47 protein-coding genes and 1 pseudogene (2 of these 48 running past the window's edge) are annotated in these 57671 nt (G+C 73.7%); 19 read left to right on the top strand and 29 right to left on the bottom strand.

All coding sequences use genetic code 11. The features are described from left to right. Positions 1-3, bottom strand: partial view of an ABC-F family ATP-binding cassette domain-containing protein gene (locus CD790_RS07890; RefSeq protein ID WP_144382311.1) — the 5' portion only. Its footprint begins 1635 nt before the window's first position; the window shows 3 of its 1638 coding nt (coding positions 1-3); the start codon lies at positions 1-3; its stop codon lies off the left edge, out of view. Between the two features lie 106 nt (positions 4-109). Beyond that, the gene (locus tag CD790_RS07885) at positions 110-1195 is read right to left on the bottom strand and encodes an oxidoreductase (protein ID WP_144382310.1); all 1086 of its coding nucleotides are present in this window, start codon (positions 1193-1195) and stop codon (positions 110-112) included. Between the two features lie 167 nt (positions 1196-1362). On the opposite strand from CD790_RS07885, the gene CD790_RS07880 reads away from it, so the two are divergent. Next, complete coding sequence (locus CD790_RS07880; protein ID WP_144382309.1) at positions 1363-2142, top strand: class I SAM-dependent methyltransferase; 780 nt, start codon at positions 1363-1365, stop codon at positions 2140-2142. 60 nt (positions 2143-2202) lie between these two features. Beyond that, positions 2203-3201, top strand: a complete 999-nt coding sequence (locus CD790_RS07875; RefSeq protein WP_144382308.1) for an FAD-dependent oxidoreductase — start codon at positions 2203-2205, stop codon at positions 3199-3201. A gap of 410 nt (positions 3202-3611) precedes the next feature. On the opposite strand, the gene CD790_RS07870 is transcribed toward CD790_RS07875, so the two are convergent. Together CD790_RS07870 and CD790_RS07865 are read right to left on the bottom strand one after the other, a co-directional pair. Further along, entirely contained in the window at positions 3612-4937 is a 1326-nt protein-coding gene (locus CD790_RS07870) for a M14 family metallocarboxypeptidase (RefSeq protein ID WP_144382307.1), read from the bottom strand. A gap of 115 nt (positions 4938-5052) precedes the next feature. Beyond that, a complete protein-coding gene (locus CD790_RS07865; protein ID WP_260867470.1) occupies positions 5053-6966 on the bottom strand; it encodes a Xaa-Pro dipeptidyl-peptidase in 1914 nt (637 codons plus the stop codon). 282 nt (positions 6967-7248) lie between these two features. Between CD790_RS07865 and CD790_RS07860 the strand changes: the two genes are divergently transcribed. Then, positions 7249-8799, top strand: a complete 1551-nt coding sequence (locus CD790_RS07860; RefSeq protein WP_144382305.1) for a M1 family metallopeptidase — start codon at positions 7249-7251, stop codon at positions 8797-8799. A 234-nt stretch (positions 8800-9033) separates the two neighbouring features. After that, positions 9034-9741 (top strand): MerR family transcriptional regulator, encoded by a 708-nt coding sequence (locus CD790_RS07855; RefSeq protein WP_144382304.1) that lies wholly within the window; start codon positions 9034-9036, stop codon positions 9739-9741. A 60-nt stretch (positions 9742-9801) separates the two neighbouring features. On the opposite strand, the gene CD790_RS07850 is transcribed toward CD790_RS07855, so the two are convergent. The 7 genes from CD790_RS07850 to CD790_RS07820 form a co-directional block, all read right to left on the bottom strand. Then, entirely contained in the window at positions 9802-12090 is a 2289-nt protein-coding gene (locus tag CD790_RS07850) for a 3-hydroxyacyl-CoA dehydrogenase NAD-binding domain-containing protein (RefSeq protein ID WP_144382303.1), read from the bottom strand. Between the two features lie 103 nt (positions 12091-12193). Beyond that, on the bottom strand, positions 12194-13411 hold the full coding sequence (locus tag CD790_RS07845) for an acetyl-CoA C-acetyltransferase (protein ID WP_144382302.1): 1218 nt from the start codon (positions 13409-13411) through the stop codon (positions 12194-12196). Positions 13412-13444: 33 nt separating this feature from the next. Beyond that, on the bottom strand, positions 13445-14590 hold the full coding sequence (locus tag CD790_RS07840) for an acyl-CoA dehydrogenase family protein (RefSeq protein ID WP_144382301.1): 1146 nt from the start codon (positions 14588-14590) through the stop codon (positions 13445-13447). Beyond that, positions 14587-15807, bottom strand: coding sequence for a CaiB/BaiF CoA-transferase family protein (locus tag CD790_RS07835; protein WP_144382300.1), 1221 nt, complete (start codon positions 15805-15807; stop codon positions 14587-14589). The genes CD790_RS07840 and CD790_RS07835 overlap by 4 nt, the downstream gene beginning before the upstream one ends. 249 nt (positions 15808-16056) lie before the next feature. Then, the gene (locus CD790_RS07830; RefSeq protein ID WP_144382299.1) at positions 16057-16437 is read right to left on the bottom strand and encodes an MmcQ/YjbR family DNA-binding protein; all 381 of its coding nucleotides are present in this window, start codon (positions 16435-16437) and stop codon (positions 16057-16059) included. A gap of 50 nt (positions 16438-16487) precedes the next feature. Next, positions 16488-17978, bottom strand: a complete 1491-nt coding sequence (locus tag CD790_RS07825) for a sialate:H+ symport family MFS transporter (protein ID WP_399217104.1) — start codon at positions 17976-17978, stop codon at positions 16488-16490. Positions 17979-18079: 101 nt separating this feature from the next. After that, positions 18080-19018 carry a dihydrodipicolinate synthase family protein gene (locus tag CD790_RS07820; protein WP_144382297.1) on the bottom strand — a complete coding sequence of 313 codons (939 nt, stop codon included), beginning with the start codon at positions 19016-19018 and terminating at the stop codon, positions 18080-18082. 244 nt (positions 19019-19262) lie between these two features. On the opposite strand from CD790_RS07820, the gene CD790_RS07815 reads away from it, so the two are divergent. Together CD790_RS07815 and CD790_RS07810 are read left to right on the top strand one after the other, a co-directional pair. After that, a complete protein-coding gene (locus tag CD790_RS07815) occupies positions 19263-20459 on the top strand; it encodes a trans-acting enoyl reductase family protein (protein WP_144382296.1) in 1197 nt (398 codons plus the stop codon). 82 nt (positions 20460-20541) lie between these two features. Then, positions 20542-21051 (top strand): DUF1203 domain-containing protein, encoded by a 510-nt coding sequence (locus CD790_RS07810; protein ID WP_144382295.1) that lies wholly within the window; start codon positions 20542-20544, stop codon positions 21049-21051. 64 nt (positions 21052-21115) lie between these two features. On the opposite strand, the gene CD790_RS07805 is transcribed toward CD790_RS07810, so the two are convergent. Further along, positions 21116-21823, bottom strand: coding sequence for an endonuclease V (locus tag CD790_RS07805; RefSeq protein ID WP_144382294.1), 708 nt, complete (start codon positions 21821-21823; stop codon positions 21116-21118). 60 nt (positions 21824-21883) lie between these two features. On the opposite strand from CD790_RS07805, the gene CD790_RS07800 reads away from it, so the two are divergent. Beyond that, the gene (locus CD790_RS07800) at positions 21884-22180 is read left to right on the top strand and encodes a YciI family protein (RefSeq protein WP_144382293.1); all 297 of its coding nucleotides are present in this window, start codon (positions 21884-21886) and stop codon (positions 22178-22180) included. 211 nt (positions 22181-22391) lie between these two features. Here CD790_RS07800 and CD790_RS07795 read toward each other — a convergent pair whose 3' ends face one another. Beyond that, positions 22392-23453: a YCF48-related protein gene (locus CD790_RS07795; protein WP_144382292.1), complete on the bottom strand. Its 1062-nt coding sequence runs from the start codon at positions 23451-23453 to the stop codon at positions 22392-22394. A gap of 109 nt (positions 23454-23562) precedes the next feature. Between CD790_RS07795 and CD790_RS07790 the strand changes: the two genes are divergently transcribed. The 3 genes from CD790_RS07790 to CD790_RS07780 all read left to right on the top strand — a co-directional run bounded on the left by CD790_RS07790 (position 23563) and on the right by CD790_RS07780 (position 24870). Further along, on the top strand, positions 23563-23865 hold the full coding sequence (locus CD790_RS07790) for a GNAT family N-acetyltransferase (RefSeq protein ID WP_144382291.1): 303 nt from the start codon (positions 23563-23565) through the stop codon (positions 23863-23865). A gap of 5 nt (positions 23866-23870) precedes the next feature. Continuing rightward, positions 23871-24317: a (4Fe-4S)-binding protein gene (locus CD790_RS07785; protein WP_144382290.1), complete on the top strand. Its 447-nt coding sequence runs from the start codon at positions 23871-23873 to the stop codon at positions 24315-24317. A gap of 139 nt (positions 24318-24456) precedes the next feature. Next, entirely contained in the window at positions 24457-24870 is a 414-nt protein-coding gene (locus tag CD790_RS07780) for an SsgA family sporulation/cell division regulator (RefSeq protein WP_144382289.1), read from the top strand. 19 nt (positions 24871-24889) lie between these two features. On the opposite strand, the gene CD790_RS07775 is transcribed toward CD790_RS07780, so the two are convergent. Together CD790_RS07775 and CD790_RS07770 are read right to left on the bottom strand one after the other, a co-directional pair. Next, complete coding sequence (locus tag CD790_RS07775) at positions 24890-25567, bottom strand: GPP34 family phosphoprotein (RefSeq protein ID WP_144382288.1); 678 nt, start codon at positions 25565-25567, stop codon at positions 24890-24892. A gap of 98 nt (positions 25568-25665) precedes the next feature. Beyond that, the gene (locus tag CD790_RS07770) at positions 25666-26298 is read right to left on the bottom strand and encodes a hypothetical protein (RefSeq protein WP_144382287.1); all 633 of its coding nucleotides are present in this window, start codon (positions 26296-26298) and stop codon (positions 25666-25668) included. A gap of 215 nt (positions 26299-26513) precedes the next feature. On the opposite strand from CD790_RS07770, the gene CD790_RS07765 reads away from it, so the two are divergent. Next, positions 26514-28343, top strand: coding sequence for a helix-turn-helix domain-containing protein (locus CD790_RS07765; protein WP_186318921.1), 1830 nt, complete (start codon positions 26514-26516; stop codon positions 28341-28343). 196 nt (positions 28344-28539) lie between these two features. Here the strand turns inward: CD790_RS07765 and CD790_RS07760 are convergent, their stop codons facing one another. After that, positions 28540-30444, bottom strand: a complete 1905-nt coding sequence (locus CD790_RS07760) for a protein-arginine deiminase domain-containing protein (RefSeq protein WP_144382285.1) — start codon at positions 30442-30444, stop codon at positions 28540-28542. A gap of 395 nt (positions 30445-30839) precedes the next feature. Between CD790_RS07760 and CD790_RS07755 the strand changes: the two genes are divergently transcribed. The 4 genes from CD790_RS07755 to fxsT all read left to right on the top strand — a co-directional run bounded on the left by CD790_RS07755 (position 30840) and on the right by fxsT (position 40277). Next, positions 30840-32309 (top strand): aldehyde dehydrogenase family protein, encoded by a 1470-nt coding sequence (locus CD790_RS07755; RefSeq protein ID WP_144382284.1) that lies wholly within the window; start codon positions 30840-30842, stop codon positions 32307-32309. A 582-nt stretch (positions 32310-32891) separates the two neighbouring features. Next, positions 32892-34484 (top strand): effector-associated domain 2-containing protein, encoded by a 1593-nt coding sequence (locus CD790_RS07750; RefSeq protein ID WP_260867406.1) that lies wholly within the window; start codon positions 32892-32894, stop codon positions 34482-34484. Next, positions 34481-35605: a MoxR family ATPase gene (locus tag CD790_RS07745; protein ID WP_144382282.1), complete on the top strand. Its 1125-nt coding sequence runs from the start codon at positions 34481-34483 to the stop codon at positions 35603-35605. Before CD790_RS07750 ends, CD790_RS07745 begins: the two co-directional genes overlap by 4 nt. Then, positions 35598-40277 carry an FxSxx-COOH system tetratricopeptide repeat protein gene (fxsT, locus tag CD790_RS07740; protein WP_260867405.1) on the top strand — a complete coding sequence of 1560 codons (4680 nt, stop codon included), beginning with the start codon at positions 35598-35600 and terminating at the stop codon, positions 40275-40277. The genes CD790_RS07745 and fxsT overlap by 8 nt, the downstream gene beginning before the upstream one ends. A 45-nt stretch (positions 40278-40322) precedes the next feature. On the opposite strand, the gene CD790_RS07735 is transcribed toward fxsT, so the two are convergent. The 3 genes from CD790_RS07735 to CD790_RS07730 all read right to left on the bottom strand — a co-directional run bounded on the left by CD790_RS07735 (position 40323) and on the right by CD790_RS07730 (position 43370). Further along, entirely contained in the window at positions 40323-42242 is a 1920-nt protein-coding gene (locus tag CD790_RS07735; protein ID WP_186318920.1) for an HEXXH motif domain-containing protein, read from the bottom strand. Continuing rightward, positions 42229-42393 (bottom strand): hypothetical protein, encoded by a 165-nt coding sequence (locus CD790_RS34460; protein WP_186318919.1) that lies wholly within the window; start codon positions 42391-42393, stop codon positions 42229-42231. Before CD790_RS34460 ends, CD790_RS07735 begins: the two co-directional genes overlap by 14 nt. A gap of 122 nt (positions 42394-42515) precedes the next feature. After that, entirely contained in the window at positions 42516-43370 is an 855-nt protein-coding gene (locus CD790_RS07730; RefSeq protein WP_144382279.1) for an effector-associated domain 2-containing protein, read from the bottom strand. 172 nt (positions 43371-43542) lie between these two features. Here CD790_RS07730 and CD790_RS07725 point away from each other — a divergent pair, with 172 nt between their 5' ends. Further along, on the top strand, positions 43543-43896 hold the full coding sequence (locus CD790_RS07725; protein WP_144382278.1) for a cupin domain-containing protein: 354 nt from the start codon (positions 43543-43545) through the stop codon (positions 43894-43896). Between the two features lie 91 nt (positions 43897-43987). On the opposite strand, the gene CD790_RS07720 is transcribed toward CD790_RS07725, so the two are convergent. From CD790_RS07720 to CD790_RS07680, 9 genes are all read right to left on the bottom strand, one after another. After that, a complete protein-coding gene (locus CD790_RS07720) occupies positions 43988-44677 on the bottom strand; it encodes a pyridoxamine 5'-phosphate oxidase family protein (RefSeq protein ID WP_260867404.1) in 690 nt (229 codons plus the stop codon). Positions 44678-44725: 48 nt separating this feature from the next. Then, complete coding sequence (locus tag CD790_RS07715; protein WP_144382277.1) at positions 44726-45874, bottom strand: hypothetical protein; 1149 nt, start codon at positions 45872-45874, stop codon at positions 44726-44728. Further along, positions 45871-47511, bottom strand: a complete 1641-nt coding sequence (locus CD790_RS07710; RefSeq protein WP_144382276.1) for a methionine--tRNA ligase — start codon at positions 47509-47511, stop codon at positions 45871-45873. The genes CD790_RS07715 and CD790_RS07710 overlap by 4 nt, the downstream gene beginning before the upstream one ends. Then, positions 47508-48224 (bottom strand): serine O-acetyltransferase EpsC, encoded by a 717-nt coding sequence (gene epsC, locus CD790_RS07705; RefSeq protein WP_144382275.1) that lies wholly within the window; start codon positions 48222-48224, stop codon positions 47508-47510. Before epsC ends, CD790_RS07710 begins: the two co-directional genes overlap by 4 nt. After that, positions 48211-49419 (bottom strand): FAD-binding oxidoreductase, encoded by a 1209-nt coding sequence (locus tag CD790_RS07700; RefSeq protein ID WP_186318918.1) that lies wholly within the window; start codon positions 49417-49419, stop codon positions 48211-48213. The genes epsC and CD790_RS07700 overlap by 14 nt, the downstream gene beginning before the upstream one ends. Continuing rightward, on the bottom strand, positions 49416-50765 hold the full coding sequence (locus tag CD790_RS07695; RefSeq protein ID WP_144382273.1) for a SidA/IucD/PvdA family monooxygenase: 1350 nt from the start codon (positions 50763-50765) through the stop codon (positions 49416-49418). Before CD790_RS07695 ends, CD790_RS07700 begins: the two co-directional genes overlap by 4 nt. Then, positions 50762-52168: an aspartate aminotransferase family protein gene (locus CD790_RS07690; RefSeq protein WP_144382272.1), complete on the bottom strand. Its 1407-nt coding sequence runs from the start codon at positions 52166-52168 to the stop codon at positions 50762-50764. Before CD790_RS07690 ends, CD790_RS07695 begins: the two co-directional genes overlap by 4 nt. A gap of 173 nt (positions 52169-52341) precedes the next feature. Beyond that, positions 52342-53685, bottom strand: a complete 1344-nt coding sequence (locus CD790_RS07685) for a lysine N(6)-hydroxylase/L-ornithine N(5)-oxygenase family protein (protein ID WP_144382271.1) — start codon at positions 53683-53685, stop codon at positions 52342-52344. 215 nt (positions 53686-53900) lie between these two features. Further along, a complete protein-coding gene (locus tag CD790_RS07680) occupies positions 53901-54422 on the bottom strand; it encodes a DinB family protein (protein ID WP_144382270.1) in 522 nt (173 codons plus the stop codon). 2 nt (positions 54423-54424) lie between these two features. Between CD790_RS07680 and CD790_RS34455 the strand changes: the two genes are divergently transcribed. Beyond that, the gene (locus tag CD790_RS34455; protein ID WP_186318917.1) at positions 54425-54568 is read left to right on the top strand and encodes a hypothetical protein; all 144 of its coding nucleotides are present in this window, start codon (positions 54425-54427) and stop codon (positions 54566-54568) included. A 744-nt stretch (positions 54569-55312) separates the two neighbouring features. Continuing rightward, a complete protein-coding gene (locus CD790_RS07670) occupies positions 55313-56362 on the top strand; it encodes a helix-turn-helix transcriptional regulator (protein ID WP_186318916.1) in 1050 nt (349 codons plus the stop codon). A gap of 86 nt (positions 56363-56448) precedes the next feature. Here CD790_RS07670 and CD790_RS07665 read toward each other — a convergent pair. Continuing rightward, positions 56449-56895: pseudogene (locus CD790_RS07665) on the bottom strand (Lrp/AsnC family transcriptional regulator); the annotation flags it as partial. Positions 56896-56989: 94 nt separating this feature from the next. Between CD790_RS07665 and CD790_RS07660 the strand changes: the two are divergent. Continuing rightward, positions 56990-57671: the 5' portion of an APC family permease gene (locus CD790_RS07660; RefSeq protein ID WP_222108227.1), read on the top strand. Its footprint extends 668 nt past the window's final position; 682 of the gene's 1350 nt are visible here — the first part of the coding sequence; the start codon lies at positions 56990-56992; its stop codon lies beyond the right edge, outside the window.

Genomic DNA, 57671 nt, shown 5'->3' with positions numbered 1-57671 from the left:
CATCAGACCGCCGATCCTATCGGTGACTCGCCGTCGCGGGCCCGCGGTTTTCCGGCGGCCGGACACCCGGCTCCTCCGTCGGCCGGACGGCGGTGCTCCCACCGCCGCCTCATCGGCGGGCCGGGGCCACCAGGACGCTGCCCGTGGCCCGCGCCACCACGTGCAGCTCGCCACGGCCGGCCGTCGGCAGCGGCACCCGGTGGGTGCCCGGCTCCAGGACCTGGTCCGCCAGCTCGTGGACCCGGGTCCGGTGCAGCCGGTCGAGCCGGTACCCGACGAGTTCCACCCGGCTCTCCATGGCCACGTCGACCACGACCTCCGCGGCCGGCCCCCCTCCGTGCCCGCTTCCTCGCTCCGCGGTCCGCAGCCCGCGCAGCCGGCGCTGTTCCTCGGGGGTGCGGTCCAGGGCCTGTTCGATCCGGGCCACCAGCAGCGGGATGATCGGCGGGAGCCCGTCGACGAAGACGGCGTCGGCGCCGGCCGCCGCGAACGCCTCCCGCACGGCGGCGCGTTCCCCCTCGTCGATCGCCCGTCCGAAGGCCACCGCGCCGTACGTCCGCAGCTCGTCCGCGTCGGCGCCGGCGGCGTCCCGGCTGATCTCGGCGCCGATGCCGATGGCGCGCAGCGCCGCGGCCAGCTTGGCGAGCACGGCGACGCGCTGGCCGACCAGCAGCACCCGTCGCGGCGGGGCGGCGGGGGCACCGGCTTCCCCGTCCGCGGCCAGCAGCCGCCCCAGCTGCGCCCGGTACTCCTCGCCGCGGAACCGGTACGGGCCGATCCCGTGGTAGCCGTCGCGCTCCGGGTCGGGGGTCTCCGCGGTCTGCCAGAGGAAGTCGCGCCAGACGATGTCGGGCCCGTCCCGCTCGATGACCGCGGTGACCGCCCCGCAGGCGAGCCCCTCGCACTCGGGGCAGCCGTAGATCACGTACCGGCCGCCGGCCAGCGGCGCGCCGGACTCCAGCAGCAGCAGCCGGACGTGCGCGGTGAAGATGGACGGGCCGAGGTCGGCGGCGAGCGGGGAGACCGCGTCCAGGTCGGCGAGGCGCAGCAACAGCGGCGTGCCGTCCACGACGAAGTCCCAGAAGTCGCGGTGTGCTTGGAGGGAACCGTTGGACAGCACTCCCCCGGCCCGCGTCGCCGGGGCCAGCCCGAACGTCGCGTACCCGGCCCCGGTCCCGTACTCGTCGGCGCTCATGCCCGCAGTATTCCCGCCCCGGGAGGCGTGCGTGCCCGCTTCGGGGGCGGGCTGGGGGGCTGTTCCGGGCGGGGCGGCGCGCTCGTGCGCGTCGCGCGCCGCGCGCCGCGCGGAGACAATGAAGGTGCCGGCCGACCGGGCCGCGTCATGGACGGGTGACCAGAGCCATGGAAACCGACTCCTCCCCCGACGACCCGTACCGCACCGCGGCGGAGTTCTACGACCTGTTCCACGGCGAGACCTACCGCCGTCGCGCGGTCGGCCATCTGGCGGCGTCGGCGGCCGGATCCGCGCTGGGCATCCTGGAGGTCGGGGCGGGCACGGGGATCGTCACCGAGGTGCTGGCGAGGTCGTCGACGGTGCCGGTGCACGCGGTGGAGCCGTCGCGGGCGATGCGCACGGTGCTGATGGCGCGGCTGTCCGCCCTGGAGTGGCTGCGCGGCAAGGTGCGGGTGTACCCGGTCGCGGTGCAGCGGGCCCGGCTGGACGCCCCGGTGGACCTGGCGACCTGCGTGAACGTGGTGGCGACGGTGGCGCCCGAGGAGCGCCCGGGGCTGTGGTCGGCGCTCGCCGCCCGGCTGGTCCCCGGCGGGATGCTGATCGTGGACGCGCCGGGGCGGCTGGCGCCCCTCCCCGGTCACCGGGACTGGCGGCTGCCCGCCGTGCGGGTGGGCGACGACGACTACACGGCGGCGGTGCGGGTGCGACCGGCCGGGGCGGACGGGCGACTGCGCTGGACGTACCAGTACGCCGTCCGGCATGGAGAGCGGACCGTACGGGAGGAGAGCGCGTCGTTCTACGCCTGGCCCCTCGACCCGTCGCGCACGGCGGCGGAGCTGGCCCGGGCCGGCTTCGCGCGGGCCCCGGGCACCGCACCGGTGGCGGCGTACGCCGGCGGTCTGGCCCCCTTCGAGCATCTGGCGTACTACCTGCGCCGCAGGGACTAGGCCGGCCCCGAAGGCGGCTTCGCGGCCCGGATCCGGGGGCAGGGCCCGTAGCCTGCGCTCATGAGGACACCGGGCGACTCGGACGACGTGATCGTGGTGGGGGGCGGGGTCATCGGGCTGACCACCGCGGTGGTGCTGGCGGAGGCGGCGAACGGCCGGCGGGTGACGGTGTGGAGCCGCGACCCGGCCGCGGAGACCACCTCCGCGGTGGCGGGCGGGCTGTGGTGGCCGTACCGCGTCGAGCCGGTGGACGAGGCCGGCGGCTGGGCGCTGCGGGCGTTGCGCGCGCTGAGCCGGCTCGCCGAGCGGCCGCGGGAGACCGGGGTGCGGATGGCCGAGGGGGTGCGGGCCGGCGTCGCGCTGGAAGAGCTGGGTTCCTGGTCCGCCGAGGTGCCGGGGCTGCGTCCGGCCAGGGCGGGGGAGCTGCCGCCCGGCGTCGCCCATGGGCTGCGGGCGCGGGTCCCGCTGGTCGACATGGGCGTCCATCTGCGCTATCTGCGGCGGCGTCTGGAGGCGGCGGGCGGCTCGGTCGTCGTCCGCGCGGTCGACTCGCTGGAGACGGCCGCCGAGCACGCCCCGCTGGTCGTCAACTGCACCGGCCTGGGCGCCCGCGAGCTCGTCCCCGACCCCGAGGTGTACCCGGTGCAGGGGCAGTTGGTGATCGTGGAGAACCCGGGTGTCGAGGAGTGGTTCGTGGCCGCCGACGGTGCCGCGGCGGAGACGGTCTACGCGCTGCCACAGCCCTACGGCCTGGTGCTGGGCGGCACCGCGCGGGAGGGCGTGTGGGAGACCGCCCCCGACCCCGCCGTCGCCGAGGCGATCGTGGCGCGGTGCGCGCGGATCCATCCCGCGCTGGCGACGGCACGGGTCGTCGGCCACCGCGTGGGGCTCCGGCCCTGCCGGTCGCGCGTACGCCTGGAGGCCGAGGAGCTCCCCGGCGGGCGTCGCTGCGTGCACAACTACGGCCACGGCGGGGCGGGACTGACCGTCGCCTGGGGCTGCGCGCGGGAGGCGGCCCGGCTCGCCCGCGACGCCACGCGGCGCGGCGACGGGGGCTGAGGCCGAGCGGGGCGGAGGAGGCGAGCCGGGGCAAGCCGGGGGGCGCGCCCGGGGCGCCGGGGGTGCGAGCCGGCAGCGGCTGGACCGCGGGCCCTGGGGAGGCCGGCTGGCCGGAGACGGCTGTCCGGAGGCCGGCTGGCCGGAAGACGGCTACCCGGAGGACGGTCCTCCGCCGCCGGCCGACCCCGGCCCGGGTGCCGTGCGGGCCGCCGGCCGGCCCGGCCCGGAAGCCACGAAGGCCGCCAGCCGGTTCGGCCCGGATGCCGCGCGGGCCGCCAGCCGGCCCGCGCCCAGGATGCCGCGCGGGCCGCCGGCCGGGCCCCGTGCCGTGGGGAAGAGCGGGCCCCGGCCTGCGGGCCCCGGCGACGGCCCGGCGACGGGCCCCGGCCGGTGGAACCTCGGACGGCCGGTCAGCAGCGGTCCGTCGGCTGCCCCGCGGTCAGGTGGTAGGTGGCGCGTTCGTCCAGCAGCAGCGGCACCAGGGCGCGCAGCGACTGTCGCAGCGGGACCAGGTGGCGGTCGCCGTCCGCGCGGCGCACCGTCACGCCGTGCAGGGCGAGTTCGTCGCGCACGTCCGCGTACTGGGCGGCGTCGAGCAGATAGCCGCAGGGCGGGTGGGCGATGATCTCGGCGTCGGAGGCCGGGTCGTTGTCGGCGCCGCCGAGGTAGACCGGGCCGCGGTCGTGGTAACCGGCCGCGCGGGCGGCGTCGGTGGCGGCCTCGACGCGGGCACGCCGTTCCCCGCTGAAGGCGAACAGTCCCTCCAAAGCCGTCAGTTGGGAGCCGACGCGACGGCGGTTGTTGACGGCGGGGTCGGTCTTCTCGGCGTCGGTCAGCGCGTCGACGCGGGTCTCCACGAGCAGCCCGACGGAGTGCTTGACGCCCGCGGTGTTGCGCAGGATGCGCTCCTGGCCGTCGCCGGCGACCTGCTTGACGGGCTCGCCGGTGATCGGGTCGGTCCAGATGCCGTAGACGCCGGTGGAGTGGCCGGCCTCCTGGACATGGGGCCGGACATAGGACTCGGAGAGGGTGCGGGCCTCGCGGTGCACGGCGGTGGCGGTGTTGAGGTTGCGCGGCCACAGCGCCAGCAGATCCTTGACGTAGTACGGGGCGGTGGCGCCGTACTCGTGCAGGTCGTAGACGGTGTCCGGACGCCAGTCGCGCAGGGTGCGGGCGATGGCGCGGGCCTCGGGGGTCTTCAGCGCGAGGTGGTCGCGGTTGATGTCGACGCCGTCGGCGTTCTCCCTGGTGTCGGCGGCCCGGCCGTCGGGGTTGGCGGTCGGCACGACCAGGACCGTCGTGTGCCGCAGGAAGCGCCTGGTCCGCGAGTCGTCGGCGAAGGCCAGGTCGCGGACGGTGGACAGGCAGCCCTCCCGACCTGAGGGCTCGTCTCCGTGCTGGGAGCAGATGAGCAGGACGGAGTTGCCGCGGGCGGTGCGGGCGGGGTCGGTGGGCGCGCCGGGGGCGCCGATCCGCACCAGCTGGACCGGGCGCCCCTGCCGGGTGGTGCCTATGGTGTCGACGGCGACCCGCGGGCTCGCCGCGTCCACCTCCGCCAGGAACCGTCTCTCCTCCGCCTCGGTGGTCCAGCGGGCGCCGTCGCTGATCTCGAAGCCGGTGCGGGGTGCGGGCGGGGCGGACCGGGCGTGCGCGGGCGCGACGAGGGCCGGGACGAGCAGGGCGGCACCGGCGGCGGCGCACAGGGCGGTCCGGAGCCGGGATGCGCTGGGGGTCACGGAGAACTGCCTCCTTGGATGAGGGGTGGTCGGAGAGGGTGTGGTGCGGCGTGGGGTGCCGACCTGCCCCGCGGGCGGCCTCCCGGGGGAGGCCGTCCGCTGTCGATGGGTGGGGTCAGCCCGTCGGTAGGGCCGGGTGCGGGCGCGGGGCGCTGACGCCGGGTGCCCCGGTCGAGGTTGACGGCCCGTCCACGGTGGTCGGTCCGGCGAGGGACCGGTCGAGCGCCGCCCGGCCCCCGGTCAGGGGCAGGCGGGCCGATGTGCGGGCCAGGTCGAGGGTGAGCCGGGGCCGGACGGCCGGCGGTTCGACGAAGCCGGTGTCGGTGCCGGCGATGATCAGGGCGAGCCGGTGACCGGCGGGGACGACATGGTCGGTGGCGGCCAGGTCGACGGTGATGGTGTAGGGGCGGCCGGGGGTCAGCGGGCGGCCCTTGCCGTCGCCGGCGTAGTCGCCCAGGTCGGCCCAGCCGCGGCTGAAGACGGTGTGGCCGACGTCGACGGTGTCCGCGCGGGTCTCCTTGAAGCAGCCGGTGTCGGCCGGCGTGGCGGCGCCCCAACAGGTGCGGTCGGCGAGGGTGGTGATGCCTTCGCCGGGCGCGGTGTAGTGACGGATGGTGTCCGGCCCCAGGTCGACGAGGACGGCGGAGAGGTGGGCGGTGGCCGCCGAGGGGGTGGCGGTGATCCGCACCGTGCCGGCCCCGGACAGCCGCAGGTCGCGGGCGAGCGGTCGGGTGATGAACCCGGCCTTGCCGGGAGTGGAGCGGTCGATGTGCTCGGCCCAGTCGGCCTCGCTCAGACCGGGCTCGTCGGTGACGGTCTCGGTGGCGCCGGGTCGGGCGGGTCGGGTGGACAGCACGCCGACGCCGGGCGCGGCGCCGAGGCGGGGGCGCAGCGTGGTGGCGCGGGTGCCGGGGGCGGGCCAGCGGCGGTCGGTGGTCCAGCGGTCGGGGGCGCGCTCCACGTCGGCCATCGGCTCGCGCTCTATGCCGTTGTCGAGGCCGAGGAGGTAGTGGTCGAACCAGCGGTGCAGGGTGCGCACCCAGGCGCCGCGGCGGAAGTCGAACGGGTCGACGTGTCCGGTCTGGGAGAGCCAGATCCTGCGTTCGACGCCGGCGTCGGCGAGCGCGTCCCACCAGGGGCCGAGGTGCTTGGTCTGCACGTTGAGGTCCTGCATGCCGTGGACGGCGAAGACGCTGGCGCGCACCTTGTGGGCGTCGCGGACGTAGTCGCGCTCGGTCCACAGCGGGGTCCGGTCGCCGCTGCGCGGGGCGCCGTCGACGAGTTCGCGCTGGACCGCGGCGCAGCGGGCACGCGCCTCGGGGCTCTCGACCCGGTGGGCCAGGCCGTCGGGGCCGCTGTCGAAGAGCGGGGCGCCCTGGGTGAAGTAGTAGTCGTACCAGGAGCTGATGGCGCCGATGGGCACGATGGTCTTCAGGCCCTTGACGCCGGTGGCGGCGACGCCGTTGGCTATGGTGCCGTCGTAGCTCTTGCCGATCATTCCGGTGGCGCCGTTGGACCAGTCCGCGGTCGCGGGCTGCTCGCCGGTGCGGGTGGTGTAGCCGCGGGCCCGGCCGTTGAGCCAGTCGACCACGGCCTTGGCGGACTGGATGTCGGAGCGGCCGCCGACGTCGACACAGCCGTCGGAGCGGTTGGTTCCGGCGAGGTCGACCAGGACGGTCGCATAGCCGCGGGGCACGAAGTAGTTGTCGTAGAAGAGCGGGAACAGCTCCGGCCGCCCCTGCGCGTCGTACGTCTTCTTCTGGCTCTCGTTGCCGCGCCCGCAGCAGGAGTAGTAGGGGCTGGCATCCATGATCACGGGTATCCGGCGGCCCTCTAGGGCGGGTTCACGCGGCCGGACGATGTCGACGGCGACCCGGTCGGCCCGCCCGTCCGCGTCGCCGTCGAGACCGGTGTCCACCCACACCGACTCGCGGACGGCGTTTGCGTACGAATACACGGGCCGGCTCTCCGGCGGTGGGGTGGCACCGGTGGCCGCCTGGGCTCCGGTGACCGTCACCACCTGGGTCATCAGGGCGGCGAGCGCCGCCGTCGTGAGGATTGACAGCGTTCTTCGGGGGGTGCGGGGCCTCCGCGCGCGTAGCAGCACGGCCGGACGGTAGCGCGAGTGAACTCCCCGACAGAAGAGGGTGGAAGGGCACGCTCGGCCGCGCAGCATACGGGAACCGGCCACCTGGGGCGGGCGTTTCGGCGGGATGTCGTTCTCATGACAGAAAGCGCCATGGACATGATTCACCCGTGATGAGTACATAGAGTCCGGAGTGATCGTTCTCCCCTACGAGTTGGAGGACTCGTGCGTCACAGACTCATCGTCCCGAGCGCGGCCGCGGCCGCCCTGCTGCTGGCGATCCCGGCATCGGCGGCCGAAGGCACCCCGGGCGCCCCCGGCCTCGGGGACACCTACTACCCGACCAGCGGCAACGGCGGGTACGACGTCTCCCACTACGATCTGCGCCTGAAGTACCAACCGAAGACCGACCTCCTGGAAGGCACGGCGACCCTCAACGCCACCGCCAAGCAGGACCTGTCGCGCTTCAATCTCGACTTCGCCCTCCAGGTCGACTCCGTCCTGGTCGGCGGTAGGAAGGCGACCTTCGCCGCCACCGGTGACCACGAGCTGGAGGTCACCCCGGCCAGGCAGTTGGACGCGGGCAAGCCGTTCACCGTCGTGGTGCGGTACAAGGGCACCCCCTCCCAGGTCGAGGTCAACGGGTTCTCCGCCTGGCTGCGCACCCCGGACGGCGCGGTCGTGGCCAACCAGCCGGAGGGCGGCTGGTGGTGGTTCCCCAGCAACGACCACCCGACCGACAAGGCCACCTACGACATCTCGGTCGCGGTGCCGGACGGCACCCAGACCATCAGCAACGGCACGCTGCAGTCGACCAGTTCGCGGGCCGGCTGGACGCGCTACAACTGGCGCTCCAACAAGCCGCAGGCCACCTACCTGGCCACGCTGGCGGTGGGCAAGTTCGACGTCACCACCGACACCACGGCCGGCGGGCTGCCGGTCATCAACGCCTACAGCAAGGACCTGGGCGACAACGCGGGCGCCGCGCGCGCCAGCATCGAGCGCACCGCCGAGGTCGCCGACTGGCTGAGCGAGGTCTTCGGGCCGTACCCGTTCAACGCGCTGGGCGGCTATGTGCCGAACACCAAGACCGGCTACGCGCTGGAGACCCAGACCCGGCCGTTCTACAGCCCGCGGCAGTTCGCAGGCGGCGCCAACGTGTCGGTGGTCGTGCACGAGTTGGCGCACCAGTGGTACGGCGACAACGTCTCGCTCAAGGACTGGCGCGACATCTGGATCAACGAGGGCTTCGCCCGCTACTCGCAGTGGCTGTGGTCGGAGAAGGAGGGCGAGGGCACCGCCCAGGAGATCGCGGACTACGTCTACGCCTCGCGGGCGGCCGACGACCCGTTCTGGAAGGTCAAGCCGGGCGACCCGGGCGCCGAGAACCAGTTCCACATCGCGGTCTACGACCGTGGCGCGCTGGCGCTCCAGGCACTGCGCAACGAGATCGGCGACGAGGACTTCTTCACCATCCTCAAGCAGTGGCAGACGGAGAACCGCTACGGCAACGCCTCGGTCCGCGACTTCGAGAAGTTCGCCGAGAAGGTCTCCGGCAAGCCGCTCTCCACGCTCTTCGACACCTGGCTGTTCACGCCGTCCAAGCCCACCGTGGGCCCCGGCAAGACCGGCTCGATCGCGGAGCGGGCCGCAGAGTCCGCGAAGTCGAAGGCGCGGGGGAAGCAGGCCGCGCCCACGGTCAAGCAGCCCAGGTCGTGGAAGCAGATCCAGGCCACCAACGGCGTCCACGAGCACAAGCACCGGCACGGGCACTGACCCGTCCCACCCCCGCCGCCCGCGGGTGACCGGCGCCCCCGTCGCGCCGGTCACCCGCGGGCCCTCCTCTTCCCCCGCCCCCGACCCACACCGCGCGCCCTCGCCCCGGCCCCGGCCCCCGGTCTTCGCCCCGCTCACCGGCCCGTCCGCGTCCCCCGTCACTTTCACACCACCACTGAGACAGCAATACTGTTGCGGCGGAGGTCAGGGAAGCGAGCGGAGGGCGAGGCGCCGATGACGACGGACACCGGGACCGGGGATGCGACGCTCACCGTCGACGAGTTGGCCGCGCGTGCCGGGGTGACCGTCCGCACGGTGCGCTTCTACAGCACCCGGGGGCTGTTGCCGCCGCCGGTGCTGGGGCCGCGCCGGGTCGGCCACTACGGCCCCGAGCACCTGTCCCGACTGGCGCTGATCGAGGAGCTCCAGCACCACGGGATGACGCTGGCCGCCATCGAACGCTACCTCGACCAGCTCCCCGCCGAGCTGACCGCGCACGACCTGGCCATCCACCGCGCCCTGGTGGCGTCCTGGCTCCCGGACGCGCCCCAGGAGACCAGCCGGGCACAGCTGGAGCGGCGGGCCGGGCGGGCGCTCACGGAGGAGGACATCGACCGGCTGGCCGCGATGAGCGTGCTGACCCGCACGGAGGACCCGGACGTCTTCCGGACCGACCCCGGGATCCTGCATCTGGGCATGCGGCTGCTGGACGTGCCGATCGGGCTGGAGGCGATCCGCGCCGCCCACACCGTGGTGGAGGAGCACACCCGCTCGGCCGCGCGCGAGCTGAGCCGGCTGTTCCGGGACGAGGTGTGGGGCGAGGAGCTGCACGAGATCAAGTCGCTCTCCGCCCATATGCAGCCGCTGGTCGTCCAGGCGCTGGTGGTGGCCTTCCAACGGTCGCTGAAGCAGGAGCTGCGGGCCTGGTACGGGGAGGGCTGACCGCCGGAGCCGCCGCCGGTGCGGGCGGCGGCTCCGGCGCGACGCGGGCCGTGGCGGAGGTCAGCCGGCGGTGTCGCCGAACCGCTCCCCCTTCGCCGCCTTGTCCAACAGCAGCGCGGGCGGGGCGAAGCGCTCGCCGTACGCCTCCTGCAACTCCCGGGCGCGGGCCACGAAACCGGGCAGCCCGACGAGTTCCTCCCGCCCTGCCCCAGCGTGTTCCTCCCGCCCTGCCCCACCCTGGTATCCGTTGATGTACTGCAGGACGCCACCGGTCCAGCCGGGGAAGCCGATGCCGAGGATCGAGCCGATGTTGGCGTCGGCGACCGAGGTGAGGACGCCCTCCTCCAACAGCCGGACGGTGTCCAGCGCCTCGGCGAATAGCATCCGCTCCTGCATGTCGCGGAACGGGATCCCGGCGCCCTCGGTGGTGAAGTGCTCGCGCAGCCCCGGCCACAGCCGGCCCCGCCGCCCGGTCTCCGGGTCGTAGTCGTAGAAGCCGGCTCCGCCGCTGCGCCCGGGCCGCCCGAACTCGTCGACCATGCGGTCGACGACCGCGTCCGCCGGGTGCGGCCGCCAGGTGCCGCCGGCCTCCTCGACCGCCCGCCGGCTCTCCTCGCGGATCTTGCGCGGCAGGGTGAGGGTGAGCTCGTCCAGCAGGGACAGCACCTTGGCGGGGTAGCCGGCCTGGGCCGCCGCCTGCTCGATGGAGGCGGGCTCGATGCCCTCCCCCACCATCGCCACTCCCTCGTTGACGAACTGGCCGATGACGCGGGAGGTGAAGAAGCCGCGCGAGTCGTTGACCACGATGGGGGTCTTGCGGATCTGCCGCACCAGGTCGAAGGCGCGGGCCAGCGCCTCGTCGCCGGTCCGCTCGCCCTTGATGATCTCGACCAGGGCCATCTTGTCGACGGGCGAGAAGAAGTGCAGCCCGATGAAGTCCTCCGGGCGGCCCACCCCTTCGGCGAGCTCGGTGATGGGCAGGGTGGAGGTGTTCGAGCACAGCAGGGCGTCCGGCGCCACGACGGACTCGATCTCCTGGAACACCTTCCGCTTCAGCGCCGGGTCCTCGAAGACCGCCTCGATGACGGCGTCGCAGCCGGCGAGCTCGGCGGGGTCGGCGGTCGGCGTGATGCGGGCCAGCAGCGCGTCCCGCTCGGCCTCGGTGGTCCGCCCCTTGGCCAGCGCCTTGTCCAGCAGCCCGGCGGAGTACGCCTTGCCCTTGGCCGCGGCCTCCGGGGAGACGTCCTTGAGCACCACCTCGATGCCCGCCTTCGCGCAGGCGTAGGCGATGCCCGCGCCCATCATCCCGGCGCCCAGGACGGCGACCTTCCGCACCCGGCGCGGCTCGATCCCGTCCGGGCGGCTGAGACCGGAGTTGACCGCCTGGAGGTCGAAGAAGAACGCCTGGATCATGTTCTTGGCGACCTGGCCGGTCACCAGCTCGGTGAAGTAGCGGGCCTCGATGAGCTGCGCGGTCTCGAAGTCCACCTGGGCGCTCTCCACGGCGGCGGCCAGGATGTTGCGCGGCGCCGGATACGGGGCGCCGGCCAGCTGCTTCTTCAGGGTCGCCGGGAAGGCGGGCAGGTTGGCGGCGAACTTCGGCTGCGCCGGGGTGCCGCCCGGGATCCGGTACCCCTTGACGTCCCAGGGCTGCCGGGACTCGGGGTGGGCGTCGATGAAGGCGCGGGCCTTGGCCAGCAGCTCCTCCGGGGTGGCGGCCAGCTCGTGCACCAGCCCCTCCGCCAGCGCCCGCCGCGGGTCGTACCGCCGGCCCTCCAGCAACACCTTGAGCAGGGCGTCGGTGATGCCCAGCAGCCGTACGGTCCGGACCACGCCGCCGCCGGCCGGGAGCAGGCCGAGCGTCACCTCCGGCAGGCCGATCTTCGAGCCGGGGGTGTCCAGCGCGACCCGGTGGTGGCAGGCGAGCGCGATCTCGTAACCCCCGCCGAGCGCCGTCCCGTTGATGGCGGCCACCACCGGCTTGCCCAGCGTCTCCAGGCGGCGCAGGTCGCGCTTGATCGCCAGACCGGTGTCATGGGCCGACTGGGCCTGGTCCGGGCCGATCCGGATCATGTCCCGGAGGTCGCCGCCGGCGAAGAAGGTCTTCTTGGCGGAGGTGACGATGATGCCGCGGATGCCGTCCCGCTCGGCCTCGGCACGGTCGGCGACCGCCGCGAGGGCCTCGGTGAAGGCCCGGTTCATGGTGTTGGCCGACTGGCCGGGGTCGTCGAGGACCAGGGTGACGACGCCGGTGTCGTCCTGCTCCCAGCGGATGGCCGGGGCCTCGGGGGCCGTCGCCGGGACGGCCTCGCCGCCCGCCGGGGAAGTCGCTGCGAGTGACTCGCTCATGCTGTCGTTGCTCCGTAGGCTCGGGGAGGGAAGGGGACGTGACGGTCGGCGGTCGACTGAGGCGCCCGGAGGCGAACCGAGCCCTCGGGAGAGCGGACCGTCGTCACCCCAGTCGCTCGACGATGGTGGCGATGCCCATGCCGCCGCCCACGCACAGCGTGGCCAGCCCGTACCGCAGGTCGCGGCGCTCCAGTTCGTCGACGAGGGTGCCGAGGATCATCGCTCCGGTGGCGCCCAGCGGGTGGCCCATGGCGATCGCGCCGCCGTTGACGTTCACCTTGTCCAGGCTCAGGCCCATGTCCTTGGCGTAGCGCAGCACGACGGCCGCGAACGCCTCGTTGATCTCGACGAGGTCGATGTCGTCGATGGTCAGGCCGGCCTTGGCGAGCGCCTTGCGGGAGGCGGGAGCGGGACCGGTGAGCATGATGGTCGGGTCGGCGCCGGAGACGGCGGCGGAGACGATCCGGGCCCGCGGGGTGAGTCCGTAGCGCTCGCCGACCGCGCGGGAGCCGATCGCCACCAGGGCCGCGCCGTCCACGATGCCGGAGGAGTTCCCCGCGTGGTGGACGTGGTCGATCGCCTCGACCCAGTGGTACTTCTGCAGCGCCACGGCGTCGAAGCCGGCGGCCTCGCCGATGGTGGCGAAGGAGGGCCTGAGGGCGGCCAGGGTCTCGGGGGTGGTGCCCGGCCGGATGTGCTCGTCCCGGTCGAGGACGACCAGGCCGTTGCGGTCGCGGACCGGGACGACGGAGCGGTCGAAGCGGCCGTCCTTCCACGCCTCGGCGGCGCGCTCCTGGGAGCGGGCGGCGTAGGAGTCCACGTCGTGGCGGGTGAAGCCCTCGACGGTGGCGATGAGGTCGGCGCTGACGCCCTGCGGGATGAAGCCGGTCTCGAAGTTGGTCATCGGGTCGTTGAACCAGGCGCCCCCGTCGGAGCCCATGGGCACCCGTGACATCGACTCCACGCCGCCGGCCAGCACCAGGTCCTCCCAGCCGGCGCGGACCTTGGCCGCGGCCGAGTTGACCGCTTCCAGGCCGGAGGCGCACCAGCGGTTCTCCTGGACGCCGGCGACCGTGTCGGGCAGGCCGGCGGAGATCGCCGCGACCTTGGCGATGTCGGCGCCCTGGTCGCCGAGCGGGCTCACCACGCCGAGCACGATGTCGTCGACGGCCGCCGGGTCGAGGTCGGGGAAGCGCCGTCGGAGCTCGTCGATGAGGCCCACGACGAGGTCGACGGGCTTGGTGCCGTGCAGTGAGCCGTTGGCCTTGCCGCGGCCGCGCGGCGTGCGGATCGCGTCGTACACGTACGCTTCGGTGGTCACGAGGGGAGCCTTTCCACGTCGATTCGCCCTGGTTCAGTCGGAGAGCAGCGAGCGACCGATGATCTCCTTCATGATCTCGGTGGTCCCGCCGTAGATCGTCTGGATGCGGCCGTCGGTGAACGCCTTCGCGACCGGGTACTCCGCCATGTAGCCGTAGCCGCCGTGGAGTTGCAGACAGCGGTCGGCGACCCGCTTCTGCAGCTCGGTCGCCCACCACTTGGCCATCGAGGCGTGCACGGCGTCGAGGCCGCCGGCCGTGTGCTCGGTGACGCAGCGGTCGAGGAAGGTGCGGGTGACGGCGCACTCGGTGGCCATCTCGGCGATCTCGAAGCGGATGTGCTGGAGCTTGGCCAGCGGCCGGCCGAACGCCTCGCGCTCCCTGACGTACCGAGTGGTGATCTCCAGCAGGTGCTCGGCGGCGGCGATGGCGGACACCGCGATGGAGAGCCGCTCCTGGGCGAGGTTGTTCATCAGGTGGACGAAGCCGCCGTGCAACTCGCCCAGCAGGTTCTCCTTCGGCACGATGACGTCGTTGAAGAACAGCTCGGCGGTGTCCTGCGCCTTCTGGCCGATCTTGTCCAGGTTGCGGCCGCGCTCGAAGCCCGCCATGCCGCGCTCGACCACCAGCAGGCTCAGCCCCTTCGCGCCGCCCTCCGGGGTGGTCTTGGCGACCACGATCACCAGGTCGGCGAGGATGCCGTTGGAGATGAAGGTCTTGGCGCCGTTGAGCACCCAGTGGTCGCCGCGGTCGGTGGCGGTGGTGCGGATCCCCTGGAGGTCGGAGCCGGCACCCGGCTCGGTCATGGCGATGGCGGTGATGATCTCGCCGGAGCAGAAGCCGGGCAGCCAGCGGCGCTTCTGCTCCTCGGTGGCCAGTGAGGTGAGGTACGGGCCGATGATGTCGTTGTGCAGCGGTATGGCCAGCCCCGAGCAGCCCGCGCGGGCCAGCTCCTCGGAGATCACCGCCCCGTAGCGGTAGTCCGCGGCCCCGCCCCCGCCGTACTCCTCGGGGACCGAGGGCCCCAGCAGCCCCTGTCGGCCGGCGGCCAGCCACGCCTCGCGGTCGACCACGCCGTCCTTCTCCCACCGCTCGTGGTGGGGCAGCACCTCCTTGGCGACGAAGGTGCGGACGGTCTCGCGGAACGCGTCGTGCTCCGCGGTGAAGATCTCGCGCTTCATTCCTCGGTCTCCTTCGGCCGGCCGGGGCCGGCGGCGTCCCGCTGCCCGGGCTCGGGATGGGCGTCGGGTTCGGGGTGGGCGGACTCGGGATGGACGGTCAGGCCGGGGACGCCCCACTCGGCGGCCACCTCCGCGGTGTCCGCGCCGGGCCGGGCCGGGGGCCGGCGCACCGCGCACGGCGTGGCGGAGAAGCGCGGGGCGGGCGCGGGCTGGGTGATCCCGGCGTGTTCCACGAAGGTGTCCCGGGCCGTCAGGTGCGGGTGGTCGGGCGCCTCGCGCAGCGTCAGCACCGGCGCCACGCAGGCGTCGGACCCGGCGAAGACCTCCGTCCACTCCGCGCGGGTGCGCTCCTTGAACCGGGCGGCGATGGCGGAGCGCAGCTCTGCCCAGTGGTCGAAGTCCTCCCGGGCGGGCACCCGGTCGGCGATGCCCAGCAGTTCGATGAACTCGGCGTAGAACTTGCGCTCCAGGGCGCCGACCGCCATGTGGCCGCCGTCGGCGGTCTCATAGGTGCCGTAGAAGGGGGCGCCGCCGTCCAGCAGGTTGGCGCCGCGCCGGTCCTGCCAGCCACCGGCCGCCAGCAGGCCGTGGATCATCGCCGTGAGATGGGCGGTTCCGTCGACGATGGCGGCGTCGACGACCTGTCCGGCGCCGGTGGCGCGGGCGTGCTGGAGGGCGGCGAGGACGCCGATGACCAGGTAGAGCGAGCCGCCCGCGTAGTCGCCCAGGAGGTTGGCGGGGACGGCGGGCGGGTGGTCGGCCGAGGCGCCGATCATGGAGAGCGCGCCGGTGATGGCGATGTAGCCGATGTCGTGGCCGGCGGTGTCGGCCAGCGGGCCGTCCTGGCCCCACCCGGTCATCCGGCCGTAGACCAGCCGGGGATTGCGCTCCAGGCACTCCCGCGGCCCCACTCCGAGCCGCTCGGCCACGCCGGGGCGGTAGCCCTCGATGAGGACGTCGGCGCGCTGGGCGAGGTCGAGCACGGCGGCGGTGCCCTGCTCGGACTTGAGGTCGATGAGGACCGAGCGCTTGTTGCGGTTGGTCACGTCGTACGCGGGGTCGATGCGCAGCCCCGCGCCGCCGGGTCGGTCGACCCGGACGACATCGGCGCCGAGATCGGCCAGCAGCATGGCGGCGAACGGGCCGGGCCCGATCCCCGCGAGCTCCACCACACGCACTCCGGCCAGCGGGCCGTGCCCCTGCCGTGCCGCCGCCATCGGGCCCCCAAGTCTTGTGACACCAGTGCTGTAACACCGCTGATGCTAAGAACGCGTTCCAGTTTCCACAAGCCCCGACGCTCCGCTGGGGTCGGCTGAAAAACCGTGGTCCTCATGCCACTTGGCGTATCCCCGTACCGGGGGGCGCGCCATGGGTCGCGGTGAGCCCGGCACCGCCGGACCGCACCGCCGTGGTTCCTCACCGCCGCGGCCGGAGGACGTCGCCTGCCGCGGGCCGAAGAGGAGTCGTCAGCTCGCGTCCAACTCGGCGATGAGGCGCTTCGGGGCGATGGCGCGGTAGCTCTCCTCGACCCAGTCGCACAACAGCTCGGTGCGCGGAGCACCCCGCTCGGCCAGGGGTATGGAGACCCAGCCGGCCTTCCCCAGGCCATAGCCGGTCGGCGCGGCCCCGGGGACGGACATCGCGTGGGCGTGCGCCGCCTCGTCCCTGAGCTTCACCGTGACGCCGGGCGGGCGCTCCCCCTCCTCGTCGCCCAGGAAGACGAAGATCTTCTTGTTGACCTTGACGACGCTGTCGCCCCAGGGGAACTCCTCCACGGCTCCGGGCAGCGAGAGCGCGAAGGCGCGCACCGCCTCCCGCACCGTGTAGGGGTCGTTCTTCGCAGCCATCAGGTCCCTCCGCACGCCTCGTACACCTGGTACGCCCACACCTGGTACGCCTACTGCCGACCGGCGTTCTCCACGCTAGCCGGAGGCACTGACAACGGCCGCTCGGGCGTCAGCCGGTCGCCGTCGACGTCGGGATCGGACCCCTGGCCGGCCAGTCGGGCCAGCCGGCGCGGCACATCGCCCCCGATCAGCACGATCACCACCAGGGTCAACCCGAAGGTGAGCACCGCCAGCGCCCGGCCGAGCGACATCCCCTCGGCCAGGTGAGCGCCGAGCACCGGCGCCACCGCGCCGCCGAGCGCGCCGGTGTTGTAGACGAAGCCCAGCGACGCGGCGCGGGTGGCGGTGGGGAAGTGCCCGGCGAGGTACTTCGGCAGGATGCCGGAGACGCCCTGGCCGAGGGCGAGCAGGAAGAAGAGCGACACGCCCAGCCCGACCAGGCTGTGCCGCACCGCGAAGACGGGGAAGACGAAGGCGAGCGAGGCCAGCAGGGTGCCCGCGTACGCACGCCGGGTGCCGAACCGGTCGCCGGTGAAGCCGGCCAACCAGCAGCCGGCCATGGTTCCGAACCCGGCGGAGAACATCACGTCGGCGACCTCGGACGGCGCGTACCCCAGCTCGGACTTGAGGTAGGTCGGCAGCAGCGCCTGGATGGGCCAGCTGTAGAGGAACGCGCAGAACACGGTGCACATCAGCGCCACGTACACCACCCAGCCGCGGCGGCCGCCCAGCTGGACGGCGAAGGCGACCAGACACCCGGCGGCCAGCAGCGACAGCGGCCACACCAGGCCCCGGCCCACCGGGGTGAAGACGCAGAACAGCGCTCCGCTCGCGGCGGCGACGAGCAGCGCGTTGGCCGTCGCCCGCACCCGCCCGGTGAACAGCGGGCGGAAGGGGTTGGGGCGGGCCGCCCCGCCGCCCGTCTCGGCGCTCCACTCCGCCGCCTCCGGCAACGCCCGCCGCACCCACAGCGCGACCAGCACCGGGGCCACGCCTATCCAGAACATCCAGCGCCAGCCCCAGTGCGGGACCACCCACGTGTACAGCTCGGAGGCGAGGACGGTGCCGCCCGCGTACCCGGAGATGAGGAAGCCCGAGGCGCGGTTGCGCAGCCGCGCGGGCCAGCTCTCCAGGACGTAGGTGGCGCTGGCGCTGTACTCCCCCGCCATCCCCATCCCGATCAGCAGCCGCGCGGTGAACAGGCTGGTGTGGTTCCAGGCGAAGCCGCAGGCGAAGGTCCCCAGCGAGTAGAGCAGGATGGAGGCGATCATCGCGGGCTTGCGGCCGTAGCGGTCCCCCAGGGCACCCAGGAGGGCGCCGCCCAGCCAGCGGGTGACGAACGCCCCGGAGACCAGGCTGGCGGCGGAGGCGGTGGACAGGTCGAACTCGTCGGCGATCTCGGTCAGGACCAGCGTGATCAGCACGAAGTCGAAGCCGTCGAGCAGATAACCGACCCAGGCCGCGAACATCGCCTTCCACTGGCGGGGGGAGACCTCCCGGTACCAGCGCACGCCCCCCGAGGCGTCGGGATCCGGGGACACCCGGGACACCTCGGACCTCGGGGTCCCGACGGGCTCCGCGGGCCCCTGAGAAACGACCGGCTCCGGGGGCTCCGGCTCCCGCCGTCGGCCCCGCCGCCCGGTCATCGCAGGAGTCCCCCGTCCTCCAGGAACCGCCGTACGACCTTCAGCTCGGCGTCTCCGAGCGGCACCTGGGGGGCCGCGGTGGCGGGGCAGGCGATCACACCCAGGAGGTACAGGGCGGCCTTGAACCCGCCCAGGGCGGAGGAGCTGCCGCCCATCACCGACGGATCGCCCGTCTCGGTGAGCGCGAAGAGCGTGGCGAGCCGGTCCTGCTCGGCCGCCGCCTCACTCCAGCGGCCCGCGCGGGCGTGCTCGTACAGCCGCACATAGCCCTCCGGGTCGACGTTGCCCAGCCCCGGCACCACACCATGGGCGCCGGCCAGCAGCGCGCCGTCCACCGAGAGTTCGGAGCCGGTCAGCACGGAGAAGGCGCGGTCCAGGCCCCGCCGGCGCAGCTCCACCAGCAGCCGGCGCAGCGCCCCGTCGTCCCCGCTGCTGTCCTTGAGCCCGGCCAGGGTGGCGTCCTCGGCCAGGGGCAGCACGATCGCGGGCGTCAGCTTGGTGTGGACGGAGGCGGGGATGTCGTATCCGAACAGCGGCAGGTCCACCGTGCCGCGCAGCCGGCGGAAGTGGTCGCGCACCTCGGCCGGGTGGGTGCGGGTGTAGAAGGGCGCGGTGGCCACCAGCCCGTCGGCGCCGAGCTCCGCGGCCGCGCGGGCGTGGTCGAGCACCCGCGCGGTGGTCATGTCGACCACCCCGGCCAGCACCGGGACCCGGCCCTCGACCGCCTGGACCACCGTGGACAGGACCGTGCGCCGCTGGGCGTCGCTCAGATAGGCGGTCTCCCCGCTGGAGCCGAGCGCGAACAGACCGCTGACCCCCGCCGCCGTCAGCCGGTCGACCAGGGCGGCCAGCGAGCCGGTGTCGATGTCGCCGGTACGCGTCAGCGGGGTGCACAGGGGCGGGACCACCCCGGTGAGGGGAGCCGGAAGTCGCATGGGATCCAGCTTTCTGAACATTCGCGGGAATGCTCGACATACGTCAGGACGTTCGGGGGACGCTCGCGCCACGCGGGGGCCAAACGGACATGGGACGTCCTATGTCTGCGGCTGAATCTGCTTCAGCGACCCGGCAGTGTCAAGCCCTTGGCGACGTGCCGGCTCATGTTGACCCGAAAATCGGCGACTACATAGGGTGGTCGCGTCCGTACGGAAGATCGTGTGAACGACGAGAGGACGGCCGATGCGGCGACGGGACGACAGGGGACAACGCGCCTACGACGTCGTGTTGTTCGGCGCGACGGGCTTCGTCGGCACGCTCACCGCCGAGTACCTCGCCGAGCACGCCCCCGCGGACACCCGCTGGGCGCTGGCCGGCCGGAGCGAACACCGACTCAAGCGGCTGCGCGACCGGCTGACCACGCTCAACCCCGCCCTCGCCGACCTCCCCGTGCTGCGGGCCGACGTCGACGAGCCCGCGACGCTGCGCGCGGTCGCCGCCGACGCGCACGTCGTGGCGACCACCGTCGGCCCGTACTTCACCTACGGCGAGCCGCTGGTGGCCGCCTGCGCCGAGGCCGGCACCGACTATCTGGACCTGAGCGGCGAGCCGGAGTTCGTCGACCTGATGTACCTGCGCCACCACTCCCTGGCCCGAGAGACCGGGGCCCGGCTGATCCACGCGGGCGGCTTCGACTCGGTCCCGCACGACCTGGGCGTGCGCTACACGGTGGGCCGGCTGCCGGAGGGGGTGCCGCTGCGCGTGCGCGGCTTCGTGCGCACCAGCGCGCGCATCTCCGGCGGCACCTTCGCCTCCCTGTTGACCGGGCTCTCCCGGCCCGTCGGCATGGCCCGCACCGCCAAGGCCCGCCACCGCGCGGAGCCGGCGCCGCGGGGCCGTACGGTCCGCGCGGTGACCGGGGCGCCGCACCCGCTCACCGGCCTCGGCTCCGCCTGGGCGGTGCCCGCTCCCACCATCGACCCGCAGATCATCACCCGGTCCGCCGCCGCCCTGGACCGCTACGGGCCCGACTTCTCCTACGAGCACTACGCGGTGGTCAAGAACCTGCCCATGGTGCTGGGCGGCGTCGCCGGGGTCGGCGCGCTCTTCACGCTCGCCCAGGTGCCCTGGACCCGCGAGTGGCTCTCCGGGCGCCTCAAGCCGGGCGAGGGCCCGGACGCCGCCCGCCGAGCCCGCAGCTGGTTCACGCTCCGTTTCGCGGGCGAGGGCGGCGGGGAGCGCGTCATCACCGAGGTCTCCGGCGGCGACCCCGGCTATGACGAGACCGCCAAGATCTTCGCCGAGGGCGCGCTCTCCCTGGCCTTCGACGACCTGCCGCCGACGGCGGGTCAGGTCACCTCCGCGGTCGCCATGGGCGACGCCCTCACCGAACGGCTGATCCGGGCGGGCATCCGGTTCACCACGGTCACGAGGAGCTGACACCCCGCGGGCTCGCGGCCCCGGCCGACGCGAGGTCCGAATCCCGCCGGCCTCGGGCCGCCCGCCCGCGCAGGATGGGCGCATGAGTGGCGTCTACGAAGTGCGGGCCATCGCGCCCGAGGTGCTGGAGCGGCTGCGGGAGCGGGACGACGCGGGACGACCGCCGCGGCGGGTGACGGAGGACGGGGAAGGCGGCACCCCGCTGCGCTGCTGCCTCCGTCGCGGCGGACCGGGAGAGGAACTCGCCCTGCTCTCCTACGCCCCGCTGCGTCGCTGGGCCCGCGAGACCGGGGCCGAGCCGGGGGCGTACGACGAGACCGGCCCGGTCTTCGTCCACGCCGTCGACTGCGGCGGCTGGAGCGGTGACCCCGGCCGCTACCCCGTCGCCCTGCACGGCGAACGCCGCGTGCTGCGTGCCTACTCCGCGCGGGGCACCATCCTCGGCGGCCGGCTGCTCGACGGCCAGGCGGTCTCGGTCGACCGGGCGCTGACCGAGCTGTACGAGGACCCCGAGGTGGCCGCGGTGCACGTCCGCGCGGTCGAGTTCGGGTGCTTCCACGCGGAGACGCGGCGGGTCGCCGAAGCGCGGTGAGTGGGGACGTCCGGACCCGATCGAACCGTTGTTCAGGGCGAGCGTCGCTCCCCCTGAACGACGGTCAATCCTGCCACGCCAGCAGTGCCCTGCGGCACAGCGAGTCGGCGCGCCGTGTGCTCTCCGGCAGTCGGTAGTCACGCGCCAGGTGGAGGGTGTGCGCACAGGCGTCGGCCAGGCTCACCTTGTGCCCGACCGAGACGAAGACCGGCTTCACACCGTCCCTGGTGCGCAGCGCACGGCCGACCTCCTCATCTCCGTCGAGGAGCGGGGAGGAGTCGCCACGGCGCGGGCCGGGCGCCTCGTGGCGGAAGGTGAACGGGTTCTTGGCGACGCCGATGGACGGCAGGCCGGTGACCACGCCGAGGTGGCTGGCGAGGCCGAGGCGGCGCGGGTGGGCGAGGCCGTAGCCGTCGCAGACGACGAGGTCGGGGGTGTGGGCGAGGCGGTCCAGGGCGGCCAGCACGGTGGGCAGTTCCCGGAAGGCCAGCAGGCCGGGCACGTAGGGGAAGCTGACCCGGCCGACGGCGGTGACCTCCTCGACCGGCTCCAGCGTGGCGCCGTCGAGGGCGACCGCCGCCGCCACGACCACGTCCCGCTCGTCGTCGTAGGCCACGTCCACCCCGACGACGACGCCGGTGCCCGGCCGCGGGGCGGTGCCGTCGTCGTCGCGGACGACGCGCGTGCGCAGCCCGTCCTGGGCGGCGAGGGCCTCGGCCTCGGTGGTGGGCCAGTCGGCCGGCGGTTCGATCGGGGTTCGCGGCGTCGTCATGGTGCGCTCACGCTACTGGAATCGCTCATGCTTGCGGCGGGCGGGCGTAGCCTGGTGATCATGTTCGTACTGGAGCTCACCTACACCGCACCCATGGACCGCGTCGACGCCCTCCTCGACGACCACGTCGCCTGGCTCGAGGAGCAGTACGCCGCGGGCACCTTCGTGGCCTCCGGGCGCAAGGTGCCCCGCGACGGCGGGGTGATCCTCGCGGTCGCCGACGACCGCGCGACGATCGAGAGGATCGCGGCCACGGACCCCTTCACGGTCGCCGAGGTGTGCGCCTACCGCATCACGGAGTTCGTGGCCACGAAGACCGCGCCGGCGCTGACGGAGTACCGCCAGACGCTGGCGTGACCGGCCGTCCCGGCGGGGTGCTGAGGCCGTCGGCCGGGCCTGTCGGCCGGGGCTTTCGGCGGGGCTCCCGTGAGCGGTCGTCCGGCGGGTGCTGAGGCCGTCGGCCGGAGCTGCCGTGTGCGGTCGTCCCGGCGCGCTGAGGCCGTCGGGTGGGGTTCCCGTGAGCGGTCGCCCCGGCCGGTGCTGAGGCCGTCGGCCGGGCCGGCGCCGGTCAGCGCCGGCTGAGCCGCGCCACCCGGCCCTTCTCCCCCGACGCCCAGCACCCCCCGTCCGGCGCGCAGTCGACCGTGTCGTACGAGCCGTCGTCCACGGTGCGCCAGCGGCGGCCGCCGTCGGTGGTGAGGTCGGTGCCGGTGGGGCCCACGGCGAGGGCGGCGGCCCGGGTGTGCGGGAGCCAGGCGACCCCGGACCGGTAGGCCGGGGGCGGGGTCCGGGAGGGCGTCCAGGCGGTCCCGCCGTCGCGACTGACCGCGGCGGCGTGCGGAGACGGCCGGCCGGTGCGGTAGTCGCCGCCCACGGCGAGCCCGTGGCGGCCGCGGAAGGCGAGTGCGAAGACGCCGCGCGCGGGATCGCCCGCCGGGATGGGCGCGTCGGCGACGCTCCAGGTGCGGCCCCGATCGGCGGAGTGCAGGACACGGGCGGTCGCGGCGCCGCCCGTGGCGATCCAGGCGTGCCGGCCGGAGCCGGTCAGACACTGGCCGCCGGCGGCGAACGCGGCCTCGCCCGGCTGGGCGGCCGGCATCCCGTCCGACGGCAGCACCCGCCAGCTGCGCCCGCCGTCCCCGGTGGCCAGGACGCGGTACCTGCCGTCCACCGGATCGCTGAGCGCGAGGCCGCTGCGGGTGTCGAAGAAGGTCATGCAGTCGTAGAAGGCGCGCGGGTCGGGGTTGCGGAAGGTTTCGGTCCAGGTGGCGCCCCCGTCCTCCGTACGGAGCACCCGGGACGCCTCGCCCTCGCCGATGGCGAGCACGACGGCGCGCCGCGCGTCGAACGCCTCGACGTCCCGGAACTCCAGGCCCTCGGCGCCGGGCGGCGATACGTTTCGCCATGTGCGGCCGCCGTCGCGGGTGCGCAGCACCGTGCCCTTCGCCCCCGCCACCCAGGCCGTGTCGCGGCTGACGGCGGCCAGGCCGCGGAACCGCGCGTCGGTGCCGGTGTCCGTCAGCCGCCACCCGGGATCACGCTGCGGCGCGGCCGACGCGGCCGGCGCGGCGAGCCCCGTGGCCAACAGCGCGGCGCAGAAGCCCGCCGCCAGTGCGCTTCTCGTCCCCATGCCCCTCATGGGGACGGAAGCTAGCCCATCGGGTGGCGGCGTGTACGCCGAATCGCGGGACCGGTCCGGCCTTCCTATCGTGGGGCGGGGGAGCGAGGAGAGGCACCGTATGACACTCACGGTCACCGATGTCCCGAAGGAGCAGCGCTTCGAGGCCCGCCTCGACGGAGAGCTCGCCGGCTTCGCCCGCTACATACGCACGCACGATCTGATCGCCTTCGTGCACACCGAGGTGGACCCCGCCTTCGAGGGGCAGGGCGTCGGTTCGGCGATGGCCCGCACCGCACTGGACTCGGCCCGCGCCGACGGACTGGAGGTCCTGGCCGCGTGCCCCTTCATCTCGGGCTGGATGGCGCGCCATCCCGAGTATTTGACGCTCGCCTACACCAATCGCAGCCGGGTGACGGACTGATGGCCATGAACGAGCATGTGACGACCTACTCCTATGACGGGCCGCACGAGGGCACCATCGTCACCGTCACCTTCGAGGCCCGGCGGTGTCTGCACGCCGGCGAGTGCCTGCGCGGGCTGCCGCAGGTCTTCGACACCCGGAAACGGCCCTGGATCCAGCCGGACGCGGCACCCGTGGAGGTGATCGCGGACATCGTCCGGCGCTGTCCGTCGGGCGCCCTGCGCTACGAGCTGGCGGACGGACGCACCGAGGAGCCCGTACGGCCGACCTCGGTCACCCGCTCGCCCCGCGGTCAACTCGTGGTGCGCGGTGAACTGCTGGTCGAGACCGGCGAGGGACCGCGCCGGGAGATGCGGGCGACGCTGTGCGGGTGCGGCGAGAGCCGGAACCCGCCGTACTGCGATCACGCCGGCCCGTGCGGAGAGGCCGCGCTCGCCGACCTGGATTCATAAGCCTAAAAGGCAAATAATCCGATTAATCAAAGGAGAGTGACGCACGTCACGTGGGTTTCGGATGCACTGCTCGAATGGTCTGGACGTCTTACCCACCGAAGAGGGGCAACGACCCGCAACGATCGCAAGGGAGCCGGCGATGTCCATCGTGTTCGACCAAGCCGTCCAGGCCCGCCTCATCGCGTCGACGCCCGAGGCTCGCGCCATCCCGGCGACCCTGCGGTACGCGCCCGAGGACCCGTTCGCGGTCCGTGTCTCCTTCCCGCCGGCCGCCTCGCTGGACGGCGACGGCGTGGAGTGGGTGTTCGGCCGTGAGCTGCTCGCCGCCGGGCTGCGCGGCCCGGCCGGCAACGGCGATGTGCAGGTGTGGCCCTGCGGCCGCGAGCGGACCATGCTCGAGTTCCACGCCACGGAGGGCGTGGCCATGGTCCAGTTCGCCACCGCCGACCTGCGGCGCTTCCTGAGCCGCTCCTACGAGCTGGTCGACGAGGGCAGCGAGGGCGGGCTGCTCGATCTGGACCGCGAGCTGTCCGCGCTGCTCCGGGACGCCTGAGGGGGTCCGAAGCGACGGTTCAGCCAGTGGTGGCCGCGGCTGTCGTCACCGCTCCGCTCAGCGCGACGGCCAACCCTCTCCGCACCTCCGCGACCGGCCTGGCCGCCCCGGGCGCGGCCCGCTGACCGCGCTGCTCCAGAGCGACGATCCGGGCCTTGCGGGTCCTGGCGTCGTCCGCCGTGACGACCGCACGGAGCTCGCCGGCGGCGGCCAGGGCGATCAGTGCCGCGTCCTCGGCGGCGACCTCGGCCACCCCCTCCTCCTCGCGCAGCACCCGCCGCGCGTCCACCCGCAGCGCCCGGACCGCGTCCGCGCGCTCCAGCGCGACCCGCTTCACCGGGAAGAGGCCCAGCGCCCGCCGGGTGGTCAGCCGCAGATAGCCCGCCGCCGCCAACTCGTCCCGCACCCCGACGAGGGTGGACCGCGCCCGGTGGGTCACCCAGGACGGCCAGCTGCGCGGCCGGGACTCGGCGATGCGCTCCAGCAGCGCGTCGAGCGGTGGATCGCCGGTGACGGCGTCCGGCAGCGGACGGGGCGCGCCGTCCGCGTCGGCCAGCATGCCGCGCTGCACCAGCTCGGTCAGCGCCCCCGCCCGCACCAGGTAGGGCAGGTGCCCCTCGTAGCCCGGCTCGCCGGTGTCGGGGTCCCAGGCGAGCAGGTAGAGCTTGGCGGCGAGCGAGAACGATCCGTTGGGCACCGGAGCCTCCGAAGGTGCGGTGTGCCCCCTGCCCCGACGATAGCCAGCCGAGCCCGTGCGCACCCGGTGTGCGCGCACGGGCCCGGCGGTCCGCCGGATCAGCGGTGGAGCTTCACGACCGCCGTGGTGGTGGTCCGCTTGAAGTCGGCCACCGGGGCGTGCCGGTAGTCGCCCATCTGCCCCCAGTCGACGAGGGTCACCGTGGCGCGGTCCCGGCCCACGCCGAAGAGGTGGATGCCGGGCTCGGAGTCCGGGGACTCGGTGTGGACGCCGTAGACGTGGGCGCCGTCCTCGGCCGGGAGCGTGCCGTAGTCGCGCCACGAGGCGGTGGCCTCGGGGTACTTCCGCTCCCAGTCGGCGGCGCAGTTGCGGATCTTCTTCTCGGCCGCCGCGGCGAGCTGCTTGGCCGCCGCCTCGCTCTTGGTCCTCACCACGATCTGGGTGGCGCCGGTGTCGTACTCGGTCCAGAACCGCCGGTGCGAGGATCCGGCCTTCGGCAGGGTGTCCTCGACGCAGAACGGCGCCTCCGGCAGCCCGGCGGTGACGGCGCCCGCGGACCAGGCGGAGGAGGCGTGCGGCGGCAGCTCCTTGGGCGCCAGGAACGCCGGGCCGGTCGCCGCCTTGCGCGGCTGGGCCTGGGCGGTGCCGGAGGCGGCCACGACCGCGAGGGTGGCGGCGCCCGCCGCCACCGTCACGACGGCGGCGCGGATCGCCCGGTTACGCATCTGCATGGGTGTGTCCCGCTCTTTCTGTCGGTGGGAACCGCCGCGGAATCTCGCGGCGGTACGGCTCTCAGCCTGGTCGGCGGCGCGGCGGGCCGACAACGGTCAGCGGCACATCCGGGACGCTGGAACGCCCGCACCGGCGCTGACTTGGGGAGATGCGGACGGGGTGGAACGCCGCGGCGGGACGCGACGTCGTTCAAGGGGAAGGCTTGGGGGGTTTCATGGCAGAGGGCACGGAGACACGGCGGTTCGCGGAGTGTCTGCGCGGGTTGAAGGAACGTTCGGGACGCAGCTACGGCGCGCTCGCGGCCCGGTTACACCTGAGCACCTCGACGCTGCACCGCTACTGCAACGGCGACGCCGTGCCCACGGACTACGCCCCCGTGGAGCGCCTCGCCCGGCTCTGCGGGGCCACCCCGGAGGAGCTGATCAGGCTGCACCGGCTCTGGGTCCGCGCCGACGCCACCCGCCGCACCGGCGCGCCCCGCGGCGTGACGGGGTCAGAGGGCGCTGCGGGTGCGGGTTCGGAGGGCCGTACCGGCGCCGACGGCCGCACAGGCGCCGAGGGCCGTACGGGGTCGGATGGCCGCACGCGGGCCGACGACCCTACGGAGTCCATCAGCCATACGGCCCTTGACGACCCCACGCCGGCCGACCGCCCTACGCCGTCACATGGCCGTACGCCGTCTCACGGCGACACGAAACCCGACGGCCGCACCCGAGCCGATACCCGCACGGGAGCCGACGGCCGCACAGGTCCGGACGGCCGTACGGCACCTGACGGCCGTACGGGGTCGGATGGCCGTACGGGGTCGGATGGCCGTACGGGCCGGGCCATCGGCGTCGGCGACTCGGGCGCCGGGGCCGCACGGCCCGGCCGGAAGCCGGAGGCCGAGGCGGATCCGCGCCCGCGGACCGCGCGCGTGGTGCCGCTGCCGGTCCCCGCCGCGGAGGGGGCGGAGCCTGGCCGGGGCGCGGACGGGACGGAGCCGGCCGCGGGCGAGAACGCCGGGGCCCCGGCGGGCGGCGTCCTGGTGGCGCCCCGCCTGGCCGCCGTGCCGGCGCCCGCCGCACGAGGGCGGCGGGCGCTGCCCTGGGCGCTGATGGTCGGCACGGCCGCGGCGGTGGTGCTGGGGATCACCGCAGCGGAGGTACGGCCGAACGCACGGGAGGGCGACGGCGCGACGCGGGCGGGCCGGCCGGTGCCGAGCGCCTCGGCCACGCCTCGCGCCGGGGGCGCCCCCTCCCCCGAGCCCCCCTCCCCCTCCGCCACGACCTCCCCCGAGCCGGGGCGACGGCCCGCCCAGGGCGTGCGGACGGCGGAGGAGCCCCCGGGGCGGGGGCGCGACGGCGGGCAGCCGACGTACGCCCCACCGGCCCGGCCGTCCGGCGGATCCGGCGCGGGCGGGTCCGGCGGCACGAGCGGCCGGGGCACCCCGCTCTCCGTCACCACCCGCTCACACGTCTGGGAGAACGGCTGCGACCACCGCTACCTCATCGACCGGCCGCCGGCCGAGGTCGCCCCGCCGCCGGTCGAGCAGGACGCGGCACCGTGGGCGGCCACGCACCACGCGGTGCACGGCGGGTCGACCAGCGTCGAGGTGACCGTGCAGGGTCGCTCCGAGACGGCCGTGGTCCTCCAGGACCTGCACGTACGCGTGGTGGGGCGGCGCCCACCGCCGGCCTGGTCCTCGTACGCCATGAGCAACGGCTGCGGCGACGCGATCACCCCGCGCGCCTTCTCCGTCGACCTGGACGCGAACCGCCCGCGGCCGAGGCCCGAGGACGGCTTCGACGGCGAGCGCACCATCCCGGCCGTCCGCTTCCCCTACCGGGTGTCCGCGACCGACCCGGAGGTGCTGCGGATCGACGCCCGCACCTCGGGGTGCGACTGCCGCTGGTACCTGGAGCTGGACTGGACGAGCGGCGATCGGAAGGGAACGATCCAGATCGACGACGGCGGCGTGCCGTTCCGCACCAGCGGGGTCGAGGGCCGCCCGGAGTACGGCTACTGGCTGGACCGGCGCGCCTGGGCGCTGAACACCGACTGAACGGCGGCCGGCCGCCGGCACCGGAGACGACGCGCGCCCGCCGCGTCCGAGGACGCGACGGGCGCGGCAGACCCTGGTCTCTCCGGGCCCGCGGCCACGCGGGGCCCATGGCCGACGCGGGGCAGTCGATCTGCGCGGGCCTATGGCCGACGCGGGGCCGCCGGCCTCCGCGGACCCGTGGCCCACACCGCCCGACCTACGGACGCCACCACGGCTTCGTGGTGTCCCTCAGGGTGTTGGTGCCGCAGTGCACCTCGCCCATGCCCAGGTGGTAGGTGTAGTAGTCGTCGATGTACGACACCTTGAACCCGGCCTTGCGGTAGGCGGCGGTCACCGCCTGGGTGAAGATGTCCTTGCCGCCGATCACCGGCCCCCACTGCCTGGGCGCGAGGTAGCGGTCCGGGCCGAGCAGCACCCCGTTGACCGCGCCGGGCACATAGGCGCTGGTCATCACCGACGGGCCGGTCGGCTTGCCCAGCTCGCGCTGCTGGCCGTACTCCCGCACCGCCTCCGGGGTGTCGGCCGAGCCGCCGATCCGGCGCAGCAGCGGCATCCGGTCCGCCGCGACGCCCTCGTCGGTGCCGCGGGTGAAGAGCGCGGGCACCCGCACGATCTCGGCGTCGGTGACGCCGGTCTCGCGCTTGAGGACCTCCAGGTTGGCCTTGATCCGCTTCGCCGCGAGGGCGTTGTCGGCGCGCAGCTTCTTGTCGGCGAGCGTCTGGTCGATGGTCTCCTTCGGGGCGGGCATGCCCTCGAAGCCCTTGACCGAGAACATCTTGGTCTTGCCGTGCCCGGCGGCCTTCGCGTCGCGCAGCAGCTTCATCCCGGCGTCGGGGTCGGCGACGCCGATCCGCCACCCGCGCGGGGTGCCGGGCGCGGGCAGGAACTGCACGAACTCGTCCACGTGGCCCACGTGCAGCCAGGAGGTGTCCAGGAACAGCGGGTTCTGGAGGCCCTGCGAGGCGAGCAGCGTGCGCATCGCCTTGGCGGGCTTGGAACCGGTGTCCTTGCGCTCGCCCATGATGATGCGTCCGGCCGGGTAGGAACGGCCGCCGTGGGTGTAGGGCGGGATGGTCTCCAGGTTGCCCATGGAGTTCAGGGTCCACTCCTCGGAGTCCTTGACCCCGGTGACCTGGACGACGCCCATGTCCGGGCCGCGCAGCTTCTCGAAGAGCTCGCGGCCGGCTTCGCGGTCCGGCTGCGCGGAGCGCAGCATGATCCGTATGGTGCGCGGCCTGCCGTCCTCGCCCGTCATGCCGGCGTACGCGGGCTCGACGAAGTCCTGCGCCCAGATGTCGCCGTACTTGGTGAACTTCACCGTGGACTGCTTGACACCGGCCTTCTTGGCCTGGGTGTCCAGGTCCTTCACGAACTTCTGCTGGGCGCGGGAGAACGGGCCCTTGCCCTGGATCTCGGTGACCAGCATCCGCTGGGCGCGCTGCAGGTGGTGCTGGGTGAGCAGCGGGGCCACGTGCAGGGTGACCTTGTCGCTGGTGGTGGTGGAACCGGCGGTCACCTTCAGCTCGACCACCGCGCTGCCGTCCCACACCGCGCGGTCGCGCACCACGTCGGTGCCCTCCAGGCCCAGCTCCACTCCGGCGCGCAGCTCGGCGGCGGTGAGGGTGGTCTTGGCCGTGACCGCGGTCCAGCCACCGGCGCGCTTGATGAACAGTCGGGCGTGCTTGGCGCCCTTGCCGGTGACGCGGACGGTGCCGGAGGCGTCCTTGGGTGCCTGGGCCATCGGCACGGTGCGCAGCCGGGCCAGGTCCTTGGCGTCGGCGGCGCCGTTCACCGTGGTGTCGGCGGCGTCGTTGCACTTGGCGAGCTTGGCGTCGCTGAGCGGCTTGCCGTCGGGTCCGGTGGTGCGGCAGCGCTTGGCGTCGTCGTCGATGTTGGGCAGGAAGACCGCGCCGCGCCCCGCCGACCAGGTGTCCTCACCGGTCTGGTCGCCGGTGCCGGTGATGTCCACGCGGCCGTTGCGGTCGACGTCCGCCCGCAGGTCCGCCGTGACGGGCGGCGGCGCGGCGAACGCGGGGGTGACGGGGGCCAGTACGGCCCCGGCCAGGCCGACGGCGAGGGCGGCCCGTCCCGAAAGTCTCATACGCACATGCGTCCCTTCTCGGTGTGTCGCGTGTCGGGGTGTCCGAGAGGGAGGAGGGCGTCGCGGCGACGCGCGTTGCTCCTGTGGCGGGAGAGGGTGCCAAGACCCGCCCGTGGCGGTATCCACCGCCCTGACCGGTGGGGCGACGGCTCCACCCGCAGGAGGGCACGGTCAAGCGGAATGTCGTTCGCCGGGCTCTTGACAGGAGCGGGCGGGTGGCGGCGGCCGCCGCCGTTCGACCCATGGGCCCGTGCCGGCGGGGGGGAGCAGCCCGTCGTGCGCGCCCGGTGCGGGCCGCCTACGCTCGCCGTAGGGGCTGCACACCGCGCGGTTCCGTAGAGGTGACGTACGGAGGCCGTGCGGCGGAGCCCTCCCACCGAGCCCGGAGGCCAGCCATGCCGGAGCTGTTCATCGGGGGCGAGTGGACCGCCGCCGTCGACGGGCGGGTGCGGGACATCCGCTGTCCGGCGGACGGCAGTCTGGTCGCCACCGTGGACGAGGCGGGGCCCAAGGACGCGGCGGCGGCCGTCGCGGCCGCCCGCGACGCCTTCGACCGCGGGCCCTGGCCCGGCACCCCCGCCGCCGAACGCGGCCGACTGCTGCTGCGCGTCGCCGAGTTGCTGGAGCGCGACAAGGCCCGGCTGGCCCGCGCGGAGTCCCTGGACACCGGGAAGCGCTATGTCGAGAGCCAGATCGACATCGACGACGTCGCGGCCTGCTTCCGCTACTTCGGACAGCTGGCCGCCGTCGGCGCCGGCGACCGGGTGGTGGCCACCGGCGGGGCGGACACCGAGAGCCGGGTGGTCCACGAGCCGGTCGGGGTCTGCGTGCTGATCACCCCGTGGAACTACCCGCTGCTCCAGACCGCCTGGAAGGTCGCCCCCGCGCTGGCCGCCGGAAACACCTTCGTCCACAAGCCCAGCGAGCCGACCCCGCACACCGCCATCGGACTGATGCGCCTGCTGGCGGAGGCCGGGCTGCCGGCCGGGACGGCCAACCTGGTGCTGGGCGCGGGCCCGACCGTGGGCGGGCCGCTGACCGTGGACGAGCGGGTGGACATGGTGTCCTTCACCGGTGGGCCGGCCACCGGGCGGCGCGTCATGGCGGCCGCCGCGTCCACCGTGAAGAAGGTCGCGCTGGAGCTCGGCGGCAAGAACCCCGACATCGTCTTCGCCGACGCCGACTTCGACACCGCCGTCGACTACGCGCTCACGGCCGTCTTCCTCCACTCCGGCCAGGTCTGCTCGGCCGGCGCCCGGCTGCTGGTCGAGGACCCGCTGCACGACGCGTTCGTCGACGAACTGGTGGCCCGGGCGCGGCGGATACGGCTCGGCGGCCCCTTCGACGAGCGGGCCCGCGCCGGGCCGCTGATCTCCGCCGCGCACCGTGAGAAGGTCGAGGCGTATGTGGCGGCGGGCCTGGCCGAGGGCGCGGTGCTGCGCTGCGGCGGGGCCCGCCCGGCCGACCCGGAGCTGCGGAACGGCTGGTACTACCTGCCGACCGTGCTGGACGAGTGCGCCCCCGGGATGACCGTCGTACGGGAGGAGTCCTTCGGGCCGGTCCTCACCGTGGAGCGCTTCCACGGCGAGGCGGAGGCGGTCGCGCTCGCCAACGACACCGTCTACGGGCTGGCCGGCGCGGTGTGGACGCGGGACCCGGGGCTGGCCCACCGGGTCGCCTCCCGGCTGCGCGCCGGCACGGTCTGGATCAACGACTTCCACCCCTATGTGCCGCAGGCCGAGTGGGGCGGCATGAAGCAGTCCGGCGTGGGACGGGAGCTGGGCCCGGCGGGCCTGGCGGAGTACCAGGAGGCCAAGCACATCTGGCACAACACCGCGCCCAGCCCGCTGCGGTGGTTCGAGTGACGCCACCGACCCGCGAGGACCGCCCGGAGGACGACGGACCGCCCGCGCGCCCCGCTCCACGGGCCTTCCTCCCGCCGGACCGGCGCCTCCCTCAAGCTCGTCTGTTCCGGCCGGGCGGACGACCGCGCGTGGTGCGGCCGGAGCGAAGAGCCGGGCGGACCACCGGGCGCGGGCGACGGGGCGCGGGCGGGCGGGCGGGGCGCCCCGCCGGATGGCCGAGGCGGCGACCGGCCGTTCGGCGCACCGGCTGACGGCCGGATGACCGAGCGGGGGACGCGGCGCCCGGCGCAACTGTCCGCGATGCGGACGTGATCCACTACGGCGGGCGGCCGTCGGCTGCGCCGTGCCGACGCTGGCCGGGCGATCGCGCCCTATCCCAACCCGCCGTCGACAGGGCAGCATGAGGGATTTCGGAAAGCGCTCGACGGTGTCCGGCGGAGGTGCTCTCCTCTACGCTGAACGCTCTCGCCGGGATCGGCGTGGGAGCGGTTGCACGCCGGGAGCTGCAAGCGGGTGCGAGGGGGGACGCACGTGCCACAGCGGTTCTCAAGGAATTCCGCGCGCCGCCGGGTGCTGGGAGAGATGGTGGACGTATTGGGAGCGGCAGCCGCACTGAACGACGCCCGCGGGCGCCATCAGTGGCGCCGCGAGCTGTCCGAGGCCTTCGACGACCTGGAGCTGGACCCCTACCCCACCCCCCGGCAGGAGTACATCGAGGCGGTGCGCGCCTGCGGGGAGCACGAGGGCGGGCTCGAACTGCTGTTGGACGTCACGCACTTCGTCGCCCCCGCCATCTCGCACCGGCTGCGGCCGCTGGTCGACGAGTGGCACTCGGTGGACCTCTACGGCGACCACGGCTGGTCGGCGCTGCGGGCGGCGCTCGACATCGGGCTGCCGGAGCTGCCCGCGCTGGTGGCCGAGGTGTGCGGGGACCGGTACCGGCTGCCGACGCACTGCACCACCGCCTGGCACGCCTTCGTCCACCTCGCCTGTCGCAACGCGCCCCCGGACGGCCTGCCGCCCAGCATGGCGCTGCTGGAACACCTGGCGGTCCACGCCGATCTCGCCTCCGTGGTCGGGGAGTTACGCGCCTGGAACGACCGGCACGCCGAGTCCTGGGGGCTTCGGGAGGGGCCGAACGGGCTCCTCGCGCTGCGCGCCGCGCTCTCCCGGCCGCGCGGTCCGGGACGAGCGGAGCGCGCCGGGTCGTCCACCGGGGCGGCGGACGGCGCGCCACACGAAGGCGTCGATCCGGCCAGAGCGAGCGACCCCGCCGTCGACGCCGGCGGCCAGCCGGTGATCAGGGTCTACATCAAGGTCGCCCCGGACCTGACCCCCGCCGACTCCGGCACCCGCCGCCAGGGCCGCCGGGAGCAGCGCTACCGGCTGTCCACCCGGGTGAAGTACGTCGAGTCCGCGCAGCTCCACCAGGAGCCCGGGGGCGAGCCCCCGGACTCCGTCCCCCGCAACCGGCTCCCGGCCGCCGTCGCCCAGGTCCTGACCTCGATGTCGGAGCTGTGGCGCTCCCGCGCCGAGGGTGTCGTCCTGGACTTCTTCCTCCCCAACGAGCTGCTGAACGAGCCCGTCGAGTGGTACGACCGCAATCCCCGACTCGGATACGCCAACCCGCTGTTGAGCAAGTATCCGGAGATCGTCCTGCACAGCCTGGAGCGGGTCCAGCGACGCAGCCTGCACCACGCCTGGCGGATGCGCTGGGCCCGCTGGCAGAGCCGTCCGGAGGGCGGCGAGGTGCACTGGTGCGACCCGGAGGGGCGGCGGCCCGAGGAGCATCTGGCGCTGTTGGACGCGCGCATCGGCAAGCAGGAGGACATCGCCGGGATGGTGCTCAGCGAGCCGCCGCAGCCGCGCGGCGGGCTGGGCCTGCGCGAGCTGGGTCTCGGCCTGGACCTGGGCGTCCCGGTCCTCATCCACCACCGTCGGGACAGCGGTTCGGCGGAGTTCCGAAGCCTCGTCAGGGAGGCGCTGACGGTGACCGATGAGGGTCTATCCAAGCTTCCGGTTCGTGCGCGAGAGTGGAAGTGCGACTCCGCCGCCGGTGGCATCGACTCACCCGAATCAGCTGTCATCAAGAACCTCAGCATCATCTGGGACGACCCAGCGCACCTCCTTGACGGACCGAGTGCTCCCGCGACCTTCGTAGGAGGGTTCGATTGAACGCGTCGGAGAGCGGCCACGACACCGAGACCCCGGGCGCGGCGGGCGGGCTGCCGTACCGGGGCACGGGAGACGTGCTGCCCGATGTCCCCTACGAGGAGCGGACCTGGCCGGAGGGCCCGCGCTGGCGGACCTTCAACGGCGGTCCCTGTCTGCCCGCGCCGCCCGAGGACGACGAGCCGGACCGCCGGCTGGGTCCGGTCGGCGCGGAGCGGCAGCCGCCGGACGCCGAGGTCCGGCTGGTCAACGCGGCGATCCTGCTCCGCCGGCCGCTTCTCGTCTCGGGTCGTCCCGGGGTGGGCAAGTCCGCGCTCGCCTACCGCATCGCCCGTGAGCTGCGGCTGGGGCGGGTGCTCCAATGGCCGGTGACCAGCCGCACGACGCTGGAGTCGGGGCTCTTCGAGTACGACGTGATCGGCCGCGCCCAGGCCGGCCAGGCGTGGTACGCGGCGCGGGCGCGCCCCGGCACGGCGGTGGACGCGGAACCGGAGGCCGCCCACGCGCCCACGGACATCGGCGACTTCATCCAGCTCGGCCCGCTGGGCACCGCGCTGCTGCCCCACCGGCTGCCGCGCGTGCTGCTCATCGACGAGATCGACAAGGGCGACGTGGACCTGCCGAACGACCTGCTGACCCTGTTCGAGGACGGCTGGTACAGCGTGCCGCCGCTCGTGCGGGTGAAGCGCCAGTCGCCGACGGTCGTCGTCCATACGGCGGATCCCGGGCGGACCGCCCCGATCGTGGAGGGGCACGTCCGAACTCGGACTTTCCCCATCGTCGTCATGACCTCCAACGGCGAGCGCGAGTTCCCGGAGGCGTTCCTCCGACGCTGTCTGCGCTTGGATGTTCCGGACCCGGACCCGCAGGCGCTGGGGGAGCTGGTCGCCGCCCACTTCGGCGACCGGCTCGGCGACATACCGAGAGAACTCATCCGCGACTTCATGATGCGCAGCGAAGAAGCCCACGGGCTCGCCGCCGACCAGCTGCTGAACGCGGCTCATCTGGCGACGTCCGGCGCCTACTCCTCCACCGCGGGGGACGACGCCGAGTGGCGAGCGGTGCTGCGGTCCGTCTGGCACCCGTTGACCGGCGAGACCGATGAGGCGGATCAGCGTGCTTGATCTGCCGTCGGCGCCGGGAGGTCCACAGGCGGGGCGGCGGGTGGAGGAGCCCGCCACCACCGGCGCCCACGAACGCCTGACGGTGTCCGACCTGCACCCCCACGAGGTGGCCGAGGCACTGTGGCTCGCCGTGCACCACCCCCGGCTGGCCGACTACGGCCGGCCGCCCCGTCCCGCGCCGCCCCCGGGCGACGCCCCGGCGGACGACGCCGGGCCCCCGGCGGCTGAGGAACACGACACCGGGGCGCCGCCGCCCGACGCGGACGCCGACGGCGGTGAGGTCGGCACGGACACCGCGGCGGCGGACCGGGCGCCGGGCGAGCCGGCCGCGGACCCGTCCGGGGCCCCGCCGGACGCCGCCGCGGTCGACGACGGCCCGGCCCCGGGCGGTGCCGCGCCCCCGCCCGCCGGTCGGGCTGCGCGGGAACAAGCGCTTGCCGCCTCGGGGCCGGGCGCCGCGCTGGGCGCCGGGGACCCCGCCGACGGCCCCGCGCCGCTGCGGCGGCGCCCGGGGCCCGCCGTGCCGCCCGGCGCGGAAGCGGCCGCGCTCGGCCGGGCGTTACGCCCGCTGCGCCGGCGGGTCCGCTCGGCGCGGGAGCTGCGGGTGGACGAGGAGGGCACGGCCGAGCGGCTGGCGCAGGCCCCGCACCTACCGCCGCTGCTGCGGCCGGGCCTGGAGCCGTTCTGGAGCGCCGTCCTGCTGGTGGACACCGCCGCGCTGGGCCTCTGGCGCGGCACCGCGCGGCGGCTCGCCGGGGCGCTGCGGCGCTACGGGGGCCTCCGCGACGTCGAGCTGCGGTCGCTGGACGCCTCCGGCTCCACCCCGGCGGGGCTGGTGCTGCGCGGGCCCGGCCGGGCGGGGCGGGCGCAGCCGTGGCAGAGCCTGGTGGATCCGTCCGGGCGGCGCATCGTGCTGGTGCTCTCCGACGGGCTGGCGCCCGGCTGGCGCACGGGCGCGGTGCAGAGCGTGCTGGCCGCCTGGTCGCGGCACCAGCCGGTGGCCGTGCTGCACACCCTTCCGCAACGGCTGTGGCAGCGCACCGGGATCGCCCCCGAGCGGGTGCGGCTGTCCGCCTCCGGGCCCTGGCCGGCGCAGGGGCGGGTCGGCTGGGAGTTCGCGGGGGCCGAGCCCCCGGCCCCGTACCGGGATCCGGAACGGACCTGGCGGCCGGAGGCGCTCTCCGGCGCCCGGCCGGGAGCGAGCGCGTTCCGGCATCTCGTCCCGATCCCCGTCCTGGAGGTCTCCGGCGACTGGATCGCCCCCTGGGTTCGCTTCGTCGCCGGCAGGTGGCCGCGCTGGGCCGAGGTGGCGGCCGTGCTGGCGGGGCCCTGGACGGTCCCGGAGCCGGCCGAGCCGGCGCCTGCGGACCGGACGCCGCGGGTGCTGAGCGCGGCCGAACGGGTGAGCCGGTTCCGGGTCTGGGCCTCGCCCGAGGCGTTCGACCTGGCCATCCGGCTGGCCGCGGTCCAGCTCGACCTGCCGGTCATCTCCTCCGTCCAGCGTCACACCCTGCCCCAGACGGGCCCGGCCCATCTGGCTGAATTCCTGATGAGCGGTCTCGTCGAGCCGCTGCCCGGCAGCGGCGAACGGTCCTTCTCGCTGCACGCCGGAGTCCGCGAGGAGCTCCTCGCGTCCAGCACCCGGCAGGCGACCCGGATGGCCTCGCGGACCGCGGCGGAGATCCTCGCGCCGCACAGCGGCGCGGCCCGGGACCTGCTGGCCCACCTCGACGGCGGGGCCCCCTCGCAGACGCCCGAGGTGAACCGGGACAACCTGCGCTTCAGGGAAGTCGAGTACGCCGTTCTCCAAGCCCTTTCGGGCTCCCACCTACGCCGCGCACGCCAACTCCGAGGTTTGATCGAGAGCTTCGCCTCCACCCTGGACCGACCGTTTCACACGGATCGCCCTCATCACTCCGTTGATTCGGCTGGCCGGGCGAATAGCACCTATGTCCCGCCTATTACCAGTGAGGTTTCTGGCACAGTGAATCCCCCAGGAACGCCCGACAACCGGAACGACTCCGAAGGCGCACCCATTCCCTCGTCCCGGGGAGGTGTGGGCGGAATCGGCGCACCTCTAGGAGGCATGACAGTGACCACGGTTTCCCCGGCGCCAACACCTCCGGCGGCGGGCGCCGGCCAGGTCTCGCACCTTCGGGCACCGGGCGTGCGGCCTGCCGTATGGGGAAACATGCCACCTCGGAACCTCGTCTTCACGGGGCGCGACGAACTTCTCCTCCAATTGGAGCGCGAACTCAGCGAGGGGCCCACCGCGGTGCTCCCGCACGCCCTCCACGGCATGGGCGGCGTCGGTAAATCCCAACTGGCCCTGGAATATGTTTATCGACACGCGGCCCAATACGACATCGTCTGGTGGATTCCCGCGGAGCGCCCGACGCAGATCGCGCAGGCGCTCGTCGAACTCGCACGACGGCTGAATCTCCCGGTCACCGGCGAGGCCATCACGGCCGTCCCGGCCGTACTCGAAGCCCTGCGGACCGGTGTACCGTACAGCAATTGGCTGCTGGTGTTTGATAACGCCGAGAGCCCGGAGGCGGTGCGGGAGTACTTCCCCACCAGTCCCGGCAGCAGCCCGATCGGATCCATTCTCGTGACCTCACGCAATCCGCAATGGGAGACCCTGGCGCACCCCCTGGAAGTCGACGTCTTCGAGCGGTCGGAGAGCATCCATCTGCTCCAGCGCCGGAACCCGGACCTACCCGAGGAGGAGGCCGACCAGCTGGCCGAGATCCTCGGCGACCTCCCGCTCGCCGTCGAGCAGGCCTCCGCCTGGCGTGCCGAGACCGGGATGCCGGCCTCGGAGTATCTGCGGCTGTTCGAGGAGAAGCGGGCGGAGCTGATGACCGTGTCGCCGCCGACGCACTACGAGGAGACGGTGGCCACCGCGTGGAACGTCTCCCTGGACCACCTGGAGCGGAAGAACGCGGCCGCGCTGCAGCTCCTCCAGGTCTGCTCCTACTTCGCGCCGGAGCCGATCGCCCGTTCGCTCTTCTCCGGAGCGGCCGTCGAGCCGATCGCCCCGGACCTGGACCGCGCGCTCACCGACCCGCTACGCCTGGGCCGCGCCATCCGGGAGATCAACCGCTACTCCCTCGCCAAGATCGACCACCGGACGAACTCCATCCAGATGCACCGTCTGGTGCAGGCCGTGCTCATCGCCCGCATGACCGACGAGCAGCGGCAGCGGATGCGGCACGGGGCCCATCTGCTGCTGGCGGCCAACACCCCGCGGGACGCGCAGGACTCGGACCACTGGCCGCGGTTCGGTGAGCTCTACCCGCACATCCTCGTCTCCGACGCGATGCGGTCGGACTCGCGGACCGTCCGGCAGAGTGTCTGCTCGATCGTCGAGTACCTCTTCTTCTGGGGCGATCACGAGGGGGCCCGCGAGTTCGGCCAGCGCGTCTACGACCTGTGGGTGGAGCTGTACGGCGAGGGCGACCGGCAGACGCTGACGCTGGGCCGGCATCTGCGCTTCGTCCTGTGGACGATGGGCCGCTACCAGGAGGCGGCGGACCTCAACCAGCGCATGCTGGCGGAGCTGGAGCAGCAGGCCGACGCCGACAGCGGCGCCGAGGAGGAGCTGCTCCGAGCGAAGGGCCAGGTGGCCATCGACCTGCGCGCCCGAGGCGAGTTCGCGCAGGCGCTGGTCCTGGACCGGGAGGTCTACGACCGAGCCATGCGGGCCTACGGGGACGACGACCCCGAGACCCTGCTGCACGCCCACAACCTCGGTCTGTGCCTGCGGCTCAACGGCGACCTCCGCGGTGCGCTGGAGCTCGACCAGCAGACGTGGCAGCGCAAGTCGCAGGTGTACGGGCAGGAGGCGCTGAGCAGCCTGCTCACCGAGATGAGCGTGGCGCTCGACCGACGGGAGCTCGGCGAGTACGCGGTGGCGGCGCAGCTCTTCGAGTCGATCGTGGAGAAGTACCGCGGCGGGTACGGGGAGAACAGCCCGCACACCATGAGGGCGCTGACCCGGCTCGGCGTCTCGCTGCGCAAGGCCGGACAGCACGAGCGGGCCACCGAACTCACCAGCCATGTACGCAAGGCGCTCACCGACCGGTACGGAACCCGCCACCCCGAGGTGCTGGCGGCCGCACTCAGCCTCTCACTGGATCTGCGGCAGATGGGCGACCTCAGCGACTCGCTCCGGCTGGGCGAGCAGACCAGGGATCTCTACGCCCAGGTCCTCGGCCCGGATCACCCGCACACGAGCGCCGCCGACGTGAACCTCGCCATCACCTACCGCCTGCTGAACAAGGTGGACACGGCACGCAAGCTCAACGAGTCGGCCCTGGAACGCAGTCGGGCCCACCTCGGGGATCGCCACCCCAACACGCTGGTGTGCCTGACCAATCTCGCCAGCGACCTGTTCGCGCAGGGCGAGGTGACACAGGCGTGCGTGATGGACCGGGAGACCCTGGAGGCCACCGTCGCCGTCTTCGACGACACCCACCCCTCGGCGCTGGCCCTGAAGAGCAACCTCGCCCAGGACCTCAGGGCGTTGGGCAGGATCGACGAGGCGGAGGCCCTGCACACGGAGGTCGTCGAAGGGCTGGCCGGCACCCTCGGTACCCAGCATCCGGCTTGGAGCGACGCCGTGGCGTGGCGCCGCGCCAATTGCGACGTCGATCCCATGCCGTTGTAGTCCTCCGGTCGCCGACGGGGCCGCGGGACGGCCCGGCTCCGTCTGTCAGCCGGACGGAGCCGCCAGGGCCCTGCCCAGCCAGTCGGCCAGGGACAGCGGCGACGGGGCTCCGTTCCGCAGCGACACGGCGCGGTGGACCGCCGCCACCAGTTCCGGCCTCTCGCGGAGCGCGTGGGCCGCGTACCAGCTCCCCTCGGCGCCGGCGACCAGCCCGAGCCCGGCCCACGCACCCACGGTCGCACGCCACGCGTCCCGCGGCGGGGTCTCCCCGCACTCCAGCGCGCGGCTGATCTCGGCTTCGTAGCGGCGCCGGGCGCCCAAGGTGTCGCCCAGGGCGAGCCGGACGTCGGCCGTCCGTGCCCCCGGTGGCAGAACATCCGCGTCCGACTCCGCGGCCCCGTCCCGCTCCAGGGCCCGCGCGTCCGCCAGCGATCTGCGAAAGAGCACCGCCCGGACGTCGAGGTCGGGCACCTGCGGGTCCGCCCGCAGGCGCGGCTCGCCGCGCGGCAGGCGATCAGGCGGCCGGCTCGGGTTCGTCAGCCAGGCATCGGCCAGGCACGTCGTCAGTTCGCCGGCCGGCTCCAGATGGTGCAGCCGCCAGCCCATCGCATGGTCGTCGGCGGCGGCCCTGGCCCTGACGAGGACTCGACGCGGCAGCGGTTCGTCCCGCCATCGCGTGACCGTCTCGGTCAACCGGTCCACCAGTCGCACCCCCAGCCGGGTGAGTGCGGGCTCGGACCGGAGAGCGGGAAGGGCGCGCAGCAGCTGGAGCCTGCGCAGTCCGTACTCGAACCGGGCCGGGTCGAGGTGGTGACCGCCCTCGGCCGAGTAGCGCCCGCAGTATCCCCTCCAGAACCGTGCCACCGCCGTGAAGGCGTACACACCCTGCAGAACCCCCCGCAGCGGCCGGGGATCGTTGCGCCACGGGGCGTAGAGGAGTGACGCGTCGTCGGAGTCGCACAGCGCGTACATGTGCATCAGGGCACTGAGCTTGCTGTGCTGGACCTCATGGGTGAGCACCGAGGCGAGTTGGGTGCCACTCCGCTGCTCGTTCGCGGCGAGTCTGCCGACTCCGTCGCCGGAGGTCGCGCTCGTCGAGCGGTGCGCGTCCCTGGCGGGAAGCGGCTCGATGGAGCGGAGAAACCCGGCGATGTCGACCGCGGACTGGGGGTCCGCCTCCCGCAGCAGGGCCCAGGCCGCCCGCAGGCGGGTCTCCCAGCACTCCGCCGAGGCGTCGGTCAGGGCCTCCGGCGGTGTCGGCATGATGTGGTGGTGCCCCAGGTCGTCCAGCACCACGGGCCGAGACTCCCCCCGCGGGTCCAGGTCGAGGCGTCGAGGCGGCTGCCAGCCCGTCGAGGCCCGCTCCGACGGCAGGGGTACCCTCATCGGCGGCCCGACGGCGCCGCGCAGCGACAGCCGCCCCGAGCCGAACTCGACCTGGGCCACGCTCCAGACGGGCTGGTCGGGAAGGAGCGCCCGACCGACCGACGGCAGCCAGACCGCGCCGGATCGTGCGGGTACGGGCAGCGAGAAGTCCAGTCCGGCGCGTATCGCCGCCGCTGCCGCCAGCGCGTGGAGATGCCCTGTCTCGACCCAGAGCGGCGCCGCGCCATCAGCACGGTGCCGCGGGTCCCTTAACCGGCGCAGCACGTCCATCAGCCACAAACCCGTCTCGGGCAGCAGGAGGACCCTCTCGACCTCGACGCGGTCGCGTCGCTCCGCGGCGACCAGCAGCTCCCAGGCGCGCTCCGCCTCAGGGAGCGGACCGGCCACCTCCAGCCGCTCGGCCTGCATGTCCATGAGGAGGTCCAACAGCAGCATGCGGTGGCTGCGCTCGGCCTCCCACAGCCGCTTGAACACGTCGACGTCTCCGCCTCCGGCGGCGAGCGCGTCGAACTGCGTCAGCGTAAGCCCGTGCCGCGGCGCGCCCGCGCGCAGATGCGGCCCTAGGTCACGAGCCTTCACTGCCGCTGCTGACGTCACGAAGGTCGAGTCTCCGCAAGAGCCGCCTCTTGTGCTCGTCCCGCTCTGGAGCGTCCAGCGCGCGGAGCTGTTCAAGGGTGACTTCCCCGAGATCGAGAAGCTCGGACTCGATAGCGGCGGCGGCCTGGTCCATCGTGTGGCGTCCTCCCAGCGTCCGGGCCGGGCTCGGCCCGCTGCACTCATGATGTCCCCGGCCGCCGAGACCGGAAACCCCGTCTCTCGGACAGACTTTCGCCCAAAATTGACGTGTTCCGATCAGTCGGGAGCCATCGCCGCGCGCCGGAACGCGTCCAGCGCCGGGGTCCCGGAGTCCACCGCGCCGATCGCCTCGCAGAGCAGGTCGAGTCCGCCCGGGAAGAGCGCGCAGACGTCGAGCAGATCGACGAGTTGGGTGCGGGTCGCCGGCGAGCGCGGCACGCCGGTGGCGATCTCGGCCGGCAGCAGGCCGAGGACCAGCTCGCGGGTGGTCGGGTCGACCATCGCCGGGACGGCCTCCAGGGCCAGGACGAGGCGTCGGCGCCGGGCCGCGGCGGGGCGGAGCACCGGCCCGCGGTGCGACCCCGCACCCGCGGCGATCACCCGGCGGAAGGCGGCGATGTGGTGGTACGGCGCGGCCGCGGGGCCCGGGGCGGGAGTCGCGCGGGGCGGCCGACGGATTTCGGCCAGCCAGTCGCGCAGCGCGGCGGACGGCACAAGGCCGGGGTGGCGGCCGGCGAGCGCCGTGTCCGGGTCGAGACCGTGCGGCGCGCCCGCCGTGGCGTCCGCGCACAACAGCCGTCGGCGACCGTCGAGTTGGGCGAGTGCCGGCCCGGACCAGACGAGCAGCAGGGCGTCCGCGCGGCACACCGCGGGATCGTCGAACAGCGCCTCGTGGACCGTCACTCGGCCCGCGGGCCGAAGCGACGGTCCCCACTCGGGGCCCGCGGCCGCCTCCACCTCCGAAGACCCCGACAGCAGCAGGGCCACATCCTCCGGCTCCAGCCCGGCGGCCCGGAGCCGGCGCGCGCAGTCCAGCACGTCCCCCACCGCCCCGTCAGCCCGCCAGGAGGGCTCCTCGGCGCAGACCTCCACGCCCACCAGAACCGCCCGGATCCGCAGGCCCGTCGTCATCCCGCTCGCCCCCTTGCCGACTCCGATTTCCCGTCACCTCGTCAAGTGTGCGTCAGCCGGCGGTAGATGGTGTGCGAAAACACTCACGGAATCGGTGACAGCGACCCGTGGATTTCCTATGCTGAATTCCGCTGCAATCGCCGTATCGCGGACCTGAAAAGAGGGACACGCAATGCACGTTCACAGCTGGGAGTCGTCCGATCTGAAGTTTGAGCCCGACTACAACGTCAAGGCGCAGCGGCTGCCGCGTTTCGACGGTGCGGACGAGCCGTATGAGGGCGGGGCGTGGGTCATCGTGCCACCGCACACCACGATGTCCGAACACGTCAATCCGGACGGCGAGTCCGAGTTGTTCTATATCGTCTCGGGTTCCGGGGAGCTCGAGGTGGCGGGTGAGCGCCGGCGGGTGAAGTTCGGGGACTCGGTCTTCATTCCGCCGCACGAGAAGCACCTGTTGGTGAACGACGGGGACGAGCCGGTGGTCTTCCTGTCGCTGTGGTGGGGCGGCAAGCCGGGCATAGCGTGACGGCGCGTGGTCGGGTTCCCGTACGGGAACCCGACCACGTCGCGGTGTTCAGCGGGTCGCCGCGGCCCCGCGCGGGGATGACATGCGGGGGTCAGCGCGGCCCGCGTCGCGCCAACGCGCCGATGTGGGGCGGTATGTCGACGTCCGCCGGCAGCGCCGGGTCCGGCAGCGGGGCGCCGTGGACCGTGGTCACCGGCACCACCCCGGCCCACAGGCCCAGTGCGGCGTCGGGTCCGTCGCCGTCGTCCGGCGGGCCGGTGCGGACCTTGACCGACGCCTCGTCCAGGTTCAGCGCGAGCAGCGTGGTGGCGGCCAGCTCCCGGCGGTTGGGGCGCCGTGCGTAGTCCCACTGGCCGGGGGCGCACCGCTCGGTGAGCGCACGCAGCCCGGCCAGTTTCTCCTCCGGTTCTGTGACCGCCCGTGGAATTCCGTAGACCATGGCGCTGCGGTAATTGATGCTGTGCTCGAAAACCGAGCGGGCGAGGACGATTCCATCGACCTGGGTCACCGTTACACACACCGTGGAATCGGGTGCCTGGACAAGGCTTCGACTGGCGACGGAGCCGTGCAGATAAAGCGTGTCGCCGTCGACTCCGTAAACCGTGGGCACGACCATGGGAACGCCGTCGACCACCACCCCGAGATGGCAGAGGAATCCGGCGGCGAGAACCTCGTCGAGATCGGCGCGGGCGGTGCGTCCTTTCTCTCGTGCCCGGCGGAGCCGGGTGCGTTCGGTGACCGCCAGCCGCGGCCCGGCGGACAGCTCTGGTTCTTCCCTCACGACTGACACCCCTCATCGCTGCGGAACATGGGCCCTCCCGGTGTGCCCTCACCCTCTCATTCCGGCGCGTCGCCCGGTCCACACCCACCAGCCGGCGGCACCCGCCACCGCCAGGGGCAGCAGCAGCGCGGCTCCCGCCGCCACCGTCATGACCAGCAGGGCGGCCAGGGCGCCCAGCGCCTCGGGGCCCACGCCCGCCGGCGGGAGGGTGGCGACGGCCAGGACCAGGGTGTAGATGGCCCAGGTCATCGCGGCCGGCCCGGCGAGCAGCGCGCCCACGCCCCAGGAGCCCGCCGCCGCGGCGCCGAGCACCGTCAGGCAGAGCCCCACGCAGAGCGCGACCCGCGCCGGTTCGGCGGGGCGCGCCCGGCCGGGGCGCGCGGTGGCCAGGAGCGTGTCCAGGAAGCGGGCGGCCGCGCGCAGGTTGGTCAGGCAGTAGGTCAGGCAGACGGCGGCCGCGGCCGCGCCCCACACCGCCGCGACCGCGTCCGGCGGCGGCTGCGGGTCGGCGTCCCGCACCCATGGCCGCAGGGCCAGCAGATAGCCGGCGGAGACGATCAGCACTCCGCCGCCCACCGCCGGGACCAGCCCGCGTCGTCTCCCCCGGGCGCCCGCCGCCGGCACCGCGGTCTCCATGCCGACGAGGGCGAACAGCAGCAGGAAGGCGAGCGGCAGCGCGCCCTGGCCCGCGCCGTCGAACACCTCGCCGCGCAGCAGCCCCGGCCACGTCCAGAAGCCGGCCGTGAGGACGACGACGGCGGCGAGCCTGACCCGCCGGGCCGCCGTGCCCGGAGCCACCCCGCGCGCGGCGAGCAGTGCCGCCGCGGCAAGCACGGCGGCCCCGGCCGCGTACGGCGCCCAGGAGGCGGCGCCGTACGCGGCGGTGGCGAACCGGCCGGCGGCCAGCGCGATGGCGGCCTGGCCGATGAGGAAGCCGACCAGGTACATCGCGGTGACCGCGGCGCCGGCGGGCGGGCCGAAGCGGTCGCCGGCCAGCGCGGCGGCGCCCGCCCGGGAGCCGCCGGCCAGCCCGAGCGCGGTGCACCAGCACAGGGCGAAGACGCCCAGCAGTGCCCAGGCCGTCCAGGTGTCCCCGCCCCCGCCGGTCCCCGCGAGCGCCACCGGAGGCAGCAACAGCAGCCCGACCCCCAGCACCGACTCCGCGAACGCCAGGGGGCGGGGCACCCGCGGGGTCACGCATGCACCCCCTGGAAGAACGGCGACAGGGGCCCGGTCAGCCGGTGTCCGGCCGTCAGCAGCGGCTCGGCGCCCGGCCAGGCGGGGGTGCCGGTGACCGGGTCGACCGGGGCGACGCCGAGGCGTCCCAGCACATAGGCGGACCAGCCCGGCATGATGGGCGCGCTCACCGCCGCCACCCGCGCCAGCAGCTCCAGGTGGGTGACCAGCCGCATCCGGTACTCCACCCCGCCGCTGGTGCGCCAGGCGCGCAGCATCGGCAGGTCCTTCGCCAGCCGGTCGATGGCGGCGGCGATCAGCTTGGTGGCGCGCTGCGGCGAGAAGGAGTGCGGCGAGAGGGCCTCGGCCACCTCCTGGGGCAGCTTTCTGGCCATGACCGCCAGTTCGCCGGTGAGCAGCCCGACGTCCGGCACCTCCTTCTCGAAGTCCTCGCAGGCCAGCGCCACGATGTCACCGGCCCACTGCTGGAGGTTCTGCACCAGCAGGGTGTCGACGGTCTCGTCGAACTCGCGGGCGTAGAAGTTGGTCTGTTCCCGCTCGGGGCCGGTCAGGCACAGGTGGAAGCGGAGCGCGTCGGCGGAGACCTGGCGCAGGAACTCCCCGCCCCAGATGGCGTGGCCGCGGCTGGTGGAGAACTTGTCCCCCTCCAGTCGGTAGAACTCGTTGATGATGATCTGGGACGGCAGGGTCAGCTCGCCGTGCGCCATCAGCAGCGAGGGCCACAGGATGGCGTGCGAGAAGCTGCAGTCGAAGCCGAGGAAGTGCACGATCTCGGTGTCCGGGTCGCTCCACCAGCGCTCCCAGCGCTCCGGGTCGCCCTCGGCCTCGGCGAGCCCCGCGGTCGCCGCGACATAGCCCCAGATGCCGCTGAACCAGGTGTCCAGGATGTGCCCTTCCCACTCGGGCAGCGGCACCGGGATGCCGTAGTCGGCCTCTCGGCTGACGGGGGTGTCCGGCAGCGGCCGGCTGATCATGTCGTCGAGGTAGGCGCGCAGCTGCGGCCGCCAGCTCTCGCCCTCGCCGGCCCGCGCGTAGTACTCGCCGAGCTGTTCGCGGTAGCGGTCCAGGGGGAAGACGATGCGCCGCAGGGAGGAGAGCACGGGGGTGGCGCCGCAGCGGGTGCAGTGCGCCTCCGCGAGCCCGGCCGGGTCCTGCGGCCGGCCGCACTCCTCGCAGTAGACGCCGTCGGAGGGGGCGGCGCAGAACTGGCAGGCGCCGCGCACCTCGGCCTCGTAGAGATAGCGGTCGCACGGCTCGCAGCGGAAGACCGGCAGCTCCTGGACCTCCAGGGCGCCCTTGTTCCACAGGTCGAGGAAGAAGCGCTGCACGATCTCGGTGTGCAGGGGTTCGCGCAGCGGGCGGGTGAAGTAGTCGTGGCTCATGTCGGCCAGCGCCAGCGTGGACTGCATCTTCTGGCCGAAGGCGTACGCGGTCTCCCGGGCGCCGCGGCCCAGCTCGTGGGCGCGGCGGGGGACGTAGCAGGAGTGCTCGTCGGAGTAGCCGACGTGTCGTACCTCGTGGCCGAGCTGGGCCAGGTGGCGGCGGAGCACGTCCGCGCCGAGGAAGGGTCCGGAGAGGTGGCCCAGGTGCAGGTCTCCGTTGGGGTTGGGCGGCGCGCTGGTGACGACGTAGGTCATGGCGATGCGACTCCTTTGCTGAGTGGGGTGGTTGCCGCCGCGTGCAGTGAGCTGGAGGTGCCGGAGGTGCCGGAGGAGTTGTGGTTCCCGGAGGAGTTGGCGGAGCCGGAGGCGTGGGAGCCCGCGGTGTCGGCCGGGTCGTGGACGCGGGGGCGGGGGCAGGAGACCTTGGAGTGCGGCGGCACGTCCTCCAGGACGACCGCGCGGGCCCCGATGTAGGCGCCCTCCTCCACCGTGATCGGACCGAGCACGCTGGCCCCGACGCCGATCACCACCCCGTCCCGCACGGTGGGGTGGCGCTTGGCGCCCGGCGGCCGGCGTCGGTCCTTCCACCAGCCCACGGAGCCGAGGGTGACCTGGTGGTAGAGCATCACGTCATCGCCGATCTCCACCGTCTCGCCGATGACGACGGCGGCCCCGTGGTCGATGAAGAAGCGGCGTCCGATCACCGCGCCGGGGTGGATGTCGATCCCGGTGAGGAAGCGGGCGGCCAGCGCCACCGCGCGGGCGGCCGTGCGGTGGCCCCGGCGGTACCAGGCGTGCGCCACCCGGTGCGCCCACAGCGCGTGGATGTGCGGGTAGAGCAGGACCTCGCCGCGCGAGGTGGCGGCCGGGTCCTTGTCCATGACCACCGCGACGTCCTCGCGCATCTGCGCCAGGGCGCGTCGTAGCAGGGAGCGTCGGGCCGGTGGTGCGCCATCACATGTGTGCATAGGAATGATCTCCAGCGGAGGGGCGGCCGGCTGCGAATCGATCGGGGCGGTACGGACGCAGCAGCTCCTCCTCGGTGGGGCCGGCCGGTCCCGTGCCGATGAGCTCCGCGGCCACCAGGGAGCCGACGACGGGAGCGGTCTTGAAGCCGCCGCCGCTGAAGCCCGTGGCGAGGTAGCAGCCCTCGGGTCCGGCCGGGCCGATGACCGGTCGGCGGTCGGGCGTGTAGCCGTCGAACCCGGCGCGGGTGCCGATCACCGGGGCGGTGGCGGCGGCCGGTACGCGACAACCGACGGCGGCGCGGGCCGCGGTCAGCTCCTCGGGGGTCAGCGGCGGTAGTTCGCGGTCCAGCTCCATCCGGTCGTCGCTGGGCACGCCGAAGAACATCCGGCCGGCGCCGTCGGGCCGGAAATAGCGGCCGGTGGTGTCGTCGATGCAGGTGGGGATGGCGGGGGCGACCCCGTCCGGGCCGCCGGTGTCCGCCAGGGCGATGCCGATCCGGCGGGGGCGCACCGGCAGGTCGACGCCGAGCGGGCGGGCCAGTCGGGCGCCCCAGGCGCCCTGGGCGAGCACCACCGTGCCGGCAGCGATGCGGCCGATGGAGGTGGCGACTCCGGTGACCCGCTCGCCGCGGGTCTCCACCGCCTCCACCCGGGTGCCCTCGTACACCCGCAGTCCGTGCCGTCTGCCCGCGGCCAGCAGGGCCGCGGTGGTGGCCGCGGGGTCGGCGTAGCCGCCCTCCGGCTCGTACGCCGCCGCTCCGACCCCGTCCAGGTTCAGTCCGGGGTACAGCGAGCGCACCTCGGCGAGGTCGATCACCCGGCTGGTGCCGCCGGCCAGGACCACGGCGTCGCTGTTGACGGCGAGTCGGTCGGCGTACTTCTCGTCCACCAGCATCACGAACCCGGTGCGCCGGTAGCCGCAGTCGCCGCCGATCACCTCGGACCAGTTCTGGAAGACCGGCAGCGAGAGGGTGGCCAGCCGGGTGTCGGGGTGGGTGGTGTGGTGCAGCCGCAGCAGGCCGCCGGAGCGGGAGGTGGCGCCCTGCCAGGCGGCCCGGCCCTGCTCGCACAGGACCACCGGGCCGGCCCCGGCGGTCACCAGGGCGTGGGCGATGGCGGCGCCGACCACCCCGCCGCCGACGACCACCACCTCCGCGGTGGCCGCCGGGCCGGGTGTCGCGGGGGTCGCGGTCACCGTTCCGCCTCTTCCGACCGGGCCGCGAGCCGCTCGCGCAGATCGCGGTGGATGGCGTCGGCCTTGACCGCCATCACGCTGAAGGAGGTGGCGCTGCTGATGCCGTGGCGCCACTCGGTCATGCCGTTGAGATAGATGCCGACCTCGCAGTCGTCGCGGGTCTGCGCGCGGTAGGCGCGGGTGAGCAGCGGGTCGCCGGCCTCGTCGGTGAGCAGGTGGTCCCGGAAGGGGTCGAGCTGGGCGGGGAGGCGCGGCTCGGTGTAGCCGGTGCACAGGATGACGGCGTCGACGTCGAGGGCGTCGGTCCGGCCGGTGTGCACCTCGGCCAGCTCCAGGTGCACGCCGCCGGCCGTGCCGTCGCCGCCCTCGGGGGCCTTGAGGTCGGTCACCGCGGTCCGGTTGAGCATGTGCCAGTGTCCCCGGCCGCTGAGCCGGTCCTGGTAGACGGCCTGGTAGAGGGCGGTGGAGACGTCGGGGTCGACGGCCGCGTAGTTGGTGGCCCGCACCTGGGCCAGGGCCTGCTCCCGCTCGGCCCGCGGCAGCGCGTAGAAGTAGTCGGTCTCCTGCGGGAAGTAGACCTCGTTGCTGAAGTGGCCGAGCTCGTACATCCGGATGCCGTGGCCGCGGGTCAGCGAGAAGATCTCGTTGTCCGGGTGCCGGGCCGCCAGGTGCAGCATGATCTCGCCGGCGGTCTGGCCGGCGCCGACGACGGCGTAGCGCAGCGGCCCCTCGGGCAGCGCGGCCAGCCCGGGCAGGAACCGGGAGGCGTGGAAGACGCGTTCGCCCAGGCTCGGCTCGAACAGCCGCGGGACGTACGGAAGGTGGCCGGTGGAGATCGCCACGTTGCGGCCGATGTGGGTGTGGCGGCTGCCGTCCCGGACGTCGACGCTGGTCACCTCCGCGGCCCGGACGACGCCGTCCGCGTCGGTCACCGGCGCGATCTCCACGACCTCCCGGTGGTACGCGACGGGCCGGCCGACCTGCCGCGCGGTCCACTGCACATAGGCCGACCACTCCTCGCGGCTGGCGTAGCCGCCGAGCAGGGTGAAGGGGTAGAAGCGGCCGGTGGACAGCAGGTAGTTGGGGAAGGTGAAGCGGGAGCGGGGGTCGCGCGGGGTGGCGAAGTCGCGCAGGAAGTGGTGCTGGATGTCGGTGCCCGGCAGCACCAGGTTCGGCTGCCAGGCCGAGTCCCCGGCGCGCTCCAGGTACACCGCGTCCAGCGGGGCCGTGCCGGCCGGCTGCGCCTCGTCGTGGTCGACGGCGGCCACGGCGATCGAGATGCCGGCCGGTCCGAAGCCGGCGACCACCAGGTCGTGGACGGGTGCGTCATGGTGGGTGCGGGTCATATACGGGTGCCTCCTTGCACGGTGGGTACGGTCTCCGCGAGCGCCTCGGCCAGCGCGGCGGCGATGATGTCGGCGGCGATGTCGACGTCGGCGGCGGTGATGTTCAACGGCGGCAGCATCCGCACCACGCAGTCGTCCCGGCCGCCGACCTCGAGGATCAGTCCGCGGCGCAGCGCGCCGGCCTGGACGGCCTTGGCGAGCCCTCCGGCGGGCCGGCCGGTCACCGGGTCGGTGAGCTCCACGCCCTGCATGAGGCCGAGCCCGCGGACGTCGCCCACCCAGTCGGTGGTCTTCTTCAGCTCCTCCAGCCGGGACAGCAGCTGCCGGCCGCGCTCGGCGACGTTGGCGAGCGTGTTCTCCCGCGCGTAGACGTCGAGGGCGGCGACGCCGGCGGCGAAGGCGAGCTGGTTGCCGCGGAAGGTGCCGGTGTGCGCGCCGGGCGCCCAGGAGTCCAGCTTCTCGTCGTAGAGGATGATCGCCACGGGGAGGCCGACGCCGCTGAGCGCCTTGGAGGCGACGACGACGTCCGGCTCGATGCCGTACTGCTCGAAGGCGAACCAGGTGCCGGTGCGGCCGCAGCCGGTCTGCACCTCGTCGACGATCAGCGGCACGCCCAGCTCGCGGGTGATGGCCCGGACCCGCTGCACGAACTCGACGTCGGCGGGCACCACGCCGCCCTCGCCCTGCACCAGCTCCATGATCACCGCCGCGGGCAGCGGGACCCCGCCGTTGGGGTCGGTCAGCGCGTGCTCCAGGAAGGCGGCGGCGTGCGCGTTGCAGCCGTCCGGGTGCAGCCCGACCGGGCAGCGGGCGGATCCGCCGTACGGGAAGAAGTGCGCCCCGGGCATCCGGCCGCGCACCGGCTCCTTCTGGCTGACCAGCCCGGTGACGGACATGGCGGCCAGCGTGGCCCCGTGGAAGCCGCCCTGGAAGGCGATGACGTCCTCGCGCCCGGTGGCGGTCTTGCACAGCTTCAGGGCGGCGTCGACGGCGTTGGCGCCGGTCGGACCGCAGAAGTGGATCCTGGTGCGCTCACGCATGGGCTCCGGCAGCTGCGCCAGTTGAAGCTCGGTGAAGCGGTCCTTGACCGGGGTGGGGAAGTCCAGCCCGTGGACGAAGACGCCGAGCTGGTCCGCCACGGCGGCGATCACGTCGGGGTGGTTGTGGCCGAGGGAGAGCACGCCGGCGCCGGCCAGGAAGTCGAGGAAGACGTTGCCGTCGACGTCCTCGATGTAGGCGCCCTGGGCCCGGGCGATGGCGATCGGCAGTCGGTACGGGTAGCTGCGGGCGGTGGACTCGCGTCGCGCCTGGCGCTCCAGGTACTCCCGCGAGCGCGGTCCCGGCACCTCGCCGGTGACGCGGGGCGTCTGCGGGACGCCGGCTGATGGGGGGGTGTGGGTCACGGACGGCTCCGATGGTTCGGTGGGGGTGGATGACGCGGGCTCGTGGCGCGGGAGGTCGGGGCTCGACACGGGTGGCGCGGCCCCGACGGTCGGGCCGGGGCCGGGCCGGCGGCGGATGGCCGGGGGCTCGGCCGGGGACCGGTGCGGAACGGCGCGCGGCCGGGGCCGGCGGCTCAGCCGGCGGCGCCGACGGTGACCGGCCGCTCGGGCGGCGCGCTCCCCGCGCCGTCGCCCAGGCCCTTGCGCAGGGCGTCGGCGATCACCGAGGCGCGCAGCGACAGCAGGCTGAAGGAGCCGGCGTCGCCGATGCCGTGGGAGGACTCGCACAGGCCGTTGAGGAACAGCGGGGGCAGCGCCCCGTCGCCGTCCAGCGGGGTCAGCGAGTAGTCGGCCCGCACGTCCAGCCGGCCGTCGGGTTCGCGGGCCAGTCGGTCGGCCAGCCCCGCCAGCAGCGGCGGGTGCGGCTCCTCGTCGGGGCCGGGGCCCAGGTTGCGGAAGCCGGTGGCCAGGACGGCGAAGTCCACGGTGTCGGTCTCGACGGCGCCGGTGTGCACCTCGGTCAGGCCCAGCTCGATGCCGCCCGCCACCTCGCGCACCGTGTCGGTGCGCCGGTTGCCCTTGACGAAGACCCGCTGGTCCTGGTCGAGCCGCTGCTCGTAGAGCATCAGGTACAGCTCGCGCAGCACGTCGCCGTCGGCCGAGGAGTAGTTGGTGGGCTTCATGTAGGCGTCCAGGGAGCGCTTGCCCTCCCGGGACAGCTGGTAGTAGTACTCCGTGAACTCGGGGAAGTAGCCCTCCTCACTGAACGGGCTGGTGTCCTTGAGCCGCAGGCTGTGCGAGCGGACGTAGGTGACCACGCGGGTGCGCGGGAAGCGCCGTGCGAGGTCCAGGGTCAGCTCCACCGCGCTCTGGCTGCCGCCGATCACCGCGACCGCCTCCGGGTCCCGGTCGGCGGCCAGCTCCTTCAGCCGGAACAGGTAGTCGGTGAGGTGGAAGACGCGCCGTGAGTCGCTGCCGTCGAAGGGGGCGGGGATCAGCGGCGTGCGGCCGGGCGCCACCACCAGCGAGCGGGCGACGTAGCGCTCGCCGGTGTCGGTGTCGACCACGTAGAGCCGCTCGCCGTCCCGTTCCTGGACCTCGATCCCGACGGCCCGGCGCCCACAGTCCACCACGTCGCCGAACTGGTCGGCGGCCCAGCTGATGTACTGGGCGTACTCCTTGCGCAGCGGGAACTCCATCGGCAGGTTCAGATGGGCGATCAGCCGGTCCTGCTCGAAGAGGTAGTTGAGGAAGCTGTAGCGGCTGCGCGGGTTGCGCAGCGTCACCAGGTCCCGGCTCGGGTGGTTCTGGATGTCGGAGCCGTCCAGCAGCATGCCCGGCTGCCACCGTGGCTGGTCGCGGGCCTCGATGAAGCGGGCGGAGAGTCCGGGAGCCGACTCCTCGAGGGCGATGGCCAGGGCCAGGTTGGCCGGTCCGAAGCCGATGCCGAGGATGTCGTGGATATGGCCATAGGGCATGGATGTCTCCCCTTCGGTGGGTATGTCGATGAAGAAGGCGCTTTCCGGGGGTGTGTCGGGACGCACCGAGCCGGCCCGACGGCTCGGCACGCTCGGGTGCGCGGGCGGCGGGTGGAGTCCCGTGTCGGCTCTGATCTGCGGGTGGTCGGTGGCGGGGGGTGGGGTTCTACGCGACTGCCGACGGTCGACGGTGCTCGACAGCCGTCAGGGCTGGGTCACCAGCCGCGCGCGCCGTCGGTCAGCTCGCGCAGCACATCGGCGTGCCCGGCGTGCCGGTTGGTCTCCGCGACCAGGTGCGTCAGCGCCCAGCGCAGGGTGTAGTCGTCGTCGGTCTGCGCGCCGGTGCTGTCCAGGTCCAGCGCCGCGATGATCTCGTCGCTCAGCTCACAGGCGGCGCGGTAGGCCGCCACCAGGTGGGCGGCGTCCTCGCCGTCGGCCAGCCGCCAGTCCCCGTCCGGGTCCTCGGGCCCGAACGGCATGGGCAGTTCGCGCCCGCCGAGCACGTTGGCGAACCAGTGCCGCTCGCTGGTCACCAGGTGCTTGAGGATGCCGCCGAGCGTGGTGGCGGACCCGACGTGCCGCTTGCGCAGCTCCTCCGGGCTCAGCGCGTCGACCTTGGCGACGACCGTGGCGCGGGCGAAGCGCAGGAACGCCCAGAGCATCTCCTTCTCGGCCAGCCCGTGGGCGGGGATCCTGCGGCCTTCGGCGCCCGCGGTGACGGGAACGTGGTGCGACATGGATGTCCTTCGACGTCTCGATGGTCGTGGTCGTGATCGCTCAGGTGCTCGGGGCGGCCTCCGCGACGGCGGCCCGCACCACCTCCGCCAGGGCGGGGACGCGCGACTCCTCCCCCATCGGCAAGCGGTCGCCCGGCACTTGGTGATCAACGAGAGTCTGGCCCAGCGGGCCCCGGTCGCGCCGGGTGTCCGGCGAATCCGCCGCCCGGATCGGCGGGAGCGGCGCCGGCGTCCGCGGCCGGGCCGGCGTTCGCCTCCCGGAGGGTGGTCACGACGGCGTCCGTGCGCGGATCCCTGGACGCGGAGGGCGGTCGAGAGCCGGGGGGCTGCCTTCTGGGGTCGCCGCTGCTCCAGGAACCAGGTGTGCTCCTGGGGCGCGCGGGCAGGGCAGGACTGACAGGGCTTTCCATAGGACCTCGTTCCTCGTCGCAGTGCAAGGCACAGAGAATCCCCGGGCATGGTCAGCAGCGGGGGGGGTGAGAGCACCGAAGTGATCGGTGGAGGCGGCGCCGTAGGGGGTGGGCGATGGCTGCGTCAGCGGGAGGTCAGCAGCCCCAACCGGTGTCGACATGGAGCGGGATGGGCGGGGCGGTGCGGCACGACGCGGCCGTCGCGGCCCCCGGCGTCGAGCGGCTTCCGCCTGGCGTCACGGGGGGCCCGGACACTGCCGTGAAAACGGTGGTCATGAGCGCGGCCCCGACGGACACTCCGAGACACGATCGAGCGATGTATTTCAAGTGCATGAAATCCCCGATTCGAACTCCGTGGCACGCCTATCGGATCCAGCCATCCGAGGGCGCTAGCGATCACACTGTCATCTCGGACGTGCAACGATCGAGCAATTGAGGAGCTCGTGTTGTCGCAAGTCGCAAACCCGAGGGGGTCAAATCGTGCGCAGCGAGGACATATTAGAGCCGTTTTCCCTACCACAGCTCAGTCAGACCGCTTGCAACGCCTACATCTATGCCGCGAATCGCATACAGTTCCTGCCCCAGGAGCTGGCTCGGGACCTGGGTCTGACCCCCGAGGTGGCGAGCGAGGCGATCGCCGAACTGGAGGCGCTGTGCCTGCTCCAGGGGGTGCTGGACGCTCCCGGGGCACTGGCGCCGGTGGCCCCGGAGCTGGCCGCGGCCCAGCTGTTGGCCCCGATGGAGCAGCACACCCGCACATGGCAGCTGACCATTGACAGAACGCGTTCCCAACTACAGTCGCTGATACCGCAGTACGAGGCGAGCGCCGCGCACCGCAAGCGCGCGGAAGTCGTGGAACTCGTCACGGATCTCGCGGCGGTCAGGGCATTCATCCAGGACGCGGCGAATCGCTGCACCATGGAAGTGCTGACCTCGCAACCGGGAGGCAGTCGCCCCAAGGACGTCCTGGACGAGGCGAAGCTGCGCGACGAGGAAATGCTCAGGCGCGGCGTGGCCATGCGGACGATCTATCAGCACTCCGCGCGCTTCCACCAACCCACCATCGACTACGTGAAACGCGTCAGCGAACTGGGGGCCCGGGTGCGCACCGCCGGCGACGGGCTGATGCGCATGCTGATCTTCGACGCGACGGTGGGCATCGTCGAGGTCCCCGACGACCCCAGCGCGGCGCTGATCATCCGGGAGCCGAACATCGTCGGGTTCATGCGGGCGGTCTTCGAGCGGACCTGGCTGCGGGCGAGCGAGTTTCCCGAGACACACAGCCGTGAGCAGGTGAAAGCGCTTTCCGACGAGACCAAGGAGGTGATCGTCAGCCTGCTGGCGGAGGGCATGGACGATCAGTCCATCGCCCGCCGGCTGGGCGTTTCCGCCCGCACCTGCCAACGCCACATATCGGAGGTGATGAACAGGATCGGGGCGAAGAGCCGCTTCCAGGCCGGATATCTGCTGCGCGACGTGTACCGCCCCGGCAGCGAGCTGTCGCGGTCACAAGCCGGCTACACCCGCTGAAGGCCGGCGCCCTGAGTCCGCGCGAGGGTGGCGACGGCCACCTCACTCGGCACCCCGTCCGGCACATCGGAGGTCATCTCGGGGGTGATCGCCCGGTCGCTCACGCTCGTCGAGTACACCACGGTGGTGGTGAGGGAACCGACCCGGGCGATCCGCGAGGTGATCTCCTCGAGGTGCTCCATGGAACGGGCGGCGACCTTGGCGATGAAGCAGTCGCTGCCCGTGACGTGGTGGCACTCCAGGATCTCCGGCCAGTCGGTGAACGCCCGCACATAGTCCCGGTAGTCGCCACCGGGGTAGATGATGTTGACGAAGGCGAGGATCGGCAGCCCCAGCCGGCCCAGGTTGACCCGGGTCCGATAGCCCTCGATCACCCCGCGCTGCTCCAGCCGGCGGACCCGCTCGGCGACGGCCGGCGGGGTGAGCGCGACCCTGCGGCCGAGCTCGCTGAAGGTGATCCTGGCGTTCTCCTGAAGCTCCGTCAGGATGCGCCAGTCGGTGGCATCGAGATCGGCTTTCGAATTGTTAGCCATCCGCCGACGATACACAGACTTCCTTAGTCGAACCGCGGGAACGCTTAAAACTCCCCATGTACCGACCGGAGTTCACGCTCCTATGCTGCCTTCATTGCTCCGCACCACACGCGAGGAGGCCCACCGGATGTCGCGGTCCACGCAGGCACCCCCGACTGCCAGCGACCAAGGGAATCCAGCCAATCCGGGAGGGCTGAATCTCGCCCAGGGCACCGCCCTCTATGTGGGGGCGGTGTTAGGCACCGGCGTTCTGGCACTGCCCGGACTGGCCGCGAAGGAGGCGGGCCCCGCCTCCCTCCTGGCCTGGCTCGGGCTCGTGGTGATGTCGGTGCCACTGGCCGCCGCCTTCGCCGCGCTCGCCGCCCGTTACCCCGATGCGGGCGGCGTCTCCACCTATGTACGAAGGGCGTTCGGCGGCCGCGCCGCCACCGCCGTCGGCTGGTGGTTCTACCTGGGCGCCCCGGTCGGCATCCCGGCGCTGGCGTTCTTCGGCGCCGAGTACCTGTCGCGCTCCACGGGCGGCGGCTGGGGCACGACGGTGGCGTACGCCGGCGTCCTCCTGGTCGTGGGCTTCGTGGGCAACGCCTTCGGCGTCCGGATCTCCGGCCGGATCCAGCTCCTGCTGTCCGGCGCGCTGGCCCTGCTCCTGGTGCTGGCGATCGTGGTGGTGGTACCCGACGCGGACACCGGCAACCTGACCCCCTTCGCCCCGGAGGGCTGGGCCTCGATCGGCACCGCCGGCGCCCTGCTCGTCTGGTCCTTCACCGGCTGGGAGA

The sequence above is a fragment of the Streptomyces sp. SAJ15 genome (assembly GCF_007595705.1).
Lineage (GTDB): Bacteria > Actinomycetota > Actinomycetes > Streptomycetales > Streptomycetaceae > Streptomyces.
The sequence above is the reverse complement of the archived record's forward strand: the minus strand, read 5'-3'. Positions and strand labels throughout refer to the sequence as shown.

What these genes read in the sequence shown, in the direction of transcription:
- CD790_RS07815 (WP_144382296.1), top strand. Translation starts at nt 19,263, where the DNA reads ATGCGGCGACGGGACGACAGGGGACAACGCGCCTACGACGTCGTGTTG.
- CD790_RS34460 (WP_186318919.1), bottom strand. Translation starts at nt 42,393, where the DNA reads ATGGACCAGGCCGCCGCCGCTATCGAGTCCGAGCTTCTCGATCTCGGG.
- CD790_RS07830 (WP_144382299.1), bottom strand. Translation starts at nt 16,437, where the DNA reads ATGGCTGCGAAGAACGACCCCTACACGGTGCGGGAGGCGGTGCGCGCC.
- CD790_RS07835 (WP_144382300.1), bottom strand. Translation starts at nt 15,807, where the DNA reads ATGGCGGCGGCACGGCAGGGGCACGGCCCGCTGGCCGGAGTGCGTGTG.
- CD790_RS07760 (WP_144382285.1), bottom strand. Translation starts at nt 30,444, where the DNA reads ATGAGACTTTCGGGACGGGCCGCCCTCGCCGTCGGCCTGGCCGGGGCC.
- CD790_RS07840 (WP_144382301.1), bottom strand. Translation starts at nt 14,590, where the DNA reads ATGAAGCGCGAGATCTTCACCGCGGAGCACGACGCGTTCCGCGAGACC.
- CD790_RS07850 (WP_144382303.1), bottom strand. Translation starts at nt 12,090, where the DNA reads ATGAGCGAGTCACTCGCAGCGACTTCCCCGGCGGGCGGCGAGGCCGTC.
- CD790_RS07880 (WP_144382309.1), top strand. Translation starts at nt 1,363, where the DNA reads ATGGAAACCGACTCCTCCCCCGACGACCCGTACCGCACCGCGGCGGAG.
- CD790_RS07865 (WP_260867470.1), bottom strand. Translation starts at nt 6,966, where the DNA reads ATGACCCAGGTGGTGACGGTCACCGGAGCCCAGGCGGCCACCGGTGCC.
- CD790_RS07810 (WP_144382295.1), top strand. Translation starts at nt 20,542, where the DNA reads ATGAGTGGCGTCTACGAAGTGCGGGCCATCGCGCCCGAGGTGCTGGAG.
- CD790_RS07790 (WP_144382291.1), top strand. Translation starts at nt 23,563, where the DNA reads ATGACACTCACGGTCACCGATGTCCCGAAGGAGCAGCGCTTCGAGGCC.
- CD790_RS07755 (WP_144382284.1), top strand. Translation starts at nt 30,840, where the DNA reads ATGCCGGAGCTGTTCATCGGGGGCGAGTGGACCGCCGCCGTCGACGGG.
- CD790_RS07800 (WP_144382293.1), top strand. Translation starts at nt 21,884, where the DNA reads ATGTTCGTACTGGAGCTCACCTACACCGCACCCATGGACCGCGTCGAC.
- CD790_RS07685 (WP_144382271.1), bottom strand. Translation starts at nt 53,685, where the DNA reads ATGCCCTATGGCCATATCCACGACATCCTCGGCATCGGCTTCGGACCG.
- epsC (WP_144382275.1), bottom strand. Translation starts at nt 48,224, where the DNA reads ATGCACACATGTGATGGCGCACCACCGGCCCGACGCTCCCTGCTACGA.
- CD790_RS07875 (WP_144382308.1), top strand. Translation starts at nt 2,203, where the DNA reads ATGAGGACACCGGGCGACTCGGACGACGTGATCGTGGTGGGGGGCGGG.
- CD790_RS07820 (WP_144382297.1), bottom strand. Translation starts at nt 19,018, where the DNA reads ATGCGACTTCCGGCTCCCCTCACCGGGGTGGTCCCGCCCCTGTGCACC.
- CD790_RS07730 (WP_144382279.1), bottom strand. Translation starts at nt 43,370, where the DNA reads ATGACGACGGGCCTGCGGATCCGGGCGGTTCTGGTGGGCGTGGAGGTC.
- CD790_RS07765 (WP_186318921.1), top strand. Translation starts at nt 26,514, where the DNA reads ATGGCAGAGGGCACGGAGACACGGCGGTTCGCGGAGTGTCTGCGCGGG.
- CD790_RS07855 (WP_144382304.1), top strand. Translation starts at nt 9,034, where the DNA reads ATGACGACGGACACCGGGACCGGGGATGCGACGCTCACCGTCGACGAG.
- CD790_RS07805 (WP_144382294.1), bottom strand. Translation starts at nt 21,823, where the DNA reads ATGACGACGCCGCGAACCCCGATCGAACCGCCGGCCGACTGGCCCACC.
- CD790_RS07795 (WP_144382292.1), bottom strand. Translation starts at nt 23,453, where the DNA reads ATGGGGACGAGAAGCGCACTGGCGGCGGGCTTCTGCGCCGCGCTGTTG.
- CD790_RS07695 (WP_144382273.1), bottom strand. Translation starts at nt 50,765, where the DNA reads ATGACCCGCACCCACCATGACGCACCCGTCCACGACCTGGTGGTCGCC.
- CD790_RS34455 (WP_186318917.1), top strand. Translation starts at nt 54,425, where the DNA reads ATGTCCTTCGACGTCTCGATGGTCGTGGTCGTGATCGCTCAGGTGCTC.
- CD790_RS07785 (WP_144382290.1), top strand. Translation starts at nt 23,871, where the DNA reads ATGAACGAGCATGTGACGACCTACTCCTATGACGGGCCGCACGAGGGC.
- CD790_RS07680 (WP_144382270.1), bottom strand. Translation starts at nt 54,422, where the DNA reads ATGTCGCACCACGTTCCCGTCACCGCGGGCGCCGAAGGCCGCAGGATC.
- CD790_RS07770 (WP_144382287.1), bottom strand. Translation starts at nt 26,298, where the DNA reads ATGCAGATGCGTAACCGGGCGATCCGCGCCGCCGTCGTGACGGTGGCG.
- CD790_RS07780 (WP_144382289.1), top strand. Translation starts at nt 24,457, where the DNA reads ATGTCCATCGTGTTCGACCAAGCCGTCCAGGCCCGCCTCATCGCGTCG.
- CD790_RS07725 (WP_144382278.1), top strand. Translation starts at nt 43,543, where the DNA reads ATGCACGTTCACAGCTGGGAGTCGTCCGATCTGAAGTTTGAGCCCGAC.
- CD790_RS07710 (WP_144382276.1), bottom strand. Translation starts at nt 47,511, where the DNA reads ATGACCTACGTCGTCACCAGCGCGCCGCCCAACCCCAACGGAGACCTG.
- CD790_RS07885 (WP_144382310.1), bottom strand. Translation starts at nt 1,195, where the DNA reads ATGAGCGCCGACGAGTACGGGACCGGGGCCGGGTACGCGACGTTCGGG.
- CD790_RS07750 (WP_260867406.1), top strand. Translation starts at nt 32,892, where the DNA reads ATGGTGGACGTATTGGGAGCGGCAGCCGCACTGAACGACGCCCGCGGG.